The organism is Nostoc sp. EspVER01, from assembly GCF_034530635.1.
GTDB lineage: Bacteria > Cyanobacteriota > Cyanobacteriia > Cyanobacteriales > Nostocaceae > Nostoc.
On sequence record NZ_JAVRCS010000024.1, the window covers coordinates 1 to 57,671 of the forward strand.

General features: G+C 41.8%; 49 protein-coding genes and 1 tRNA gene. 22 read left to right on the forward strand and 28 right to left on the reverse strand.

The features are described 5' to 3' along the window. Positions 1–168 precede the first annotated feature (168 nt). The 9 genes from RMX69_RS19460 to RMX69_RS19500 all read right to left on the reverse strand — a co-directional run bounded on the left by RMX69_RS19460 (position 169) and on the right by RMX69_RS19500 (position 9,433). Complete coding sequence (locus RMX69_RS19460) at positions 169–2,349, reverse strand: CHASE2 domain-containing serine/threonine-protein kinase (protein WP_322638439.1); 2,181 nt, start codon at positions 2,347–2,349, stop codon at positions 169–171. 193 nt (positions 2,350–2,542) lie between these two features. Further along, positions 2,543–4,489, reverse strand: a complete 1,947-nt coding sequence (locus RMX69_RS19465) for an FHA domain-containing protein (protein ID WP_322638440.1) — start codon at positions 4,487–4,489, stop codon at positions 2,543–2,545. After that, entirely contained in the window at positions 4,486–4,689 is a 204-nt protein-coding gene (locus RMX69_RS19470) for a DUF6760 family protein (protein ID WP_313931140.1), read from the reverse strand. Before RMX69_RS19470 ends, RMX69_RS19465 begins: the two co-directional genes overlap by 4 nt. Continuing rightward, complete coding sequence (locus RMX69_RS19475) at positions 4,632–5,015, reverse strand: hypothetical protein (RefSeq protein ID WP_094347971.1); 384 nt, start codon at positions 5,013–5,015, stop codon at positions 4,632–4,634. The genes RMX69_RS19470 and RMX69_RS19475 overlap by 58 nt, the downstream gene beginning before the upstream one ends. A gap of 210 nt (positions 5,016–5,225) precedes the next feature. After that, positions 5,226–5,573 (reverse strand): hypothetical protein, encoded by a 348-nt coding sequence (locus RMX69_RS19480; RefSeq protein WP_251959044.1) that lies wholly within the window; start codon positions 5,571–5,573, stop codon positions 5,226–5,228. Positions 5,574–5,584: 11 nt separating this feature from the next. Continuing rightward, positions 5,585–6,175 (reverse strand): phage tail protein, encoded by a 591-nt coding sequence (locus tag RMX69_RS19485; protein ID WP_322638441.1) that lies wholly within the window; start codon positions 6,173–6,175, stop codon positions 5,585–5,587. A 174-nt stretch (positions 6,176–6,349) separates the two neighbouring features. Continuing rightward, the gene (locus RMX69_RS19490) at positions 6,350–6,805 is read right to left on the reverse strand and encodes a phage tail protein (RefSeq protein WP_094347975.1); all 456 of its coding nucleotides are present in this window, start codon (positions 6,803–6,805) and stop codon (positions 6,350–6,352) included. A gap of 96 nt (positions 6,806–6,901) precedes the next feature. Further along, a complete protein-coding gene (locus RMX69_RS19495; protein ID WP_322638442.1) occupies positions 6,902–8,563 on the reverse strand; it encodes a phage tail sheath family protein in 1,662 nt (553 codons plus the stop codon). Between the two features lie 30 nt (positions 8,564–8,593). Then, positions 8,594–9,433 (reverse strand): Pvc16 family protein, encoded by an 840-nt coding sequence (locus tag RMX69_RS19500; RefSeq protein WP_322638443.1) that lies wholly within the window; start codon positions 9,431–9,433, stop codon positions 8,594–8,596. Positions 9,434–10,248: 815 nt separating this feature from the next. Here RMX69_RS19500 and RMX69_RS19505 point away from each other — a divergent pair. The 4 genes from RMX69_RS19505 to RMX69_RS19520 are packed head-to-tail and all read left to right on the forward strand — an operon-like array spanning position 10,249 to position 14,873. Then, complete coding sequence (locus tag RMX69_RS19505) at positions 10,249–11,370, forward strand: sensor histidine kinase (protein WP_289799450.1); 1,122 nt, start codon at positions 10,249–10,251, stop codon at positions 11,368–11,370. A gap of 21 nt (positions 11,371–11,391) precedes the next feature. Beyond that, the gene (locus RMX69_RS19510; RefSeq protein ID WP_289799451.1) at positions 11,392–12,072 is read left to right on the forward strand and encodes a response regulator transcription factor; all 681 of its coding nucleotides are present in this window, start codon (positions 11,392–11,394) and stop codon (positions 12,070–12,072) included. Next, complete coding sequence (locus RMX69_RS19515) at positions 12,065–14,254, forward strand: substrate-binding domain-containing protein (protein WP_322638444.1); 2,190 nt, start codon at positions 12,065–12,067, stop codon at positions 14,252–14,254. The genes RMX69_RS19510 and RMX69_RS19515 overlap by 8 nt, the downstream gene beginning before the upstream one ends. Then, positions 14,232–14,873 (forward strand): FHA domain-containing protein, encoded by a 642-nt coding sequence (locus RMX69_RS19520; protein ID WP_322638445.1) that lies wholly within the window; start codon positions 14,232–14,234, stop codon positions 14,871–14,873. The genes RMX69_RS19515 and RMX69_RS19520 overlap by 23 nt, the downstream gene beginning before the upstream one ends. Before the next feature lie 363 nt (positions 14,874–15,236). On the opposite strand, the gene RMX69_RS19525 is transcribed toward RMX69_RS19520, so the two are convergent. Continuing rightward, positions 15,237–17,582 (reverse strand): GNAT family N-acetyltransferase, encoded by a 2,346-nt coding sequence (locus RMX69_RS19525; RefSeq protein WP_322638446.1) that lies wholly within the window; start codon positions 17,580–17,582, stop codon positions 15,237–15,239. Positions 17,583–17,821: 239 nt separating this feature from the next. Continuing rightward, entirely contained in the window at positions 17,822–18,043 is a 222-nt protein-coding gene (locus RMX69_RS19530; protein ID WP_322638447.1) for a hypothetical protein, read from the reverse strand. A gap of 834 nt (positions 18,044–18,877) precedes the next feature. On the opposite strand from RMX69_RS19530, the gene RMX69_RS19535 reads away from it, so the two are divergent. Then, positions 18,878–19,972: an anthranilate phosphoribosyltransferase family protein gene (locus RMX69_RS19535; protein ID WP_322638448.1), complete on the forward strand. Its 1,095-nt coding sequence runs from the start codon at positions 18,878–18,880 to the stop codon at positions 19,970–19,972. Here RMX69_RS19535 and RMX69_RS19540 read toward each other — a convergent pair. Continuing rightward, positions 19,944–21,368 carry an LCP family protein gene (locus tag RMX69_RS19540; RefSeq protein WP_289799457.1) on the reverse strand — a complete coding sequence of 475 codons (1,425 nt, stop codon included), beginning with the start codon at positions 21,366–21,368 and terminating at the stop codon, positions 19,944–19,946. The genes RMX69_RS19535 and RMX69_RS19540 overlap by 29 nt on opposite strands. 286 nt (positions 21,369–21,654) lie before the next feature. Next, positions 21,655–21,996, reverse strand: a complete 342-nt coding sequence (locus RMX69_RS19545) for a hypothetical protein (protein WP_099103054.1) — start codon at positions 21,994–21,996, stop codon at positions 21,655–21,657. Positions 21,997–22,285: 289 nt separating this feature from the next. On the opposite strand from RMX69_RS19545, the gene RMX69_RS19550 reads away from it, so the two are divergent. The 4 genes from RMX69_RS19550 (at position 22,286) to RMX69_RS19565 (ending at position 25,569) form a co-directional block, all read left to right on the forward strand. Then, a complete protein-coding gene (locus tag RMX69_RS19550; RefSeq protein WP_322638449.1) occupies positions 22,286–23,452 on the forward strand; it encodes an AI-2E family transporter in 1,167 nt (388 codons plus the stop codon). 382 nt (positions 23,453–23,834) lie between these two features. Beyond that, positions 23,835–24,323 (forward strand): GNAT family N-acetyltransferase, encoded by a 489-nt coding sequence (locus RMX69_RS19555; RefSeq protein WP_289800126.1) that lies wholly within the window; start codon positions 23,835–23,837, stop codon positions 24,321–24,323. Between the two features lie 26 nt (positions 24,324–24,349). Then, complete coding sequence (locus tag RMX69_RS19560) at positions 24,350–25,027, forward strand: ComF family protein (protein WP_322638450.1); 678 nt, start codon at positions 24,350–24,352, stop codon at positions 25,025–25,027. A gap of 86 nt (positions 25,028–25,113) precedes the next feature. Then, complete coding sequence (locus RMX69_RS19565; protein ID WP_289799460.1) at positions 25,114–25,569, forward strand: PPC domain-containing protein; 456 nt, start codon at positions 25,114–25,116, stop codon at positions 25,567–25,569. Between the two features lie 67 nt (positions 25,570–25,636). Here RMX69_RS19565 and cobS read toward each other — a convergent pair whose 3' ends face one another. Continuing rightward, complete coding sequence (cobS, locus tag RMX69_RS19570) at positions 25,637–26,416, reverse strand: adenosylcobinamide-GDP ribazoletransferase (protein ID WP_322638451.1); 780 nt, start codon at positions 26,414–26,416, stop codon at positions 25,637–25,639. 377 nt (positions 26,417–26,793) lie between these two features. Here cobS and RMX69_RS19575 point away from each other — a divergent pair, with 377 nt between their 5' ends. The 5 genes from RMX69_RS19575 to psbM all read left to right on the forward strand — a co-directional run bounded on the left by RMX69_RS19575 (position 26,794) and on the right by psbM (position 29,998). Continuing rightward, positions 26,794–27,246 carry a hypothetical protein gene (locus RMX69_RS19575; RefSeq protein ID WP_099102673.1) on the forward strand — a complete coding sequence of 151 codons (453 nt, stop codon included), beginning with the start codon at positions 26,794–26,796 and terminating at the stop codon, positions 27,244–27,246. A 539-nt stretch (positions 27,247–27,785) separates the two neighbouring features. Next, a complete protein-coding gene (gene tgt / locus RMX69_RS19580; protein WP_322638452.1) occupies positions 27,786–28,934 on the forward strand; it encodes a tRNA guanosine(34) transglycosylase Tgt in 1,149 nt (382 codons plus the stop codon). A gap of 78 nt (positions 28,935–29,012) precedes the next feature. Further along, positions 29,013–29,150: a photosystem II reaction center protein K gene (locus tag RMX69_RS19585; RefSeq protein ID WP_006195022.1), complete on the forward strand. Its 138-nt coding sequence runs from the start codon at positions 29,013–29,015 to the stop codon at positions 29,148–29,150. Between the two features lie 185 nt (positions 29,151–29,335). Beyond that, on the forward strand, positions 29,336–29,632 hold the full coding sequence (locus RMX69_RS19590; RefSeq protein ID WP_289799463.1) for a 2Fe-2S iron-sulfur cluster-binding protein: 297 nt from the start codon (positions 29,336–29,338) through the stop codon (positions 29,630–29,632). Positions 29,633–29,881: 249 nt separating this feature from the next. Further along, a complete protein-coding gene (gene psbM / locus RMX69_RS19595; RefSeq protein ID WP_084227279.1) occupies positions 29,882–29,998 on the forward strand; it encodes a photosystem II reaction center protein PsbM in 117 nt (38 codons plus the stop codon). A 176-nt stretch (positions 29,999–30,174) separates the two neighbouring features. On the opposite strand, the gene RMX69_RS19600 is transcribed toward psbM, so the two are convergent. The 7 genes from RMX69_RS19600 to psbZ form a co-directional block, all read right to left on the reverse strand. Continuing rightward, on the reverse strand, positions 30,175–31,026 hold the full coding sequence (locus RMX69_RS19600) for a universal stress protein (protein WP_322638453.1): 852 nt from the start codon (positions 31,024–31,026) through the stop codon (positions 30,175–30,177). Between the two features lie 689 nt (positions 31,027–31,715). Then, on the reverse strand, positions 31,716–33,287 hold the full coding sequence (locus tag RMX69_RS19605; protein ID WP_322638454.1) for an alkaline phosphatase: 1,572 nt from the start codon (positions 33,285–33,287) through the stop codon (positions 31,716–31,718). A 422-nt stretch (positions 33,288–33,709) separates the two neighbouring features. Next, the gene (locus RMX69_RS19610; protein ID WP_289799466.1) at positions 33,710–34,975 is read right to left on the reverse strand and encodes a glutamate-5-semialdehyde dehydrogenase; all 1,266 of its coding nucleotides are present in this window, start codon (positions 34,973–34,975) and stop codon (positions 33,710–33,712) included. 4 nt (positions 34,976–34,979) lie between these two features. Beyond that, entirely contained in the window at positions 34,980–35,387 is a 408-nt protein-coding gene (locus RMX69_RS19615; protein ID WP_094348002.1) for a hypothetical protein, read from the reverse strand. A gap of 683 nt (positions 35,388–36,070) precedes the next feature. After that, positions 36,071–36,142: transfer RNA gene (locus tag RMX69_RS19620), tRNA-Gly, on the reverse strand. Positions 36,143–36,283: 141 nt separating this feature from the next. After that, on the reverse strand, positions 36,284–36,862 hold the full coding sequence (gene ribH / locus RMX69_RS19625) for a 6,7-dimethyl-8-ribityllumazine synthase (protein WP_289799467.1): 579 nt from the start codon (positions 36,860–36,862) through the stop codon (positions 36,284–36,286). A 192-nt stretch (positions 36,863–37,054) separates the two neighbouring features. Then, on the reverse strand, positions 37,055–37,243 hold the full coding sequence (gene psbZ / locus RMX69_RS19630; RefSeq protein WP_289799468.1) for a photosystem II reaction center protein PsbZ: 189 nt from the start codon (positions 37,241–37,243) through the stop codon (positions 37,055–37,057). A 150-nt stretch (positions 37,244–37,393) separates the two neighbouring features. On the opposite strand from psbZ, the gene RMX69_RS19635 reads away from it, so the two are divergent. Continuing rightward, a complete protein-coding gene (locus RMX69_RS19635; RefSeq protein ID WP_322638455.1) occupies positions 37,394–40,135 on the forward strand; it encodes a CBS domain-containing protein in 2,742 nt (913 codons plus the stop codon). Positions 40,136–40,147: 12 nt separating this feature from the next. On the opposite strand, the gene RMX69_RS19640 is transcribed toward RMX69_RS19635, so the two are convergent. Then, positions 40,148–40,849 carry a Uma2 family endonuclease gene (locus RMX69_RS19640; protein ID WP_289799470.1) on the reverse strand — a complete coding sequence of 234 codons (702 nt, stop codon included), beginning with the start codon at positions 40,847–40,849 and terminating at the stop codon, positions 40,148–40,150. Positions 40,850–40,933: 84 nt separating this feature from the next. Next, a complete protein-coding gene (locus RMX69_RS19645) occupies positions 40,934–41,191 on the reverse strand; it encodes a DUF433 domain-containing protein (protein WP_322638456.1) in 258 nt (85 codons plus the stop codon). A 1,120-nt stretch (positions 41,192–42,311) separates the two neighbouring features. On the opposite strand from RMX69_RS19645, the gene abc-f reads away from it, so the two are divergent. The 5 genes from abc-f (at position 42,312) to RMX69_RS19670 (ending at position 47,819) form a co-directional block, all read left to right on the forward strand. Further along, entirely contained in the window at positions 42,312–43,925 is a 1,614-nt protein-coding gene (gene abc-f / locus RMX69_RS19650) for a ribosomal protection-like ABC-F family protein (RefSeq protein WP_322638457.1), read from the forward strand. Positions 43,926–44,021: 96 nt separating this feature from the next. Further along, positions 44,022–44,348 carry a DUF6825 family protein gene (locus tag RMX69_RS19655; RefSeq protein WP_181931036.1) on the forward strand — a complete coding sequence of 109 codons (327 nt, stop codon included), beginning with the start codon at positions 44,022–44,024 and terminating at the stop codon, positions 44,346–44,348. A gap of 152 nt (positions 44,349–44,500) precedes the next feature. Then, positions 44,501–46,186: an ABC1 kinase family protein gene (locus RMX69_RS19660; RefSeq protein ID WP_289800127.1), complete on the forward strand. Its 1,686-nt coding sequence runs from the start codon at positions 44,501–44,503 to the stop codon at positions 46,184–46,186. Positions 46,187–46,201: 15 nt separating this feature from the next. Next, a complete protein-coding gene (locus tag RMX69_RS19665; RefSeq protein ID WP_322638458.1) occupies positions 46,202–46,939 on the forward strand; it encodes a PP2C family serine/threonine-protein phosphatase in 738 nt (245 codons plus the stop codon). Between the two features lie 682 nt (positions 46,940–47,621). Next, positions 47,622–47,819: an NblA/ycf18 family protein gene (locus tag RMX69_RS19670; RefSeq protein WP_289799476.1), complete on the forward strand. Its 198-nt coding sequence runs from the start codon at positions 47,622–47,624 to the stop codon at positions 47,817–47,819. Positions 47,820–48,278: 459 nt separating this feature from the next. On the opposite strand, the gene RMX69_RS19675 is transcribed toward RMX69_RS19670, so the two are convergent. From RMX69_RS19675 to RMX69_RS19690, 4 genes are all read right to left on the reverse strand, one after another. Continuing rightward, positions 48,279–49,832 (reverse strand): serine/threonine-protein kinase, encoded by a 1,554-nt coding sequence (locus RMX69_RS19675; protein WP_322638459.1) that lies wholly within the window; start codon positions 49,830–49,832, stop codon positions 48,279–48,281. Between the two features lie 378 nt (positions 49,833–50,210). After that, complete coding sequence (locus RMX69_RS19680) at positions 50,211–51,224, reverse strand: glycosyltransferase family 2 protein (RefSeq protein WP_289799477.1); 1,014 nt, start codon at positions 51,222–51,224, stop codon at positions 50,211–50,213. A 224-nt stretch (positions 51,225–51,448) separates the two neighbouring features. Further along, positions 51,449–51,895 (reverse strand): hypothetical protein, encoded by a 447-nt coding sequence (locus RMX69_RS19685; protein ID WP_094348018.1) that lies wholly within the window; start codon positions 51,893–51,895, stop codon positions 51,449–51,451. A gap of 120 nt (positions 51,896–52,015) precedes the next feature. Continuing rightward, entirely contained in the window at positions 52,016–53,278 is a 1,263-nt protein-coding gene (locus RMX69_RS19690) for an anhydro-N-acetylmuramic acid kinase (protein ID WP_322638460.1), read from the reverse strand. Positions 53,279–53,771: 493 nt separating this feature from the next. Here RMX69_RS19690 and RMX69_RS19695 point away from each other — a divergent pair, with 493 nt between their 5' ends. Both RMX69_RS19695 and RMX69_RS19700 read left to right on the forward strand, forming a co-directional pair. After that, on the forward strand, positions 53,772–54,533 hold the full coding sequence (locus RMX69_RS19695) for a PEP-CTERM sorting domain-containing protein (protein ID WP_289799479.1): 762 nt from the start codon (positions 53,772–53,774) through the stop codon (positions 54,531–54,533). 748 nt (positions 54,534–55,281) lie between these two features. After that, positions 55,282–56,484, forward strand: coding sequence for an argininosuccinate synthase (locus RMX69_RS19700; protein WP_322638461.1), 1,203 nt, complete (start codon positions 55,282–55,284; stop codon positions 56,482–56,484). A gap of 121 nt (positions 56,485–56,605) precedes the next feature. On the opposite strand, the gene RMX69_RS19705 is transcribed toward RMX69_RS19700, so the two are convergent. Further along, a complete protein-coding gene (locus tag RMX69_RS19705; RefSeq protein ID WP_289799481.1) occupies positions 56,606–57,235 on the reverse strand; it encodes a DedA family protein in 630 nt (209 codons plus the stop codon). Positions 57,236–57,671 lie beyond the last annotated feature (436 nt).

Below are 57,671 nucleotides of genomic sequence, written 5' to 3' on the forward strand. Positions count from 1 at the left end.
CCTGCTATCAACGGTTAATTCTGAAGTTTCGCTAAATCATCAAAAAGCGCTCTCCGTAAAAGGAGAGCGCTTTTTAGTGTCCATTTTAACACTAGCACTTAGGGAGAATAATCAATATGAAACGAGCCTTATTAGTAATCGATGTTCAGAATGAATACAACCTTTTTACTAAACATTTTCGAGATTTTTAAGCACCTCTGCGGCTGACTGATATCGTTGAGTGAAGTCGAAATGTACCATTTTATTTAAAATCATCACTAACTCGTCTGTAGCCTCAGTGAATTCGCGCCAATGTTGCCAAATTTGTTGATTAGCATCAGCTACACTTTGGATAATTATTTCACCAGTATTTGTGTCTCTACGAAACTCTCTGGGTTCTACCCCTGTTAAACCTTGTATTCCCATAATTCCCAACGCATAAATATCGCTGTTGAGTTTTGGCAACCCACTCATTTGTTCCGAAGGTGCATAACTAGGAGTGCCAATTGAAATAGTTTGAGCTTCTTGCTGCTGGGGTTGAATCTGCTTAACAGCGCCAAAGTCAATTAAAACAATGTGCCCATCTGATTCTCGCCTAATTAAGTTACTAGGTTTGATATCTCGATGGATTACACCATAGCTGTGAACAAAAACAAGGACGTTTAAAACTTCTTTGAGCATCTCCAAAACTTCAGCTTGTTTTAGTCGCTTCCCAGCAGTTAGCTCTTTATCCATAGCGTGTCCTCGAACAAATTCTTGCACTAGGGAAAATTGCCGATTTTCTTCAAAGAAAGCTAGCAGTTGGGGAATTTGTGGGTGCTTACCCAAAGTTTCTAAAATTTCTGCTTCCGCGTCGAATAGGCGTCTGACAACATTTAAATATTCTGCATCTTGGCGAGGAGGTCGCAACTGTTTAACCACACACTGCGGATTACCAGGACGCTGGATATCGTCAGCCAAATAAGTATTGCTAAATCCTCCAGAACCCAAGGGTTGAGTAATTTTGTAGCGGTTATTTAGTAGCGTTCCTACTGCAATTTCTTGCCCAATGGAATCAACAATTACCGTTGGCGCTTCATTTGAGGCGTTGCCACGCTGCCGTAAAAGACCTTGCAATTCTAGAATTAATTGTTGGTGTTCTTGAACCCGTTGGGTAATTTCTTTTTGCTCTTGCTTGGTTTGATAAGCACTATAGGCAAGGACACTGCCGGCGGTAAATACTAACCCCAACGCCGGAGGTATGACTGGAAACCATCCAGCTTGGGTAAAAATGACAAAATTGGCTCCAAATAACACTGCAAGGGCTGTTGCTGCTGCCAATCCTAAGCCTAGCGGATGTTGAATCCGCCATACCAGCAACCCACCAACTATAGTCCATCCCCATATCCAAAGGAATTCACCCCACTCAGGCAAAAACCAAAGTAGAGGTTGTTTGTTCAGAACAGCGCTGAGAATTTGACTAACGCTGTGGGCATGAATTTCAATTCCGGCCATTTTGCCAGAATTATCTGACTTCCCGCTAGCAAAGGGCGTATTAAAAATATCATTTAAACTATTAGCTGTTGAACCAATCAAAACGATGCGGTCTTTAACTAAATCTGGTTTAATTTGATTTGCAAGTACTTCTGTAATAGTTACCTGCTGGGCAATCTGATGACCAGAACGGTAATTAAACAGGATTTGGTAGCCATTGGTATCTGCTTTTTCATAGCCGCCAGCGTTACTTTGTAGGGGTTTAAATACAGTATTACGTAGTTGTAGTTCTTTTTTGGGGGTAAATTCTAGTTGGATGCCTCCAACTTCTAAATATTTGAGTGCTAGTTGTAAGCTAAAAGAATAAGTACTTTGACAAGAATCGGATTCTTCTGCACTTACTAATAAGAGGTTGCGGCGAATTGTAGCGTCAGTATCTTCTACGACATCATTAAATCCCACTCGCTCTGCTTCAACACCTTTTGGGGGTGCTATTCCCGGATTGTTAGAACCCGAATGTTTGCAAATAGGAATGATGATATCACTCTGTTGGAGGCGTTGCAGTAGCTTGTCATGACCAGGCGGCACTGGTAAGTCACGAAAAATATCTAAACCAATGACTCGCGGTTGATATTCTTCAAGTTTTCCTAATAGCCGGTCTAGAAGTTCACTAGACAGGGGCCAATTCCATTTTTGGATATCTTTTTCACTTAACGCAACAATCAACAAACGAGTGTCTGGGCCTGGGTCGGCACGTAATTGCATCATTTGGTCGTAGACCTTCATTTCTAGAGGCTCGAAAACCCCTAGTTTTTGAATTCCTACTAGTAAAATTGTAGCGATCGCACTTGAAAGAATAACTGGCTGTCTAAATAAACTTTTAAAAGTTACAACCATTTTTTTAAATAGGTTTTACTTTAAAATATACGTATATTTTGAGATTAATTTTTAATATTGAAATTATTCTACGCAATTTGCAACTTTTCAAAAAATATAGTCATCATATTTTACTTTTAAACACCAAAATGCTCAAATCCCCGACTTCTTGAAGAAATCGGGGATATTTTTGTTCATAACTCATTTAGAATTGTTATATGTGTTTCAGATAATGCACAATCGCCTCTGCTGTTGACAAGTTAGTAGCCAATAAAACTTGATTAATAGTGCATAATCTTAACAGTGCTTCTTCATTTGCTTGACCTGGCTGAGGTTGCAGCAAATCTCGCAAGAAAATAACTGCTACAATTTCTCCGGCTCCAACCAATGAAGCAATTGTTTGATATCCTCCAGAAGTTGGTGCGGGGGTTTGTTGACTAATCGTTATCCCTGCCTGTTGATGTAAAATTTCACTAACAGATGGCCAAGTAATAGTAAAACTCTGCGAGAAAAATTCTTGATGCTCAGAAACCAATTCAACAAGTTCTGATTTCTTGCTTTCATGAGCAATCAGTACTATATTTCTTTCAATGATTGCTTGAGGAGACTCACTAACATTTGTTTCTTCTGGAGTTTCATCAAAACGAGCTTCTTCTACTTCAGGTAATTCTTCAATAGTTTGACTGATGCTCTCAGTAGCTCCACTTTCTGTTGTTTCCAAAGATGGAATATCAGCTGAGTCAGAAATTTCACTTATTTGTGCAGCAACGCCATCAACGTATAGACTAACTTCTTCAGTACTTGCATTACTCAAATCAATGTATTGATTGCTTAAAACTTCCGCAACGGCATCATCAGGTGCAGTTGATGCTTCAGAAACTTCGCTTATTGTTTCATCCACCGCAGAAGTAGGTTCTACTTCGTCAACATCTACACTATCTGCTGCTGTAACTGACGCATCCCAATCTATCGCCTCATCTATATCCCGTGTTGCTTGGCTCAATGCTTCTGGCGGCTGAATTGCTGCGTTTTCAACAACTTCACTGACTTCTTCTGCAACTGGCATATCCAAATTCACTACTTCATCGTGAGTAGTTTCGGGAATGTCACTTTCTGACTCAGATATTTGGTGGAAAATATCGCGTGGCTGTACGGAGGTAACTTCTGCTGCTAGTGCTGCCTCCAACTCTGCATTCTCATCGTAGGTAGTTTCTGGAATAGCACTTTGTACAGGAACTTCGTTGAAAATATCACGTGGTTGTACGAAGGTAACTTCTGCTTCTAGTGCTGCCTCTAACTCTGCATTCTCGTCGTAATTAGTTTCTGGACTAGCACTTATATCACGCTGTTGTACGAAAGTCGATTCTGTCACCCGTGCTGCTTTAAAGTCTACAGCCTCATCGTGGTTAGCTTCTGGAAGGACACTTTCATTTTCGGGAGTTTCAATGATGTTTTCAGGTGCAGCGATGGCGTCATCAGGCTCAGGCAAAGAAACTTCTGAGGCTTCGCTGACTTCTGGAATTTCTACTTCTTCACTATCTGCTGCAACTAATGTCCGCAAATCCACAATTTCATTACGCACATCATGGGGAACTTCGCTAACTGCTTCTGCTGGCTGAATGATGTTTTCAGGGGCGATTATCTCCACAACTGGGATGACATCATCACTTGGAGTAGAAACAACTTCGGAGATTTCGCTAATTTCTGGGGAAGGTGTTTCTATTTCTTGGCTAATAGGCCCTGGATTAACGACATTGGGAGTGCTGATATTTTCAGGCGATCGCGGCCGAGAAAACAGTGAAGGATCTATAATTCTAAAGACTGTCTCTGGTTGTTCATAAACGGGAGCAACTGCTTCCAAAATCAAAACATAATCTGCAATCCGAATAATATCTCCATCACTCAAAGAATATGGTCGATCTTTTTCAGCCTGTTTCCCATTAACTATTGAGCCATTTCTACTGCCAAGGTCAGAAAAGTAGTAATTTCCATTTTTAACAAAAAACTTAGCATGTACCCGACTGATATCAGGGCTGTCTAAGAGTAAATCAGAATCAGGAGAACGACCTATTATCCATTCTCCTCTTGTTGGAGTTTCTGTGGTAAGGTCAACTTCATTGACTTCACTTAAATTTGGTGAGTAGCTAACTTTAACTTTCATATTAATTTTTGGTTAATTTTATTGATTTCTGCCACCCAGCGCTGACGGGTAGTGTGTTCTAAATTTAAAATATCATCTTGTGACCAGTGGAAATGATAAGCAATAAAAGCTACCTCCTCATATAAAGTATCAGAGGGGTAGCTTACGACTCCCCCGCTAGTTCTAGCTCCACTGAAAATTGAGTATTGCAGTGGGGACATTGTGTCGGAATGTGTACATTGCCTTGCTGATTGATTCGATTGTAAAATTCTCGGAGATAGGCAATGTCATGTAGGAGAAGTCCTTCAAGTAAATCAGGACTAACAGAATTGAAACTGCCCAAGCGAGTGATAACCCTTGCAAGCATTACCAAGACACCGTAAGCCGGATTTTCTTGAACTTTGCGTTCTTGTTGCACCAAAATTTCATCTTTGGCGGTGGCTAAACGCATCACCCCATGACGATGTACTCGTTGTTCGCCATCACTCAATCCTCTAGGAAGAGTGAAAGCAAATTCTGTGCAGAGAGTATCCTTTTTACGGCGCATAGGTTATTGGGGAGTGCTGAGTGCTGAGTGCTGAGTTAGGAGTTAGGAGTTAAGAGTTAGGAGTTAGGAGTTAGGAGTTAGGAAGAAATATTATTGTTTCAAGCTTAAAACTCGGAAGTTGAGCCTTTTTGATTGAACGTTGAGCCTTTGAACTCGGAAGTTGAGCCTTTGAACTCGGAACTTTAACCTCAGCACTCAGCACTCCCCAATTCAATTATGAAGAAGTGCTTCGGGAGAATTTACTGTATCTTCCGGTATGGAAGTTTCGCCTTCCAAGCCATTGATTCGACGGTAAAAATCTTGGAGGTAATTTAAATCTTGGGAAAAAAAGTTTTCCACGATTGCCGGAGTAACTTCTGATAAAGCACCCAAGTGGGTAATCACTCGTGACAAGATAATAATTGTGGCATAAACGGGATTCGCTTTAACGCGTGGGTCACGCAAGGGTGCAATCTCGTCTATCGCTGTTGATAACCGCATTACACCTTTGCGGTGGAGGTTGCCTTCAGAGTCTAGATACCCCTTTGGCAATGTAAATTCAAACTCTGTGGGAAACATAATTCTCCTAATTATTTCACGCGTTTAAATTCCTCAAAAGCAACCTCCACCTCCTCAATTTCGATGTCATGGCTGCGGGCGTTGACATCAGCAATCTTGTAACTTGCAGGCCATGCACCGGCTAATTCAAATCTAGCCACTTCTTGATTTGCCTGATTATAAATAGACAAAGCAACAAGTCTACGTTGCTGTGACCAATTACCCTGCTGGACTTTTTCAAACCACTTCCAAAAATCCATAGAATTGGTGGTACCTCTACGCAGAATGAGATTACCACTCTTGGGATTGCTAGGAAGCTTAGTTCTCACCACCTGACCTTTTGATTGCCCTTTTGTACCCCAGGTTTGAGAAGTAACTTCAGTAATTTCAATAACCTCTTGGGTTCTTTTGAAGCCTTGACACTCCAAAAAGAAACAATTGGCATCGTTTTGACCTTCTAACGTCAGTTCTAAATAGAACCGATGGGCTGTCAGAACTTCTGGAATTCGGCTTGCGGATTGTACCACTGTTAAATAATTCGTAATATTTCGGCTCCCTTCTCTACGAGAGGCTGCACTTCGACTACGCCCTTCGGCTACGCTCAGGACAGGCTCAGTGACCACGCCAACGGCTTCTCCTAACGGAGACGCTGCGCGTTAGCGGAGCTTTCGCTTTAGCGATACGCTCAGGGCAAGACGCTCAATACAAGTTCGTAATTCGTAATTCGTAATGAAGCTTGCGACTCGCTACTGCTACGTTCTAAGCAAAGCTATGCCGCAGGCTTTACGTAATTACCATTATTTGATTCGTTTAATTCCTTCGTGAACCAATTCAACTGTTTCATTCGCCATATCACCACCAGAGGCAGTTAAGGTCGGCCCGGTGTATTTACAGGGATAACAATTAACAATGTTCCACCGTGCTTTTTCTGAGCCTTGTTGGTCGTAAGCAACCACTGAACCAGTCTTACGATTCTGTGACCACTTCCGAGGGTCGCCCATGTCTTCGTTACAGTCTTGATACCATTTATAAAGGTCGATATCATCAGTGGCGATGACTTTTACTGTGATGTTGGTAAATTTAACAACAGTTGGTGTAGCTTGACGCATTAGTTTAGCGCCTTTAGATGAACCGTGGACTTCTTGCGCTGGGGTATTTTCAACGCCTAGTCCGCTAATTTCTTTGATAAATTTATCAGTAATTCCGTCAGCCTCGAAGTAAAATTTACAAGAGGTTAAAAATTCGCCTGCCATACTTTTAGACTCCTTTGTGTGTAGTTAATTTTGAAATGGGGAGTTAGGAGTTAGGAATTATAAGAATTCTCTCCTCAATGCCCTATTCCCAATGCCCTATTCGCTATCTTCAATGCCATTCCATTGGCTGATGCGGAAAACAACAAACTCAGCCGGTCTGACGGGGCAAACACCGACTTCAATATATAAACGTCCTAAAATTCTGGTTTCTGGTGGGTTCAATTCTTCGTCGCACTTGACATAGAATGCTTGGGCTGGAGATGCACCAAATAAAGCACCTTCACGCCAGATACGTTCTAAGAAGTTACTGACGGTGCGGGTGACACGCGCCCATAAATCTTGGTCGTTCGGTTCAAAAACTACCCACTGAGTCCCCAGTTCTAAAGATTTTTCGATATAGCTAATTAATCTACGCACGCTGATGTAACGCCACTCTGTTTTATCTGGCTCAACTAGAGTACGTGCGCCCCAAATGCGGATACCTCGATTGGGGAAGCTGCGAATACAATTTATTCCCAAGGGATTTAATAGTTCTTGTTCGCGGAAGTTGGTGTCATAGCCCAAACCAATTACGCCTCTGGGAACTTCATTGGCTGGGGCTTTGTAAACTCCTCTGGTTTCGTCGGTGCGGGCCCAAACACCCATCACATGACCACAAGGAGGTACTAAAATTGGATTACCGCGATCGCGTGGATTAGGTACTTTAATCCAAGGATAATAAAGGGCCGCAAACATCGAACGACGGTTAAATCTGTTCAACCATTCCACTACTTGTTGCGGTTTGACGGCTTCCGGTGGCGAATCCAATACAACCATGCGGTTGGGCGGATTGGGAATATCGCCACTGGCAGAACCCTCGCACATACTAATCATCAGTTCGATGATGCCGTGAACTTGATCTAAATTCAGTACTTGTTCTTGATAAGCCCGCATCACATCTGGACAAGCCAGCATTGTGATTTCATCAACTTCAAAGATACCGCGTACCCCGGTGCGATCGTCTCGAACCCCTTCTAAATTTTGCGAAAATCTATCCGGTGTGGCGGCAACAATGGGTGGCGCTAGTTCATATTGACCATTCACGGGACGACGAGCTAAAGGCTGTCCACTTTGAGTGATGTCTTCTACGGTGACATACATCGAATTTCTCAATGCCGCCAGCGCATAAGTTGCTACCTGGCCAGCAGGTTCGCGGTTCATTGTCAAGTTCTCGTATTGCTCTAGAAGTTCATCTCCCCGACGAATTTGGATGGTGAAATATTCGCCTGTATTTGGAGGCGCTTCTCCTTCAGTACCTTCGGGTAAGGCGCGGGGCGAACCATCAATAATTACAATATTTACTAATCCACCTGATGCTTGCTCAGGACGCAAAGTAAAACGGAGGGCTGGACGATTACCTCTAGAGTTGATTCTGAGGGTAGCCGGTTCTGGAGTCGCAGGTCTAGGTGCGCCTGGTAACTGAGTTCCAATGCTTGTTACCCAACAGCGACCGCCACCATTCATAAAGTAGCCGTAGACTGAAAAAGGTAAATAGGCGTTGAAGTCGGTGAAGCCGTCAGAGTTGGGACGGGCAAAGTAGTTTAAAAATTGCGTCCAAGTGGTTACTAGCATGGGCTTGTATAATTCAGCCCCACCGCGAACGTCTTCTGTAAAACCTACAAATCCGGCAACTGCTGTGCTAACACCTTCAATTGGTCGGCTACCCCGGTCAATTTCTTCGATGTAAACACCAGGAGCAAAGTAATCAAGTCTAGCCATGAAAGTTTCTCCAAGTCAGTAAAAATCTAATTATTCAGGAGTTAGAAATATTTCTTTGAAAGTATTACTTTGGTTATCTACCAATGCATTGACGTTTTGAGGTAAATAGCCCGGATGATTCAGAGTCAAAACATAATTACCTAAATGAAGGTCTTCAAAAAAGAACAGCCCTTCTTTAGTGGTTAATATGGACTTGTCAGTTCCCCTCACAGCCACTTCTGTCGCTACCAACGGCAGATTTGTTACCGCACTTTTGACAATACCCGCGATCGCAACTCGTCTGGTTAATACTAAACTGTCACTATCGCGAGACAATTGATTTCGCAAATTGAAAATTCGCTCCCAAACCAAAGGCACAGGAGTCGGTTGTGGCTCGAAGGGTATTGTAACTGTCAAATATAAGGCTGAACGCAATGGCACACTGAGAGCGCTCCATAAAGAGCCAATCTCAATTGGCGGCTCTAGGGCAACTGTCATGTTCAAATTACCATAGCCGCGTAATTCAGGAACCAAAAACTCCTCTTCCAAGGTGCGATGGCGCAACAGCACAGTCAACGCCTCACTAATAAAGTGATGCTCACCTAAAGCTGTTCTATCCCAGGCTGTTAATAGCAGCGAAACATCAAACCAAGCTGGTGCCCAATTTACAGTGGCAGGTTGTAAAGCGCGTGTTAGCTTGCGTTCTACTTGCCTACCAGAATGTTGTACCTGCTTACTCTCACGTATATCAAAAATATATAAATTGAGAGTCGGGCCTGCTCCCTCTTCCCTCCGATTACCAGGATGGCTAAAGTCAATTTGCTCTGTACTGGTAAGTGAGGTTCCTCCAGCGAGAATTTCGGCTAAAGTTTGAAGAACGAAGATAAGCATGAAGGTGTGCTGCTGGTAGCTAATCCAGATGCCTCTACAGTATATGTATCGGGCTTCTAAAGTTAATTAGACTTTTGTCGATATTTTTTAAATGGGGTATCGGGTCAAGAATCCGTAAAGCAGCAACTTCAGTTTGTAGATTAATCTAGAGCAGTTCTTAATTAGACACACTACATTTTTTCATGTGGAGTGGGCTGAAAAGCATTGGTGTCAAGTTAATTAAGGCAGAAGCCCAAATGTTAAAGGTAAGTTCATCGAATTCGGGGTGTCGTTTATTAAATTTGGGCAGTCGTTTATCGAATTCGAGGTGTTGTTTATTGAATTCGGGCAGCCGTTTATTGAATTCGGGCAGTCGTTTATTGAATTCGGGCAGTTGTTTATCGAATTCGAGGTGTTGTTTATTGAATTTGGGCAGCCGTTTATTATTTTTGTTCAATTTTAATTTGAGGAGGATAAAACCTAAAGATAAAAAGACTTTTCATCCAGTCTCCAGCTATACTAGTTGACCCCAGTGATTTCATCTTAACTCGACACTAATGGCTGAAAAGCCCGCCCAAGTAGTCCATTAAGCTAACGAAAGCTTGGGTACGTAGTAAGCATTTCAGTGCTTAACATCAGGACTAAAGTCTTTACTACAAACTTCTTTACACAGCAAAGTTAGCTTGATATACGTGTGAATACAAACCTTAATAATTATTTGGATGAATTATCCCAAAAGATAACTTAACAAAAAAATAAACATTACTGAGACTGCATAATTTTATACTGGTCAGCAGAAAAGTAAAAACATTTGGTTGCAAAAAGCGAGTGAAACTATGACACTAGGCTTTTCTGTCCAAAAACTAGACAATGGCTCTAATTATTTGAGTCCCTCAGACATCCAAGGCTTTTGTCAGCTTGAGTCTGAGCAATTAACTAGTCAATATCCAATTTTATTTGCTCGGATTGTCTATCACAATCCATTATTGAGAACTAATCAAGAAGTTATAAATTATAGTCAAGATCAAGCTCCTTTTTCTCAAAAAACTTTAGCTTATTTGCATTCGGAAGCATGGCTTACAGATTTTCCGCCTGTTTTGACTTTACAGGAATTTAAGCTTAAGGACTTTTCATCTATTTCTTACATTTGCCCCATATCCTATAGAAATCAGAAAACTGAATATATTCAAATCATTACTCATGAACCTCTCTCGGCGAGTTTACAACTATATGTAAAACGCTCTGCGATGCTGCTGAGTAAGTATGTAGATATTTCCTTGGACTATGGCAGACAAAAAACTGAAATTCAACTCCTAGAAGATATCTTACATCGAGTCGGTCATCAATTACGTAACTCTCTAGGACTCATCGGATTGTATGCACATAATCTCAGCTTAGGTTTAGAAAATAGCCCTTGGCAAGAGCAAGCAACAATCATCGGCGAAAGTATACAAGATTTAGATACTAATTTAAATGAACTAATTGATTGCGGTCAAAGTACAAAATTAAGGGTAACACATCAAGATTTAAGAAGTTTAGTGGGTGAAAGTATCACAAATTTACAACCTCTAATTAGTCAGAAAAAACTGAAAATATTGATTCCCGACACATCGACAATACTGAAAATAGACAAATTACAAATGAAACAAGTTTTTGATAATATCCTCAGTAATGCTGTTCATTTCAGCCCTAATTCAGGAACTATTAGCTGTAGTTGGCAAATTTTTCAAGATGAAGTATTAATTAAAATCTCCGATCAAGGGCCAGGATTGTCTCAAGAAGACTTACAAAAAATATTTACCCCATTTTATTCTCGACGCAAAGGAGGCACAGGACTGGGTTTAACTATTGCTAAAAAAATTATTTTGGATCATCAAGGAAGTATCTGGGCACAAGTTTTATCAGAAAGTGGGGCACAATTCTCGATTATTTTACCTCGTTCAAGGAGCGTGAATTAATTCATAATTCCTCATAAAAATATGATTAATAATAGTAATAAACTGTCAGTTTTACTCGTAGATGACGAAGAACGCTTTCGTCAAGGATTACGTACTCTCCTAAATTTTTATAGTATTAATTCTGCGTTACCTGTAGAAGTTATTGGTGATGCAGATTCTGTTGAGCAGGTTTTAAAGTTTACAACCCAGAAGTGTCCAGATTTAATTTTGCTGGATATGCAATTGAAAGGATGTGATGGAATTACAGTTTTGGCACGTCTTAAAGAAGCTGCTTACACTGGCAAAGTTTTAGTATTGTCGGCTCATCAAGAAGACGACTGGATTTTTAGAGCGATGCAGGGGGGAGCCGCAGGTTATGTGTTTAAAAATCGTGTAGCAACCCAATTGTGTGAAGCTATTGATACTGTAACTAGGTCAGAAATTTATCTACCTTCAGAAGTTGCTAGTCGATTTTTCCGGTTTTTTCAAGCTTATTCAGATTCTTGTGTAAAAGCTTGTCATGAGGTGCATTTAACTGAAAGAGAGCAAGAGGTTTTATATTGGTTAACTCAAGGTGCTTCTAATGAAGAAATCGCTAAACATTTGTATGTAACAGTTGCTACTGTTAAGGCGCATCTCACCAGTATTTTTGAAAAATTGAAGGTTACTAGCCGGACTCAAGCGATTGTGACTGCCCTCAAGTTAGGATTAGTTCATGCTTGAGCGCGACGGAAGTAGTCGGCGCAATTTACGAAACTTTTTGGATATGGCTTCATTTGAATCTTTTTATCAAGAATACCCCTGCTCGTACAATTCTCCCTTAAGTTGCGATCGCCCCTTCCAAACGGCGCAGCAAATTAAGGGTGCTAAGTTTTGCTTGGAATGTGGTTTTCCAGCAACTTTACCACAGGAGGCTGAGATTAAAGGAAGTCAGGGAACTTATCAAATAACTAGTTTTGTTGGTGTGCGGGGTTTAGGCCGTTTATACTCAGGTGTTCAACTTAAAGACAAACAACCTGTAATCATCAAAGAATATCTGCTCCCCAATCGTTCTTTTAATGAAAGTGAGACTCAAAAGCGGAAAGAGACTTTTAAACGGGTGGGTGGCGTAAGTTTAGCCGATAGTCGAATTCAAAACTTCCGTCTGGTAGAAACGAAAGAAGCGATCGCAGATGAAAAAGGAGAACGCTGTTATCTTATTACTCAAGGAATCGAATCATCTCAAACTTTAGGTAAGTATCTCATAGAAAAGGGAGCAATGACATCTCTTGAGGTGCGTGAGGTACTAAACCAAGGTTTACAAACTCTCCAGTTTCTCCACACCCAAAAACTGCGTTTCCCCTCCAATCAAACACAACTGGGTATCACTCACGGCAATATCAATTTAGATAGTACTTTAATTAAAGTAGAAAATAATCAAAAGTTTTCTATATACTTTTGTGATTTAGCTATTTGGGAAAACTTATTTATTCCCCCAAGAATTCCTCAACCTGCTCCTGCTAGACCTGAGCAAGATTTAGAATCATTAGGATTATTAGCCTTTTATTTATGGGTAGGACGGACAACTAATTTTTCATCTAACCAGCCTCTCGACCCTAGAGATCGTCAACAATGGCCGGATACTGATAGCTATTTAAAGCAATTTATTTATCGTTTAATTGGGCTGGAAACTCCTTTTGAGAGTGCAGAAGCAGCTCGGAAAGCACTACTAGAACTTCCTCAAGAAGATCGTGCTAAAAGTTCAAGTTCAGTGCGTTCTCCAGGTTCTCAAGAACTAAAAAAGCCTTTGCCAATGCCCTTAATTTTGCTAGTAATCCTATTTTTATTACTACTTGGTGGGGGAATTTGGTATTGGCTGTGGGGCAGGAAAACAGATAATCCTAAGCAATATATCCAATGGTCTAAACTTGTGCGGAATTTTTCTGAAGTCCCTAACGTTCCTTCTGGACAATTTACTTATACAGGAGAAAAAGATAGTACATGGAGTTTTGTTTTAACGCAATTAGTGGACAACAGTCGTTTAGGAGATTTATTGACCAGACCAAAGCCAGATGCGACAGCAACATTTGACTATAAATCTGTTTTGTCATCAAATATAAATAATCCAATTAAAAGTCTTGAAGAAGTTCAAACAAACAAAAAAGATTTTGCCATTACTAGTTTGGTAGACAACATTACAGATAAACTTGCAAAAAAAGCAATAGCCTATGATGGGTTACTTGTTTTTGTCGCATTTAATAAAAGAGACTCAAATCTTGCCAATGCTCTTGGGGGGAAAATTAATCTTGAGCAATTGCGTCAAATTTACACAGGTAAAATTACTAATTGGCAGCAGATTAATCCCAAACTTCCAAATCTGCCAGTGAAACCTTTTGCCCCAACCGAACCGGAAGCAATTAGTAAATTTCAACAAATAGTTCTGCAAAATGCCCCTCAAGACGAAGCTTTATTTGCAGCGAAAGTTACTAAACTTGATACAACAAAAACCCAAAATCTGATACGCAGTGAAACTTTAGATGGGCGAACTACTGGTATTATCAGTTTTGGGATTATCAGTAAAACTTCGAGTCAGTGTACTGGCTATCCTCTAGCGATCGCAGATGGTAAAAAGTCCCCTATTCAACCTCTGTTTCAAAAGCGCGATCGGCGCTCAATTACTCCCTCAGATGATTTGTGTCAACATGATGATTATTATGTTGATGTCACAACTTTCCAAAGCTACCCCTTGGGATACCCTATTTTTGTAGTGTACCCTAAAGACAGCAGCCGCTTGCCTGGTGGCTCTACATTTGCCCAGATGCTAACTACTCGTCAGGGTCAGTGTTTACTTAGTAAAGTAGGTCTTGTAGCTTTACAACCTATGCCTGATGATATAAATTCTTATGCCTGCAAATCGGTGCCCTAATCCTAGTTGCGAATATTTTAACCGCGCCCTGCCTAACAATGCTAAGGTTTGTCCCTGGTGTTCCACCCCTGTGGGTAATGTAGTTTCTCCTACACCACAACCACCTAGTCAACCTCCACCTATTCAACAACAACCTAGTCAACCACCTGTTCAGTATCAGCGGCCGCCTACAGACCAACCTAACTACCAAGCTCCTCAACAAGCCCCCATTGATTATTCAACAGTCTATCAGCCACGAGTTCCCTATCAACCAACACCACCTGTTTATACCCCCCCGCCTCAAAGAGCGCCAGCCTTAAAGCTGATTCATAGCACTGGCAGAGAATTTCATCTCATTGGGGAAGGAGGTTATATTGGTCGCCGCAGTCAGAGTCCAGGAATAGCGCCGCCAGAAATTGACTTGACCGGCATTCCCAGTGAGGGAATAGTCTCTCGTCGTCATGCGCGAGTCGATTGGGACTGGTCGCAAAATTCTTACATGATTGTTGACATGAGTACAAATGGTATTTATTTGAACAACAATCCTCTGACTCCCGGTATGCAGTATCGCCTACTCAACGGTGATTTGCTGCGATTTGGTCAAGATAATCTAGTTAATTTCACTATATATGTAGTGTAGTTTTGCAAAGAGACGCGATGAAGCGCCATCTCTACAATAATCAGTCGTTTTGGGACTTCCAAATAAAAAAATATCCAACTATTTATTGTGGGGTGGGCGACACGATAGCCCTTGATTAGGGGCGCTCATGTTGCCTACCCCACAAAATTGAATAATTTATTTCTTGGAAATCCCTTTGTAGAGAAGGCATTTATCGCGTCTTTGTGATGATTTAACGTGAGTTCGACTGTTGATAAAGCCTGAAAAATCTGACATGTATAGGTTTGAAGAATTAACGGACTTGAAAGAGTCCTGAGTTTATTAAGAATCAATTCAATAAAGTGCCATACATATTACAGCGATTTTCAATCGGGCACTTGACTTCTATTGTTTCGCAACACTGACCTTAATTTTAATACCGTCCTCTTCTTGCAGTGCTTGGCGTAGACGATCGCGAACCTCTGTCAAATCTGGCTTTAGTATGATCGCTCGCTGATAGTATTTGATTGCAGTCTTCATATCTCCTGATTGGTGGTGAACCTTGCCCAAATCGTAATTGAGTGCAGCATAGTGATCTCGATCGGCTGCCAATAGCTTGTCTTGTGCATAGAGGACGGTTGCGATTCCTACCTCGGCTTCAAGGTAGTTGGGTCGCAAGGCTTGGGCGCTTTGGTAATGTGCGATGGCCTCGTCCAAGTTTCCTTGTTCTTCTAGGGCAAATCCTAGATGATAGTGAACTTCTGGTTGGTTTGGATTGAGGACGAGAGATTGCCGATAGTATTCCGTTGCAGTTTCTAAATCATCTGCCTGTTTGCAGTGGTTGCCTAATTTATAATTGAGGGCAGCAGAATGCGCTTGTTTTTCTAAGGGCAGCTTTCCCTGAGCATAAATAGCATTCGCTAAACTCACTTCGGCTTGAAGATAGTCGGGTTGCAGGGCTTGGGCGCTTTGGTAATATGCGATCGCCTCGTCCAAGTTTCCTAGTTTTTGGAATGTCATGCCCAGGTGATAGTGAGCTTCTGCTAGAGTGGGCTGCATTGTGATGGATTGGCGATAGTATTCGATCGCAACCTTGAAATCACCTACCTGTTTTCGTCTGCGACCCAATTCATAGTTGAGGGTGGCGTAATGCAGCTGCTTTTCTGGGGATAATGTTCCTTGAGCATAGCGGGCATTTGCCAAAATTACTTCTGCTTCGATGGAGTTGGGCTGGAGTTCTTGGGATTTTTGGTAATGTGCGATCGCAGCTTCCCATTGATTCTGTTGTTGCAACGTATAGCCAAGATTATGATGGATTGCCGATGAAAGCATTGAGGATTCGGAGGGGAGTGCTAAAGCTTGCTGATATGCTGCTTCTGCTTCTGGTAATTTATTTTGAGCTTGATGCAAGTTGCCTAAACTAAACCAGGCTTTCACATATTGAGGTTGCACCTGAAGGACATCTCTGAACAACTCTTCAGCGATTGAGTAATTTCCTTTCTGGTGCATCAAGATTCCTAACCGATAGAGTGCGTCTGGATGTTGAGGTTGCACGTTGAGAATTTGACGATAGCCTTGCTCTGCTCGATCGAGTCGGTTAGTTTGTTGGTAATGGATAAAATGGTGGAGCGCTTCTGGAATTGTTCTTAAATTTAGCACTTGATTTTGGTGCGATCCCTTGGGTTGGATCGCCATAGTTTTGATCTGGCGGGCTTTAGCGCCAAACGAAAACTTGTATGCCTCGTTGCCCATCAGGAAATCATAGACTTTAAATTTATTGTCAATCGCATATTTAATCCCGTAAGCATGAAGAACCAGACCAGAAGAAAACTCTTTCACGGTGTCGTCGCGACCTGCAATGAAGAAGAGAGCCGTTTTGCGATCGAAATCCATTAGGTTGGCGATCGCGCCCAGCGGTTGCTTTCCATGCCAGAGAACTGGTAAGTATAAGCTTTGGTGTTCAAAGCAATGACGCAAAAAAAACCCGATTTTCTCTACGATTTTTTGGCAGTAGTCTGCGCCTTTTCTACCTTCCCAATTGGTTTGCCAAAATCCTAAGAGGATCTCTAGATGAACATCTAAATTCTCTGCGTTGACCTGAGTCACGTGGAAGTCGTTGGAGCTTTCAACTTTTCTCAATAGGCGTCTGATTTTCTGCCGAGTGTTGGAGCTAACGACGGTTTGTAGGTACTGTTCCCAGTCGTCTGGCAAAGCGATGTACGGAACAATGCTATTGTCGATTTGATCTACTAAATCGCTCAACCGTTCCTGTTGTGCCAATTCAAAGGCTTCTGTGGAGAATTGATCCAGGAACCGACTCATTCGCCCAATGTTAGTTTGAATCTTTTCGACTTCAAAAATAGCCCAAGTTTCCTGCTGTTGCTGAAGGAACTGGGCAAAGGCAGAAGTGACTGCTGCTTCATATTCTGGCAAGCAAATAAACCCAAGATGCTCTGAATCTGCAACTCCCATCATTGAGAGACGACTCTGGAGACAGCCTTCGGGATGTTCTGCGATCGCAATTTCTAGCGGAAAAAATGCCACATACTCTGAAGTTGGGGCAGTTGATTTTGCCGCTAATATAAACCACGTTGCACGGAACTGGCTGCACCATTTCAGCACACCAGATAGCCAAGTCCAAGACAAGAAGAATTGAGCTTCAGGATCAGTTTTGTATACGGAGTCCCAATGGTTTCTAATCGTTTGGAACGTTTCAAAATTATCAACGATCTCAATTTCAATGTCTTTCATGCTGACTCTCTGGCAGATGCAAAGTGACGCAGTTGCAAAAAATCTTCTGGTTCTTGAAAGCGGCCAAGTATCGACTTTCAACAACCAGGAGATTTGTGAATTATCAAAAGCTAAAGTGGAATAACCCAGGTTTGCAAGTATGAGGTTGCGGTGATTCCGAAATGGTGAGAAAAGTTAAGCTCCAGCGCGCTGGAAAGTTACACAACCATTTGGGTTACGCAACACTCACTCAATTTCTATTATTTGACATAGACCTTGACCCACTTGCTCCACTTACCCCACTTACCCCACTTACCCCACTTGTCCCAGTCTTTGTCTTTGTCTTTGTCTTTGTCTTTATCTTTATCTTTGTCTTTGTCTTTGCCCCAGTCTTTGCCTTTGCCGTAGTCGCCACCGCCTACTACAGTGTTTGCATCTGCGGATTCAGCTTGCTCTAAGTATGTCAAGTCGTTAATAATCATTTAGATTCCTCTCCTGGATCAAAAGTGATTTGATTTGTGTTAACTGTTTTAGTCTTGACGCGTCAACTATACTTGGACTGGGGACAAGAAATTTATTTTTTTCAAGTGTAGAAAAAACCTGGGTTTTTGCGGCGGCGACAGCGCTGACACGAATGACGTACTAAGATTTCTTGCCCTCAGGCGCTTGTTGTTTAATAACTACCAGTAATTAAGCATGTAACACAATCTATCTAAAGTAGTATAAAAATTTTGTTCTTCAGCAGATAGGATGCCAAATACGTCTGTAAATCAGCTTGAAACCTTGGCTGGGCAATAATAAAAGTCATTATTCTTAGCGTTTTCGGCTTGATAATGAAATTTATGCCAACTAAAACTGCCTGTAAGTCCTGATTATCAATGTATTTTACGGACTTTAGACATCGTAATGTTTTCAATTTAATTATCAAGTTAATTGCGGGTTTGACCGAGGCGATTTTAGATTTTGGATTAAATGAAAATCTGAAATCTAAAATATTTGGTCTCAAGCCTCTGGTTTCACGGAGAAGAAAAACAAAAATTTTTCAATATTTAAGCCTCTTGTTTATAAGGAGAGGTTAATCCAAACATCGTAAATTGATTGACTGCGTATACTTATTTGCTTTAACAACCATTTCTTGATATCTATCTACATCTACCCCCAAGACTTACCTGCTCAATATCCTGCTATTTTTAGTTAGTCGAACTCGCATTTCTTTATTAAATCCAAAATCCAATATTCGGTCATTAGCCATTTTCGCTGATCACGAAAGACAAAGGACAATGGACACATGACGGTGGACAGAGGACAAAGGAAAAATGAGCAATGTATTTCGGGAATTTCTGCAAAAAGTAGGCAGCGGAAACCACACAGGCGAGAATTTAACTCGCACCCAAGCAGCCACCGCTACTAAAATGATGCTGCTGGGTGAAGCGACACCAGCCCAAATTGGGGCGTTTTTGATTGCTCATCGAATCAAGCGTCCCACGGGGGAAGAGTTAGCCGGAATGTTGGATGCTTATGAGGAACTGGGGCCAAAATTGCAACCCATAGCCTCTGGGCGACCAGCGATCGCTCTTGGCATCCCTTATGATGGTAGAACACGCACAGCACCAATTAGTCCCGTAACAGCTTTACTACTCGCCGCAGTGGGACAACCAGTGGTAATGCATGGTGGCGATCGCTTACCAACAAAGTACGGCTTACCGCTGATAGATATTTGGCAGGGTTTAGGAGTCGATTGGACTACTTTACCTCTCGCAAAAACTCAGCAAGTGTTTGAGCAAACGGGAATTGGCTTTATTTATTTACCTCAGCATTTTCCCTTAACTACAAGTATTTGGGAGTACCGTGACCAACTTGGCAAACGTCCACCGTTGGCGACAATGGAGCTAATCTGGTGTCCTTATGCTGGCGATGCTCACGTAATTGCTGGGTTTGTCCATCCGCCAACAGAAGGGATGTTTCAGATCGCTCTCGGACTGCGGGGAGTGACAAAATTTACATTAGTCAAAGGATTGGAAGGTAGTTGCGACTTACCGCGCGATCGCACTGCAATCATCAGCTTATCTTCATCCGTAGCACCCCAAGAGGTAGAACGATTGCACCTCGTACCGCGTGATTACGGCTTTACTACCAAGAACGTACCCCTTGGAACTACTGAAGAACTGGTGGCAGATATTCAAGAGGTTTTGGCAGGTAAACCAGGTGAATTGATGCAAACAGCCCTGTGGAATGGCGGATTTTATTTATGGCGGAGTGGTATTTGTTCAGATATGGTAGAGGGTTTAGCGAAAGCAGAAGAATTATTAACCAATGGTGTAGTAGTAGCTAAACTCCAAGAACTGAGCCAGATAGTAAATTCAGTGTCAGCAGATATATCCTTTAGGGTGTCAACGACTTCTCCAAAATAGATTTTTGTTCCAACCAATCTTTACCTACTTGGATACTGATATCTGAGCCAAGGTTGCCAGTGCTTTCCACGCGCACTTCACCAAATCCCAAAGTGCTGCGAATTGATTCGGCACTGTCACCATCTCCCTGTTGGGCGACAATATGAGTTACATCTAGGGGTTCACCCCATGCCTTGGCCACATAGATGTTGCGATATCCAGATTTTTCTAAGGCTCTAATTAACGGTTGCAGTTCAGAGCGATCGCCACCTGTACTATCTTGAATTGCTACACGCAAAGAGCGGGGGTTAGTTGTAGTTGCCAGCTGTTCCTGTTCTGACTCCAAGCCAAAGTGTTGAGCCATCAGTTTCGCAATCCCATTTTTGTTTGGCAACCAATAGCTAGCATCATACTCATTCTTCTCGCTAAAGCGACCTGGCAGCATTAACATTTGCATATTAGAGCGATTTGTCCGCACCCCAAAACCCATTAGCGCCACTAACTCTTCAACAGTCAAGTTAGTATCAATATGGTCTTTCACAACATCAAGAACTTTAGGTAATTGAGCAACAGTTGCTGGGTTGAGTGTTTGATCCATCAAAGCACGCATGACCATTTGCTGGCGCTGAATCCGACCAATATCACCGAGTTCGTCATGGCGAAAACGCAGTAATTGCAATGTTTGGTCGCCATTGAGATGCTGCTTACCAGCCTTCAAATTGATGTACAAATGCTGAGAATCATCTTGATATTTCATATCTTTAGGAACGTAGACAGTTACGCCACCCAAAGCATCAATCAGCTTGCCAACTCCCAAAACGTTAATTCGGACATAGCGATCAATTCCCGCTCCTCCTAAGAGATTACTAACAGTTCTGGCAGTCAAAGCTGGGCCACCTTCAACGTTGGCGGAGTTAATTTTTTTCACTCCATACCCCTCTATTTCCGTGCGGGTATCTCTGGGAATGGAGAGCATATTTATTTTTTTCGTCTCTGGATCAAATTTGACCAAGAGCATCACATCAGAAAGACCATCAAAGGAGTTGACTTGGGGTAGGTATTTGAGGTTTTTGGTATCTTCAGGAGGGTTTTGGACATCTGGGGGAAGTACGCTCATTCCCATTACCAAAAGATTCACTGGACGAGTTAATTCTGAAAATCGCAGCACACCTCCAGAAATGCGATCGCTATCAAAGGCCGCCTCATCCTTTGGAGTTAGCTGCGCTTGTTGCAAAGGCGTACTCGTCAAAGACACTGCTAAAAGCGCCCCCGCAGTTGCAGATACCATCGCAATACCACCCATACCTACCCAAAACCACAGCCACCGTCCTGATGTGGAGTTTTGGGGAATTTTTTTATTGGACTTTGAGGCTTTTCCCGACTGGTTTTCTTCCGCCGAACTTCTTTGAATGGTCACAGACTTCCTCACACTTACTCACTAATCAAATTCAGTAATTTTGCAGATTAAAAACACCCAAACAAATCAACCCATAATAGCTAACTCTTAATTATCGGTGCTAACTTTTTTAATGTAGTGTCAACCACAACACTTATAGCAGCATTTATTCTTTTTTTGGGACAACCTGGAGATGTTTTACTGAAGTATGGCAATAATAAACTGGATTTGACTAGATATATAGAGAAATCAGCCAGAAATTTTCCAAAAATCAGTAAAAACACCGACAATTTGTCACCATAAAAAATTAAGATAAATACTTGCCAAGCACTCGTTCAGCTAAATTACTAAAACCTGGTAAACGACTAGATTTGCCCTGCATTAGGCGCAAAATCAACCAAATACTTACTAAAAAGTAACCTGATGTGAGAAAGCTATTGAGGATAAATAGACGTAGCGGAAAAAAATCTGAAGTTGCTGCTCCGGTAGCTAATAATAGATAACTCAACAACCAAGTAATTGCCAAAGTAATAGACAGACGACTAATAGCAAGTTGTTCCCGACTACCCTGGCCCCGATAGAGCGTCCACAAGGATGGAAAAAAGCCGACGATCGGAACTAAATGTAAAAGCAACTGTGTTTTGGGCATTGGTGGGGATGGGGCATTATTATTCTCCCCCTGCTCCCCCGCTCCCCGGTCACTGAGCGTAGTCGTTGGCGAAGCCTCTCGTAGAGAAGTGCTGCTCCCCTGCTCCCCTGCTGTTCTGCTTCCCCACTCCCCATTGCCCATTCCCCACTCCCAATTCTCTTTTGGTTCAAAATTCTTCATTGGGGTTAGTCTAACTCCTAAACTAGAAGGATGAATAAGACTCGTATAGTTAGAGATAATAAGCTGTAAAGAAAAATTTCATTTAGTTATATTCCGCAATCAGCTCAAAATGCAGACACGTAAGCTACTCGACTGGTGGCAAACATTTACTCCAATAGCGCGAATCGGGGCGATCGCGCTATTCGCTCCGCTGCTAGTTATCAATGGTTGGGCAATTTCGGTATTTTTCAATTATTTCCATTCTCTCATAGTCATTTTAGTCGGAGCCTCAGTGCTAGCATTTCTGCTCAACTACCCCGTGAGCTGGATGGAGCATCATGGTGCTAGAAGAGAGCAAGTCGCTATTTTAGTATTTCTCTTGGCTTTATCGATTTTATTGGCGTTGGGTGTGACACTTTTTCCCCTGGCTCTTACCCAAGCTCAACAACTGGTGGCGCGTTTACCAGATTTAATCGACTCTGGACGCTCTCAGTTAATGATCTTAAACGGAAAAGCTGAGACTTTTGGCTTACCGATTAACCTCGATGCTCTGGTGGTGCAAATCAACGATCGCGTCAAAGGACAATTACAAGCGATCGCTGGACAAGTTTTAAATCTAGCTGTACTGACAGTTACTAGTCTGCTAGATATTCTCTTGACGATGGTTTTGACTTTTTATCTTTTACAGCACGGGGGTGAACTCTGGCAAAGTTTAGTCGAATGGCTACCTAATAAATTTCGCGAGCCTTTCTCTAAAACAGTCCGCCTAAGCTTCCAAAATTTCTTCATCACCCAGTTGATTTTATCTACCTGTATGGCTTCAGCCCTTATTCCTACCTTTTTGTGGTTGAAAGTGCCGTTTGGATTGCTATTCGGACTAACTATTGGCCTGATGGCTCTCGTCCCCTTTGGCGGTTCTGTAGGCATTGCAATGACTACACTGTTGGTGGCGTTGCAAGATTTTTCAATGGGTGTGAGAGTGTTGATCGCAGCGGTAATTGTACAGCAAATTCTCGAAAACTTAATTGCCCCCCGAATTTTAGGCAGTTTTACTGGTTTAAATCCAGTTTGGATTTTAATTTCGGTCTTAACAGGGGCAAGAATTGGCGGACTGTTGGGTGTAATTGTGGCAGTACCTACAGCTGTTGTGATTAAGACTGCTTTAAGTGCCTTGCGTCCTGGTAGGGGGACAAACGACAGCGCCACTGGGGAGACAACTGCATCCGTTCCAGCAAATGAGTCCTCGAAAGCTGACGCCAACAAAACTTTGAGCATTTCTGAACCAACATTGCCTTAATACAAGAAGGCAGGAGCAGGAAGTGTATCATCAGTTATTTACCCTGAACGTTAAGGGGCAAGGTAAAGGGTAAAAAGCTATTGCTCCTATGGTGGGAGACTATTATCAACCTTTTACCCTTTACCCCTCTTATTTCTTAAATTCTGTTGCCAGCGATTGTTTAATATAAAAATTTTCCAAATACCGTGAAAAGTCAGTCCTTGCCACAAGAAATGAATGCCAATTGGTGTTTCGCTTCAATATTCTAAATAGCTTTTAAGCTTTTAAATTCACGCCTTGAGATTACAGCTTGAAATGAACTCTGCAAGAATTGCGATTTGCTGAGTAAATTGGGATATAGATGCGGAAAATTTTTCTGGGTAAACTTGACCAGCAAATGGTAATGAAAAACTATTATCAAGATTTTTTAATTCGTGATTGGGTGAAAAGCGATCGCACAAGAGCCGCTGAAGTCATCAGTTATGTATTATCAGAATACGGTCTGGCTTGGGAACCCAAGGGTGCTGACCAAGATGTGCTGCGAGTAGAGGAATGTTATTTAGCTACTGGGGGAGAGTTTTGGGTAATTGAACACCAAAGTCAGTTAGTAGGTACTGGAGCATACTACCCCATACACCGAGGCGAAAAAGCTGTAGAAATCCGCAAAATGTATCTTTTGCCCAGCATCAGGGGTTTAGGATTAGGGAAATATTTGTTACAACAGCTAGAAGCAGCGATCGCAAAGCGTGGTTTTCAACAAATTTGGATTGAAACCGCCAGTGTTTTGGTGGAAGCAGTCAAGCTGTATGAAAGCAATGGCTACACTCCAGCAACAGGAGTGGAAACAACAAGGTGCGATCGCGTGTATTTTAAGTCATTGGTCAAAGACTAATGACTAATGACAAAGGACAATTCTAAATGCACGCTTGGATTAAAAATCTCACAGGCTTACTCAATCTTTTTCTCCAATCCCATTGCCCTCTATGTCAACGCGCAACTTCCCAAGAATTCTGTCAGAACTGCACCAGACAACTGCAAAAATGTCAACGTAAAGACCCGATTTCTCTATGGCAAGAGCCTATACCTGTGTTTGGCTGGGGAGAATATGGTGGCCCAGTGAAACGAGCGATCGCAGCGATGAAATACGAAAATCAACCCCAAATAGCTCGTCCTTTAGGTCAATGGTTAGGGGAAGCATGGTTGTTAAATTCACCGAAGCGAGATAGCCAGCCTGTAGTAGTTCCTATCCCACTTCACGCTAGCAAACAAAAACAACGTAAATACAATCAAGCCGCACTGATAGCACAAAGTTTTTGCGAAATAACTGGATTAAAATTGCAACTAAACGGTTTAGCAAGAGTGCGAGAAACTGAAGCGCAGTTTGGTTTGTCGGTATCTAAACGAGAAAAAAACTTGAACCAAGCTTTTGCTATTGGGCAAGAATTTCGCCATCGTCCTCCAAATGTCCCTGTGCTGTTAGTGGACGACATTTATACTACTGGTGCTACTGCCAGGTCTGCTGTGCAAACACTTCGTCAGTATGGAATTGTGGTCTTAGGATTAGTAGCTGTAGCCACTGCCGTCAAAGACGGATAAATTAAGAAGCAATGGGCAAGCTTTGACAGATAAGTACATAAATTGACCGAATTACCCTATTTTTGTAGAAAAATTGCTTGAAATGTATGAATAAAGTTTTGGCGGCAGGTTTAAAACAACTCATCATCATTCCTGCCACGTTGCTGGCAATAGGCATTAGTACCAGTGCAGCTTTTGCTCAAAATAAATTGTATAGTCCAATTCCTTTATCTAACAGTACTGAAATTGACGATCGCCTGTCTGACAAAGATATTCCCACCGGTCAAGGTGGGTTTGCCCGTGATTACACAGTGAAGTTGCAGAAGGGCGATAATTTAGCAGTTGACCTGTCATCGGAAAACTTTGACAGCATCATCACACTGCTGGCTCCTGATGGTTCAACTCTGGCAGAAAATGATGATGGCCCTGATGGTAGTAGCAATTCCTTACTCTTTACTCGCATCGTAGAGACAGGGAATTATGTTATTCGTGTCCGGTCTTTTGGAGAAACTGGGGTTGGGGCTTTTAAACTCAAAGTGACAAAGTTGCAACCGATTAAATAGAGTTAGGAGTTAGGAGTTAGGAGTTAGGAGTTAGGATTTTTAACTCCTCACTTTTCACTCCTCACTCCTAACTTCCTACAGCGGTCAATACGCAGAGAAATAAGGCTTCAGTCCACTCAACGACTGCGCCGTAGGTGTCTCCAGTGTGTCCACCTAGTTTGTGGTTGAACCATACACCAGTTAAAGTGGCGATCGCACTACCAGCAATTATCATTATCAGTGCGAGAAATAGCTGTTGTTTATCTATTAGCCAAAGTAAACCACTCAAACTAAACAACAACAACAATCCCGGCAACAAATCTTTGTAAGAACGAATGGCTTGTTTGTGAAATGCGCCTTTACCAGTTGCTTTCAGATAAGGATATCGGGCGATCGCTAATTGTTGTCCCCAACGTCCCCAGCCACAAGCAGCCATCAGCAATAAGCAACGGTTTTCTGGCATATCTGTCAAAGCTGTTATTTTCAGTATCACCAAGGCGATCGCAGCCATTGCTCCAAAGGCTCCTGTAGCACTATCTGCCATCACCTCCAGTCGCCGATCTGGGTCGCCTACTGCCAAACCATCGGCAGTATCCATTGCCCCATCTAAGTGCAATCCTCCAGTTATGGCAATCCAAACACTTACTACTAAAGCACTACGAGTTAACACGGGCATACCAATATAATCCATCCCCGTATCTAGCAATCCTAAAATTCCCCCAATCATAACCCCGACAAGCGAAGCAAGAAGTGCCACTCCCTGAAAATCCAATCCGTTCAAATACGGTAGTGGAATACTTGTATAAAATATGATACTAGCTGCCAGCTTTAACAGCAGTTTTTTCCACCACTGTTGCTGTTTCGTCATCTGAATTACACTAATTTTTGGTAAATTGCTGGATAATAGTCATAATTTCGGTACAACCGACATCAGTAGACTTTAAAACTTTAAATAAGATTTACTTCCATTAAACATTCTCGTTGAAAATTTTGTTATGCTGGTCTAAGTGGTAAACAAATAATTTTGGGTACTTTTTTATACAAAAACGAGTAACTTAGGAAGTTAAAATTCCATCAGGGATGCAAAATTTGTGTTTTGTATTCGTTAACTAAAAACTTACTCCAAATTATTAGACGATTGCCCCACAAAATTGATATTTTTTTAAATGTAGGGAGTAAACAAGCTATTCAATTATGACAGTTTAGCTATGTTGTTGCTCTCCTTAGCTCAATCGCAATTTTCCTATGAGTCACCATCTACCCGACACCAGGATACCAGCTCCGTGCATTATTAACACGGGCATCATTGTGAATAAGCTCGACATCCGGCGATTGCTGGCAGATTTAGGTCGAGTCCACTACATCTACACCCAAGAAGATAAGGTACTGAGCGAGGGTGAAGGGGATGTGATGGAAGTTTTTGCCAATCCGCAAAGGTCTACCTTAGTGGCTAACCGCGCGCTATATCTGAATGTTTGTAGTTTTGATTACTTGGAACTAAAACAGTCGTCGCAACAAGAAACCTACTTCGATTTGATGCAAGATGGAGTGTGTCTGCGGTTAATTCCCCGATCGACACCTTTACAAGAGCGCCGAGAGCGAAGCTTCAATGTCAGCGCCATAGAAGCGATGATGGAACAAGTACTCTCAGCCAGGTGGGATGCAGAAATTGACGATGACTGTTCTGATTCTTTCTAAATAACAATTATTTAGAGTATATACTCGTAAAGTTGGTAACTATCTTAGTAATGAATGCTTAAGTGTTCGCTAAAACTAAATTACCAATTTTGGTGTTTGGCTAAATTATGGCCAAATAATATTAATCGAAACAGAATTCAGGAGTCAGGAGGTCACTGAGCGTAGTCGAAGTGAGTCAGAATTAAGAATGAATTCTTTACAAATGGCGGATGAATAAACCGCGTTTTTGCACCCCCGCCAAATTGAAAATTTAGTAGTCAAGCAGAAAGTGGTGGGTCTGAATCCCCCACTGATTGATTCTGACTTCTGAATTTTTCTTCAACTTGCCCTAATACCATTTGGTTTTATGGCTGCTAGTACCGCAAGGCAAAAGTCAAAAAGCTTTTATTTTGAGCTTTCTGACTGTTTTGAATGATAGGTTTATTTTTGCCGCGTTGTACTAGTTATGGATTTCTGAAACTCTTTACTATTAGTGTTTCACAATCCAAAATCGTTCGACTGAGCGCAGCCGAAGTCTAAAATCTAAAATTCCAAATGGCATGAGTGCGAATTTTTCTTTTCAATGTCTTGCTTGCTGTAGTCAGACAAAAGCTAGAGCAGGAGTGTTTTTCACCCCTCACGGTCTTGTAGAAACCCCCAGATTTATGCCAGTGGGAACGCTGGCGAATGTCAAAACTATTACTCCATCTCAGCTACAAGATACTGGGGCGCAAATGATCTTATCCAATACTTATCATCTTCACCTACAACCAGGAGAAGCGATCGTGGCTGGGGGTGGTGGGTTGCATAAATTTATGGGTTGGAATGGGCCGATGCTCACAGATTCGGGTGGGTTTCAGGTCTTTAGCTTAAGCGAGATGCGAAAAATTACTGAAGAAGGCGTAACTTTTCGCTCGCCTCATGATGGAAAAATTATTAACTTAACCCCAGAGCGCTCCATTGAGATTCAAAATACTTTGGGGGCCGATGTGATTATGGCCTTTGATGAGTGTCCGCCCTACCCAGCGACTCGCCAAGAGGTAGAAACTGCAACTGAGCGCACTTACCGCTGGTTAGAACGCTGTATAACAGCTCATCAACGCAGCGATCAGGCATTGTTTGGGATTGTGCAAGGGGGCGTGTATTTAGATTTGCGTTGCCGTGCGGCGGAAGCTTTGGCTCAGTTAGATTTGCCCGGATATGCCATTGGTGGGGTGAGTGTGGGAGAACCGCCAGAATTGATGGCTGAGATTGTCAAAGTGACAGCACCACTTTTACCACCCGAAAAGCCGCGTTACTTGATGGGTGTGGGTACTTACCGGGAAATGGCGATCGCGATCGCATCTGGTATAGACTTATTTGATTGCGTCATTCCCACCCGTTGGGCAAGACATGGTACAGCGATAGTCCAAGGCGGACGCTGGAATTTAAAAAATGCTAAGTTTCGTGAAGATTTTACGCCATTAGATGAAACTTGCCCATGCTACACTTGTCAAAATTTTAGCCGTGCTTACATATCTCATTTGGTGCGATCGCAGGAAATTTTGGCTTATACCTTGTTGAGCATTCACAACATTACCGAACTAATTCGCTTTACGCAAAAAATTAGAGAAGCAATATTGAGCGATCGCTTTGTTACAGAATTTGGTCACTGGCTCAACTCATCTGAATTAGCATTAGATGAGGGTGAAATTACAAATGACTATTGACCAATGATCGAGACTCAAACCATGTTAAGATACTTCTCAATTATGAAAGCTGTGTTGGATAGGTGGATTTAAACAAACATGGAAGCAGCACTTTTATTAGCAAAACTGCCAGAAGCTTACCAAATCTTCGATCCTTTGGTAGACGTTCTCCCAGTTATCCCGGTATTCTTCTTGTTGCTTGCTTTCGTTTGGCAAGCAGCTGTGGGATTTAGATAAGTTAATCTATTTTTCAATTTATAGGACAGGTAGTTTACCTGTCCTATTTTTTTGCAGCCTCGTGTTTGAGAAAATTAATATTTATTAATATTTTGCAATGAATTATTATAATAAATAAGATGTTAATCAAGCTATGTCAATATGAAGCCTTGAAAGGCAAGGTTACAGTCAAAGAGGAATTAATTATGGGTAATATCAAATTCGTTAAAGAAAATAAAGAAGTAGTGGCAGCAGATGGTGCTAATCTCCGGCTCAAGGCAATACAAAATGACATTGATATATATACATTTATTGGTAAAATGACCAATTGCGGTGGTAATGGTCAATGTGGTACTTGCGTTGTCGAGATAGTCGAAGGACTAGAAAATCTTTCCCCCCGCACAGAAGTAGAAAACCGGAAATTCAAGAAAAAGCCAGAAAATTATCGCCTTGCCTGTCAAACTTTAGTGAATGGCTCAGTCAGCGTAGTCACGAAGCCTTAAGTTCTCAAATCTGTCATGTATCCAGTCAGTAGTCAAAATACTTACCAAAATTGAGTTTCCTCTCTACGAGACGCTACGCCGACATTTTGAATACTTCTCCTGGCAAAAAGGCTACGCCCGAAGCGTAGCTATGCCGCAGGCTTTACGACAAGCTCAGTACAAGTTTTGAATTTTGAATTGGTATAACTCTGTCATCGATAATGCTATCCTAATGTTGTTGACTGGAAATTAAAGAGAGGTTTTCTTGCCATGCAAGTTAATGACCTGGGGTTCATAGCGAGCATTTTGTTCGTACTAGTCCCCGCCGTGTTTTTACTAATTCTTTACATCCAAACTGCTAGCCGCGAAGGTGGAAAAGATAGTTAAGAGTTTGTGTATAAAATAAATAACCCCTGCACCAAAAGTGTAGGGGTTTTTATTTATCAACCATCAATTTAGTGCTGTTAGCGTAGCCTGTGCTGGCTGCTAAATAGTAAAGACAAGACAAATCTTATTTCTTTACTATTCCATTACAGCAATTATTATACTCAGCACTGTTTACTTTAAGCGATTGTCCGCGCCAACAATACCGGACAAGTGGCATTGACTCGAACATAGTCAGACAAGGAAGATCCGATGAGTCTATCTATATCAACAAAACTCTTAGCGATCGATGGACGACGATCTGGAGAACCGAGCAATAATAAGTCTATATTCAACTCTTCTGCCAATCGACAAATTTCTTCACCAGGTTTGCCACTGCTGATATAAGAACGAGATTGAATGCCTTGTTTCTGAGCTTCTGCAACAGCAGCTGCTAAAACTGGATATTTGTCGGAATTAACCTGGGTGATTTCTGATTTTTTACCGCCAAAATCTGTACTAATATTTGCCAAAATTAATTCGCCACCTGGAATATCTCGCAGTAAAAACAATGCCAATTTCAAGCAATTTTTTGCTGAATCAGAGTTATCTATCGCCACCATAATGCGCTTAATTCTTTTAACGTAAATGTCATCTTTTACCAGCAGCATGGGGCGAGAAGATAGCTGAAAAACATACTGACTGACTGAGTTCGATAAAATCGATTGCAGTCGCTTCAGTCCGCGTGAACCCATAATAATCAAGTCAGCGTCGATTTCATCAGCTACTTGGCAAACTACATCTTTGGGATCGCCTTCACGCAAAATTGAAGAAACTTGGCTAGGATCTAAGTTCAAGGTTTGAATGGCATTCGCCAGAATTTTGCCACCATTTTCCCATTTAGTTGTCATGGTAGCAGCAGCATTTTGTGCTTGAACAACATGCAAAATCGTAACTTTTGCAGATTGAATTGAAGGGATTTCTTTCAGGGTTTTGAGCATTTCCTCTGCGTGTCCCAATCCCGATACAGCCAGCAAAATTCTTCTGATCATCTTACGTAATTTTTGTGAAGTTTACTTTTGTTTTCGCTGTTGGTACTTGGCTCTGGTCGGATTTTCACCACCTTGTTTGACAGCCTAGTTAGTAAGTTGGCATAAATAAACTTTATTTTTTAGTATTTAACACTCAAATAAATGACAAAGGATAAAAAACTAAACAAATATTTAAGTTTATTTGCACTTAGTTACTTAAACTTTTAACCAGACTTCAACTATTCAGCATACTCTCAAATTAGTCCGATGAACTTAATAAATTAGGATGTTAGTTATTATTTTTAATCTATGTTTACTTTTATTAATTAGAAGTTAGTTAAGTATTGCAAACAAATGCCAAAATAATTCTATAGTAAAATTGATTCAGTATAAGCCTGAAGAGGCGATGTCTACGACGGTCACTGAGCGTTGGTCATTGAGCGTAGCCGAAATGAGCCGAAGTGCGGGCTATGCCTACGCTTCTCGACTTGGATAGTATACATTATTCCTGAGTTTCCCATATTCTCTGCTTTTTTAAGTGTTGTACAGTTTTGGTAAATCAGATAGGATTGCTATATCCGAACATCTGCAAAATGCGGGATAACAACATCCAAATTCGGATATTCTAATAGTCGAAATCATATTTAATACTATATTGAAACCCTCCAAATATAATCTGGAGGGTTTGTTTGATGACTTGTGAGATTTGCTTAACTTAGATGTGCCCCTGGTTGTCCGTTTTGAACCACAAACGAAGCTAGGGTTTTGACAGAGGCATTCATCTCAACGATGCTTGATACAACGCGATAGTCAGTTTGCCAGCGTTTTGGAGTCAGGTTGCAGCGGACGTATCCTCGGTAAGCACCGTCAAAGAACTTAGTATGGGGATTGTTGCTTAGGGAAGCTTGAACTGGAGCGATAAATGCGGTGGGAAAATCAGATGTAATTGAAGTTCCTACAAACTCAGTGCCTACCGTCGGCGAGTTTGGGTTATTGAAGTCAAGCTTGAGGTTGTGTACCCAACTAGAATGGATGTCTCCAGTAATTACCACTGGATTAGAGGGTTGGCGCTGGTTGAGAAAACTCAAAAGCCGATTACGTGCAGCCACGTAACCGTCCCATTGATCCACATTGAAGACATCGGCACTTGCACTACTATTGAAATTGTACTCGGCTAACATAGTCTGTTGAGCAATCACATTCCAGCGCGATCGCGATTGGTCTAACCCTTTCCGTAGCCATTGCTCTTGCTCTGAGCCTGTCATGGTAGCATTTGGATCAAAAGCTTGGGGACAGCGAGGCTTAATTCCATCATCACAAGGTTGATTAGTGCGGTATTGCCTTGTGTCTAGTACATTAAACTCAGCCAAATTACCGTAGGTGAACCGCCGATAAAGCAGCATATCTGGGCCCTTGGGCAATGAAGACTGACGTAAGGGCATGTGTTCGTAGTAAGCCTGGTACGCATTGGCTCGGCGTTTTCTAAAAGCCTCTTGGGTTTGGTTGTCTTCGGGAATTAAGTTGGCGTAGTTGTTGTCAACTTCATGATCGTCCCAAGTGACAATCCAGGGAAAAGCCGCATGAGTAGCTTGAAGATTTGGGTCAGTTTTGTAGAGGGCGTGGCGATCGCGGTAGTCTTTAAGAGTGATAATTTCTGGACTATTATGCTGGCGCGGCCCACCAGATTGTGGCCCATATTCGTAGATGTAATCACCCAGATGAATCACAAGGTCAAGATTTTCCTCAGCCAAATGCCGATAAGCCGTATAGTAGCCATTTTGCCAGTCTTGACAGGAGACAAAAGCAAAGTTCAGTTGTTGGGTATAGCTATAAAATGCTGGTGCTGTGCGAGTCCGTCCAATGGGGCTAACTTCCTTACCTGCTTGAAATTGATACCAGTACCAACGCTCAGGGTCCAGCCCACGAACATCAACGTGGACTGAGTGCGCTAACTCTGGTGTCGCCAGCACTGTTCCTCGCCGCACAACCTGTTTCATGTTTTCATCAAGGGCGACTTGCCACCGCACTGGAATATTTACCAGTGGCATTCCACCTCCAGAGAGTGGATTGGGAGCCAGTCGTGTCCAGATAACAACACCATCCGGCAAAGGATCGCCAGAGGCAACACCAAGACTGAAGGGATAGCTAGAAAACCTTGATTTAGCCAATACCGGATGCCATTGGCTAGCGATTGTTAACCCTGTTAACAATCCTGCACCCAACAAAAAATTCCGCCGTTTGCACCGATTTGCTAGCAGCCGATCACCATCCATAAGTTCCATATTCACCCTACCCAGATGTAAATACAGTTGGCAAACTTTAGGAGGGTCAGTTGTGAAAAGCACAAATAGTAGTTTAAATAATTCGTAATTCCTAATTCGTAATTGCGTTTTGTATGGGGATTTAAACCTAAACAAATATGGCTGCTTCTTATAGAAACAGCAGATTCTAAATCGTCTAATAATTATGAATTATGAATTAGTAATTACTAATTATGTTGATTTAACTTGTCTCCTAATAGCTGCTCAACCAACCACAAAAAAGTTACCAACCCAGGATCAAGCAGAAATTAAGATTGTGTTAAGTTTAAAATTGGATTGGGCTATTGGGAGAATTTTGTAGGACATTTAGACCCTAACCTAAACAGAACTGCCGCTACAGGCACTTTTGGCAAACCCTCTTATAATTACGAATTACGAATTATTTAAAATCTGCCATTTCCCTGAACAATGTGCTTAACGGTAGTCAAGGTTTCCAGGCTGATAAATCCCCGGCGATGACCTTTTTGATTAGACATACCGAGAAATACTGAATCTCCCCGCGAAGGGTTGCGGGAAAAACGCGGGGAAGTGTTGATGTAGGTAGAGGCACTGTTAACTCCCAAGGCAAACTGCCGACTTTCCTGATAAGATTCAGTCACGATGGAGTCAGCATGACCACTGCTGTATTCATTAATCCAGGCGATCGCAGCCTCTAAGCTATCCACTAGTTTAAAAGCTACTGTCCTCGTTAAATAAGGGTTTCCCCATTCGCCTTCCTTCACCAGCTGCAACTGGGGAAAGGCTTGGACTAATTCTGCATCCCCTTTTATTTCAAAGCCTTTTTCCATCAAGCTGTTCCACAAGACAGCTAAAGATGATGGCAAAGCTTGACGATGAATTAGTACTTTTTCAATAGCGTTGACTTGATCGGGTTCACTTTGATGGCTATTAAGAATCATCAAGCGTACCATTTCTAAGCTACTATTCAGCGACCAGTAGAGGTAACAGTTACCCATCGCTGACTTTAAAACTGGGCAAGTTGACTGTCTGACTACCTGCTGCACTAAGCTAGAACGTCCATAGGGAATCACTAAATTCACGTACTGGTCTTGGGTGACTAGATCCCGAACTGAAGCCCCATGTTCTGCTGTGATCAGTTCTAGACAACCAGGAGCTAGACCAACTTCTGCGATCGCATTTTGCAATGCCTCAGCGATAGCGGCGTTGGAATGGCTAGCTTCGGTGCTGCCTTTGAGAATTATACAATTACCAGTTTTGATACAAAAACCCGCTGCGATCGCCCCTAAATCGGGAAACGCCTCATAAATAAATCCAATCACTCCCAAGGGCATTAACTGGGTGTAACTTTGGGAATCTTCCAGTTGATAATCAGCGGTTCTAACGCGTCGCAGCGGATCTGATAATTCCCCCAACCGTTGTAAAATATCTACTGTCATCTCTAGCCTGGTGGGAGTCAGCTTCAGCCAATCCAATATCAACTCAGGCACCGCCATTTCCCGACTGGCTTCTAAATCCAAGGTATTGGCTTCTAGAATGTCGTCAAATGAGCGCTCAATCGCCTTTGCCATTGCCAATACTGCACGACTTCGGTCTGCTCCCTTTGTAAGCGCCAACTTTAGGGAAGCTTGATAGGCTCGTTGGGCACTAGTAATCGGTTCGGGGTGGTCATCCAAAACTTCAACAGTCATTGAGTTAACGTCTGTAGGTAAGCCAGACCATTAGTGCTGGTAAGATAGCCAATAGCACCGCCACCATTGCCCAAGCAATAATGCTGGAACCATTTGCCAATCGCAGTGCTAAAGGCAGCCATATAATCACTAGCACGAAAATAATGCCCAGCGCTATAGGCAGATAGCTTTCTCCCAAGCGGGGATGGACAACATGCCAACTATTTCCCATCCAACGCCAAGCCCGTTTGTAGGGATAGGTGGTGGAAAGCTGTTCTAGGACATGACCATTATCTTCTACAACAAAGATTTGCTGACAGCGATCGCAACCAAATGCTTCTGTCAGCGTAATCGGAATTAACTGACCCCGGCGACGACAGGGACAGGGGTATTCGGTATTGAAATCGATTTTTTCGGGTTTTTGAGATTGCACAAGCGTTCTAATAACTTGAGCGTGTTTTACACGAACTATGAGAATATAATGCCTTGGTAAACACTTTAAAGGTTTCTGTCTTTATACACATAAAAAGGTGATGCAAACATTGCCCTGATTACAAACAGTAGATGCAGCTAACTTTAAGTATCCTACTAATTGCCAAATCAGTACGGAGTTATCTATTTGTAATTTTTCCCCGTAGCTGGCGATCTTGTTTAAAAATTTCCTTCTCTTCATCTGTCGCTTTCAAGGTAATGTGGTTGCGTTTTTGGGGATTTATTATGCTGACACACCTGGTACAATTTTAAGCATAGGTGGCAACCACTCCTAAAGCAAATCCTTTGGGAAGGCTACGCTCGTAAACAACACACATCAACAAACCCGCTAATTTTTCTTTGGGTCACTGTAACTATATATTACTATCAGTTCTCAAGGTTAGATCGGCATTATGTCCAATATCTATTCCTTCGAGTTTACAAGTGTTTACAGAGCAGGAATTACTAAAATATCTATTGTAGTGTGAAACTCTTTGTCTAAATATATAGATTGTGGCTAGTTTTCTTGACCTGTAAACACTTGAAGGGCTTTACAAGGGTGCATAGCTAATCTACAAATGCTTTAGCGCACCCTAAAAATACTAAACCTCTTGGAATTCTTAAATTCAAGAGGTTTTAGTTGGAAGCGGGTGACGCGATTCGAACGCGCGACATTCACCTTGGCAAGGTGACGCTCTACCACTGAGCTACACCCGCAATCAATTGCCATATATCAATATCTCAGATTTATTCTTAATTGTCAACCCTTTTATTTAGTCATTGGTCATTGGTCATTTGTCATTAGTCATTCGTCATTGGTCATTAGTGAATAACAAAGGACAAATGACTAATGACGGACTAGCCGAGTTCTTCTGATTCCAAAGTTAAATTGCCAACGCTGGCACTTGGAAAAGCGGCTGGCAAAGACTGGCTATTACGAGAATATGGCTCTGCTAGGTTAGAACGCAATTGCCGCATCAGACTTGCCATTTCTAGGGCGTTTAGAGCATAATCCCAGCCATGATTACCTTTTATGCCTGCCCGTTCTAGGGCTTGCTGCATAGTATCTACTGTCAAAATGCCAAAAATTACTGGCACTCCAGTTTGAAAGCTAGCGGCGGCAATGCCTTTAGAAACCTCTGAGGATACGTAATCAAAATGGGGTGTTTGTCCTCGAATGACTGCGCCAAGACAAATTACAGCATCATAACGATGGGAAAGTGCTAATTGGCGAGCTACTAAAGGTACCTCAAAACTTCCCGGAACCCAAACATAGTCCACCTGATTACCTTGGGGATTAGGGTCTACACCGTGGCGTTTTAAACAATCTTGACATCCCTCTAGCAGCTTTCCGGTAACGAGGTCATTGAATCGACCAATCACCACTGCAAACCGCAAAGGCTCCGTTTGGGTAAAAGTTCCCTCGAAAACTGCCATGACTGCCTCTTTATCAACTATACTTCTGGCCAATATACATTTCTTATTTAAATGTAGAGGAGCAGGAAAGCGCGATCAAAATAAAGTTAGTAGGAAAAAGAAAAAATCCCTTGTTTCCCTTAACCTTTGACCTTGGCTTTTCTGCCCCTCTAGTTCTTATATTATGTGCCTGCGCCAGAGCGAAGCCGTCGCCTACACGACAAAAAAGTTTAACAAACCAACTAAAAATACCAAAGCAATCCAGACCCCAGAACCAACCCAGAGCAGTTTTTTAGATTCACCCCAATTTTGGGGAGTGGCGTAAGCAACTGGAACGCCCACAACCAAGACAAAGGACAATAGGACTAGACCTATTAAGGCAAATTGGAATATTATGGTCATTTTTGCTTCTCCCAATACAGCGAAATACTAAGGATAGAATATCCTAAAGGGCGACACTGACACTTTCTTATTATTTTTAAGCTAGCAGAAATTGCAACATTTTTGTCATTTGTCCTTTGTCTAAGTACAAGTGACTAATGACTCTTAACTATGGATTTAATTCTTTGCCACACAACAGCTGATTTTGACGCATTAGGAGCCGCAGTAGGCTTAACGCGCCTACTATCGGGAAGCAAGATTGTGCTAACTGGCGGCTCTCATCCTCCTGTACGGGATTTTTTAGCATTGCATCGGGATGAATATCCTCTGATTGAACGCCGTTCGGTGAATCCAGAAAAAATTCGCTCTCTGACTGTGGTGGATACACAACAGCGCGATCGCTTGGGTAAAGCTGCTGAGTGGTTAGATTTACCCAATCTGAGAGAGATTATAGTTTATGACCATCACTTAGGACAAGAATCAGATATTCTCGCTACGCGATCGCATATTGACTCAGTAGGAGCTACCACAACTCTCATCGTGGAGCAATTGCAACAACAGCAAATTTCTCTCACTCCTGCTGAAGCAACTGTGATGGCTTTGGGTATCCACGTTGACACTGGCTCCTTAACGTTTGACCAGTCCACCCCACGAGATGCTTTAGCTTTGGCTTGGTTGATGCAACAAGGTGCCAGTTTATCAGTAATTTCTACTTACCGTGACCCTGGCTTGTCTTTGCAATTGCAGCAGTTATTAACTGAGGCGTTGGAAAATTTAGAATATCTTTGTCTACGCGGATATACGGTTGCTTGGGTAACTCTAAAAACCGAGTCTTTTGTGCCGGGGTTGTCGAGTTTGGCATCGGAACTTGTAGAAATAACCGAAATTGATGCCCTACTGTTGGCTAATGAGTATCCTTTAGGTGAAGAGGATTCACGCTTAACTGTAATTGGGCGATCGCAAATTCCCAAAACAAATCTTAACCTATTATTTCAACTCTTGGGCGGTGGCGGTCATTCGCAAGCCGCATCGCTAAATCTAAGGGGAGTTGATTCGCAAGCAATCTTAAAACAACTCGTTGACGGGGTAAAAGCACAAATTCCCCATCCCCCCACTGCTAGGGATTTGATGTCTTCTCCTGTCCGCACGATTCTGCCTGAAACCACAATTGCTGAAGCACAGCGCATTTTATTACGTTATGGACACTCTGGTTTATCTGTAGTTGATACTCAAGAGCAACTAGTAGGTATTATTTCACGCCGGGATCTTGATATTGCCTTGCACCACGGATTTAGTCATGCGCCAGTCAAGGGCTATATGACCAAGAATCTCAAAACAATTACACCCGATACAACACTGCCACAAATTGAGTCGGTGATGGTGACTTATGATATCGGACGCTTACCAGTATTGGAAAATGAGCAGTTAGTGGGCATTGTCACCCGTACTGATGTCTTGCGGGAATTACATCAAGAAAGGGATGAAGACCAAGAAGAAGAGCAAAAATTCAAAATTCAAAATGACGCTCTCGGACTTGCTAACGCTGCGCTAACAAAATTTAAAATTCCTCTCAGCACTGAATTGCAAAATAAACTTGCTCCTCGATTGTGGCAATTACTCACCACAGCATCGCAAGAGGCAGAGAAACGGGGTTGGCATCTTTATCTAGTGGGTGGTGCTGTGCGGGATTTGCTATTAGCTGAAGCAGCATCAGGTACTTTGATGATTAATGATATTGACCTCGTAGTTGATGGCTTTGACAAATCAGCAGATGTCGGCGCTGGTGTCGAGTTAGCAAAAGCACTCCAACAACTTTACCCTACGGCTCGTTTAGAAATCCACGGGGCTTTTCAAACTGCCGCTTTGTTATGGCACAAAGACCCAGAATTAGATTCTCTTTGGGTGGATATTGCCACCGCTAGAACAGAGTTTTATCCTTATCCAGCGGCGAATCCAGAAGTTGAGGCGAGTTCTATTCGCCAAGATTTGTATCGCCGCGATTTTACTATCAACGCCCTCGCTTTGCGGCTTACTACTCCCCGTGCTGGTGAATTACTCGATTTTTTTGGCGGATTACTCGATTTACAAGCTAAACAAATTCGAGTTTTACACGCCAACAGCTTTATCGAAGACCCCACCCGCATTTTTCGTGGCGTGCGCTTTGCCGTGCGCTTCGGATTTCAGATAGAAGCGCAAACTGAAGAGTTTATCCGCTATGCCATTAACAGTGGTGTTTACGATCGCACTGCTCAAGAGAATAGCAGAACCCCAGCCCTGCAAACTCGACTGAAAACAGAACTAAAACACATCCTAGAAGCCCCCTACTGGAAATCAGCTTTGCAGTTGCTCGATAACTTAGGGGCATTGCAATGCATCCATCCTACCCTAAAGCTAGATGTGGAAGTCCTACGACAATTACGTTTGCTAGAAAGCTGTTTGCGGCGATTTGACTTGCAACCAACCCTCATTCATTGGGAAATGCGCTTAGAAACATTAATCGCCCATCTCACACCACAATATCGGGCGAAAGTAGCAAAAAATCTGCAACTACAAGAAGATGGCATTAAACGCTTGCAAAACTTGGCTTCTGCGCAATTTGAGATGATGGAATCTTTGCCTAAATGTCAAAGTCCCAGTCAAGTAGTACATATGTTGCGAAAGTACGATTTACCAATCCTGATTTTAATCGCTGTGCAAAGTCCGCGATCGCTTAGACATCAGATTTGGGAATATTTAACTGTTTGGGTTAATGTGCAGCCACTATTGAATGGTAATGATTTAAAGAAACTTGGCTACAAACCAGGCCCGCAGTATCGGCAAATATTAGATGATGTAGTTGCTGCTACCTTAGATGGAGTGATTAAAGATAGGACTGAAGCTGAGGAGTTTTTAGCGCAACACTATCCTAAATGAAATAGCTCCGATCTAAATTGTATCTGGATCGATATTTAACTCCCGCAGTTTTGCTGCTAAACGTTCAGCTTTTTGTTCGGCTTGTTCTGCCTTTTGTTCAGCTTGTTCTGCCGTTTCTTCCGGTGTTGGTACTAGTTGCCCATCTCGCGTAAAAAACCGTAATAAACCTTCATAAACTCCCAAATATAATCCAAGCTGATGACTCCACAAATATCCTTGTTCACTTGCTTGTAGAGTTTGATATTCTCCATCTACTAAATGAAATCCCGCAAATTCTTGTGTGTAAGGGTCAAACCAAAAATAATCGGGCGTGCGGAAGGTGTCTTGATAAATTGTTTTCTTTAAACCTTTATCAGTATTAGCTGTTGAGTTAGACAAAATTTCTAAAATTACATTCGGATATTTGCCATCTTCTTCCCAGACTACCCAACTTTTGCGGGTTTTACGTTCAGTTCCCAGCACAACAAAAAAGTCTGGCCCTCGGAAGTATTCTGATTTGCGTTGGCGTGGACTGTAGTAGATAGTTAGATTTCCCGTCGCATAGAAATCATTTCGATCTCGCCACAACCATTCCAGACAAGTTAAAAGTAGGATTATTTGCCGTAAATGCAGTTCGCTTTCCAAGGGAGGCTCATCACTATATAAATCACCAGGGGGAAATATAACATCTTGGCAGATGCCTTCTTGAGAATCTAATTCTTGAGCAATGGTCATAGAATGGATACGGCATCAAGTAGTTATGGATTTATTTTAACAGTCTTTGAGTTAGCGATCGCCTAGCGTACCGCAGGTAATCGCCTATTTGTAGGGTAAGGGTAAATAAACTATTCTGTCTTGATATTCATCGTCTTTTGATGCCAAAGCAATTATTAAAAGAATTGTTGCATATACTTGTTCTAAAGATATTGTTTGATAAGTTTGGGCAATTTCTTCTGGAGAACGTCCACAATCAATGTATTCATAAAGAATTGTTTCAATACCAATTCTTGAGTCTTTCAGTCTAATGTCTTCAGAAGAGAGAAAGTTGAAATACTCTGCGATATGTTTGGTAGACATAGATTGATCTATATTCATAGTTAGTTATTATATATAGTAATCTTTTTGTTCAAGCGATAAGCTTGACGGCATAGCGATCGCTTACCGCACTAGATTAAAGCTTTGTAAAAAAAAGGCTTCGCATTCTTAAGTTAGGCATAAAAAAAGAGAGTGCGATCTTATCTTTGTCACAAACAAGACAAGATCCCCGACTTCTTAAAGAAGTCGGGGATCTGTTTCATTACGGTTTAATTAAAGATTCTTCAGACTGGCGATATTTAGTAATTAACCTACGTCTTTTTAGGGGTGAATAAAGCAGCATGGAAAGTGTAGGTAAACTGGTTCCGGTTAGTGCTAACAAAACTAATGGATTTAGAAAGCTTGCTATTATCCCAGTTCCTACAGTAGCTCCAAATCCTAATGTTATAGCAACGGACAGGGAGCTTAGGACAGCAATAAAATCACAAAGTACGCTGTTGAAGACGCGTTTCCCGCAAACTGTCCTAACGGCTTTGGCGACTGCTATAGTAGTATTAGTACAGTTGTAAATGAGTCTTCAGCCAAATCTATAACCCAATCCACAGCCGAACCCACAGCAAAATTCACAATAAAATATGCTAAATTTGCTCTGTATTACGCAAATACACTTAAAACAGCAGCAGTTATTCAATTAATCAACCTTTTTAACAATAGTTATTTCTTCTTGTGGGATGGGCGTCTCGCCCGTCCTGGGGCAGGCAAGATGCCCACCCCACAAGAGTATTTAAGACAGAATCAAACTGCTGTAAGTCTTTGTAGTAGGGCTGGGGAGTGTGGAAATAGAAAAAGTGATCGCTAGCCTTCCGAAATACCTTCGTGCTACACTGTAGTCAATATCAAACCTCATCACAACTCCAACGAGATAGCAGAAATGAAGTAGTACCAAATACCTGTTGCGCCAAAGCAACAAATGTCAACGAAGAATAAACGCAACTAGTTTGACAGGGTTACTTCACATAGTCATGCACTAAAAATATTGTCATCACTCCTATCTCCATATAACCGCTTGACGAGTGTCTGCGGCTGAGTTTCTTTATGTCTAATCTACCCACAGCTTTTGTAAATACGCGGGTAAAATTTTGTGAATTGAGGTTTGAAAATAATGCCGAAAAAATCAATATTGGTAGCTGAGAATTTAGCCTATAATCTCAGCTTAGACAGAACTTTATTTCAAGGGGTTTATGTGAATATCGACGCGGGCGATCGCATTGCTTTGGTTGGTCGCAACGGGGTAGGAAAATCAACCCTTTTCAAGATACTTGCAGGTCAAATTAACCCATGTACAGGTTCAGTTTGCTGTAATGGGATTGTCTATTATTTGCCACAAATCAGCACTATCAGACAAGAAATTACAGCAGATACAGTACTTAATTTTTTGATTTCTATCTCTGATGAATGGTGGAAGATTGAGGATATTTTGCAAACACAATTCCACACCAAAGTTGACTTATCTTTACCAATTGCTAACTTGAGTGGTGGAGAACTTACTAAACTGTTTTTGGCAATCGGTTTAGCTCAAGAACCAAACTTGCTATTACTTGATGAGCCAACCAACCACATGGATTTGCAAGCGTTAGAAAGCTTAAGACACTTTCTTTTGAATTTCACAGGTGCGTATGTAATTGTCTCTCATAAGCCTTTTTTCTTAGACCAAGTAACAGAAGTTACCTGGGAACTTACACCTATTGGCTTGAAAATATATGGCGGTAATTTCTCGTACTATCGAGAACAGAAAGAAATAGAGTTAGAGGCAGCATTGCGATCGTACGAAGCCGCCAGAAAGGAACTCAAACGTACCCAAGCCACAGCTATGCAAGAACAGCAACGCGCAGCCCAATCTAGTCGCAACGGTCGCGCCAAGTTTCTGAATGGTAGTATTGATAGAATGGCAGCCGGACTGATTAAAACCAAAGCTGAGGTGTCTACCGGAACTGTGAAGAAGAAACATGAAGCAGCAGTAGCAAAGGCCAATCAAAAAGTTGCAGAGACGAAGGTCAAAACTACGAAAGTAACGAGTATTCAGCTAGAAGAAAAAAATCACAAGCACCGAAATCTAATCAATATCCAGGGTGCAAATCTTAAAGTATCAGAACGTCTGTTGATTCAAAATATTCAACTGCATATATCATCTGGCGATCGCATAGCTATTATCGGCGCAAACGGTTCTGGTAAATCGAGTCTGGTAAAGGCAATTTTGGGAATGGAAAACCAAACAGCAGTTTTAGAATCAGGTGAGGTTTTGCTCACACCAACGATGAAAGCTGTATATCTCGATCAAACTTACGAATTGGTAAATCGCCAATACACAATTCTGAAAAATATGCAAGCTGCCAATCCGAATCTCAGCTATCAGCTTTTGCGTCAACAGTTGGGACACTTCCTCTTTAAATATGATGACGTTCACAAAAGCGCTTCCATACTGAGTGGGGGTGAATTAGCAAGATTAGCGATCGCTATGATCAGTATCTTAGAAATCGATCTACTGATTCTCGATGAGCCAACAAATAACCTAGATATTGAAACTGTTGAACAAATGGTCTTAGGTATCAATGATTACCAAGGAGCGCTTTGGGTAATATCCCACGATATCGATTTCCTCAGCCGAATTAACATTACCCAAGGTTTCAAGTTCAGGGAACAAACTTTGCAAATGACAACTTATTTACCGAGTACACCAGAGCAATATTATCGAGAGTTGCTGGAATGTGATAAATAAAGCGATCGCCTCATGTAAATTTCTAGCTCAACAATAGAAGCCGCAAAGCATACAGGCAAGTTATAATTCTCTTGCGGTGCAACGTAACAAAAATTTATGAGTAATCCCCTTGTGCAAGCCTTTTTCGTAGGCAGAGCGGTAGCAGAAGTAGTTAATGAGCGTTTAGAGGTCGCCTTGACCGATGCTTTGAGCGATCTGGGCAAATTTGATGCAGAAGCTAGAGAGCAGCTGCGCCAGTTTACAGAAGAAGTCCTAGAGCGGGCAAATCGGGCAGCAGAATCAGCTAATGCTGGTCAAGCTACCGCAGGTAGTGGGCAAGCTAGCTCTGATTCCGGTGACTTGCAAGCAGATATTGACGAATTACGAGCAGAAATTGCCCTGTTACGAACAGAATTGCAACATTATCGCCGAACTTCTGCATAAATTTTAGTCATTGGTCATTAGTCATTGGTGAAAAATTATGTACGAATGACAAAAGACAAATGACAAAGGACACTTAAGAAAAAAACAGTTTAGGAATCAGAGTGTCTTTTCTTCCAAGTGATTCGGTTGCAAACCAACGGTACACAAAGTATATGGAACAAGGTTATTCAGAGAAGGCATACCGTTGGAATCGGGAAAAATACTCTAGCAGAAGGCGTTTTGTGGACATTTGGTCTTTTGTCTTGACCTTATTGTTCAAACTTTGGCTATACAACAAATCTTGGAGTTATCCGGGTGGTGTGACTGACGCAAAGCAAACTACAAGACGAAAAACCCAAGCGGTCTGGATTCGCAATACCCTACTAGATTTAGGGCCAACCTTTATCAAAGTTGGGCAACTGTTTTCAACCCGTGCTGATATATTCCCTGGTGAATATGTAGAAGAATTAGCCAAGTTACAAGACAAAGTACCGGCATTTAGCTATGAGCAAGTAGAAGCGATCGTTGAGAAAGAACTAGGCAAGAAAATTCCTGAACTCTTCCATAATTTTGAACCTATTCCCTTAGCTGCTGCTAGCTTGGGGCAAGTACACAAAGCTGTACTACATACTGGAGAATCAGTTGTTGTCAAGGTGCAACGTCCTGGACTAAAGAAGTTATTTGAAATAGATTTACAGATTCTCAAAGGAATTACCCGCTACTTTCAAAACCATCCCAAATGGGGACGGGGACGAGATTGGTTGGGTATTTACGAAGAATGTTGTCGCATTCTTTGGGAAGAAATTGATTATCTTAACGAAGGTCGTAACGCCGATACTTTTCGCCGGAACTTTCGTGGCTACGATTGGGTGAATGTCCCCAGAATATACTGGCGTTACGCTACTTCCAGAGTGCTGACTTTAGAATATCTTCCTGGAATTAAAATTAGTCAATACGAAGCTTTAGAAGCAGCGGGTTTAGATCGAAAAGCGATCGCTCGTCAAGGCGCTCAAGCCTACTTACTACAATTACTCAATAGTGGCTTCTTCCACGCCGATCCTCACCCAGGTAATATTGCCGTTAGTGCAAATGGCGCTCTAATATTCTACGATTTTGGGATGATGGGGCGGATTAAGTCCAACGTCCGAGAAGGACTGATGGAAACACTGTTTGGCATTGCTCAAAAAGATGGCGATCGCGTTGTGCAATCTCTGATAGATTTAGGTGCGATCGCCCCAACTGATGATATGGGGCCAGTGCGGCGTTCCGTCCAGTATATGCTGGACAATTTTATGGATAAGCCTTTTGAGAACCAGTCAGTTGCAGCAATCAGTGACGACCTTTACGAAATAGCTTATAATCAGCCATTTAGATTTCCTGCAACTTTCACTTTTGTGATGCGTGCCTTTTCTACCTTAGAAGGGGTAGGCAAAGGCTTAGATCCAGAGTTTAACTTTATGGAAGTTGCCAAACCGTATGCAATGCAACTTATGACCGATATGAATGGTTCTGAGGGGAATAGCTTTCTTAACGAATTAAGTCGCCAAGCAGCTCAGGTAAGTAGTACCGCCTTTGGTCTACCACGTAGATTAGAGGATACACTAGAGAAGCTAGAGCAGGGAGACATGCGCTTGCGCGTTCGGTCTATAGAAACCGAACGCCTGCTGCGGCGACAGAGTAGTATTCAGCTCTCAATAAGCTATGCTCTGTTAATCAGCGGTTTCACGCTTTCAGCTACTATTTTAGTGGTTAAGGATTATGTATGGTTGGCACTGCTACCTGGTTTAATCGCAGCGGCGCTTTCAGCGATCATGATCCGATTACTTTTACGCCTCGACCGTTACGATCGTATGTATTAATTGTTGCAAAAAATTATGAAACTTAATTTCACGGGTTTTAGCGATCCGGGACTTATTCGTTCTAATAATCAGGATGCTTACTATATAGACCCAGAAGGGCGGTTTTTTGTTGTCGCCGATGGCATGGGTGGTCATGCTGGAGGTGAAGAGGCAAGTCGGATTGCTACTGGAGAAATTCAGGCATATTTGGTAGCAAATTGGGAAACTTCTAAGTCTTCTCAAGAATTACTAGAGCAAGCTTTGTGGGGTGCCAATGAAGCGATTTTGCAAGATCAGCAAAATCATCCCGAACGCGCCGACATGGGGACAACTGTTGTAGCAGTGATTTTTCGCTCTCCAGAGTCGCCTTGGTGCGCTCATGTTGGCGATTCGCGGCTGTATCGCTTCCGAGAGTCGCACTTGGAACAGGTAACGGAAGACCACACTTGGGTAGCACGAGCAATTAAAATTGGTGACATAAGTTTAGATGAAGCACGATTACATCCTTTTCGTCATGTATTATCGCGCTGTTTGGGGCGCGAAGACTTGCATCAAATCGATGTGCAACCACTAGATGTAAAAGTTGGCGATCGCTTGCTCTTATGTAGTGATGGTCTTACAGAAGAACTTGTCGAGCAGAAGATTGCTAACTGCCTCCAAGATAGTCCTTGGCTTGATAAAGCTGCCATCTCTCTTGTTGAGGCTGCCAAAGAGCATGGAGGGCACGATAACATCACAGTTGTCATCGTCTCGCTTGAAGAAAATAGTCATTAGTCATTAGTCGATGCTTAGTAACTTTAAACAAATGACTAAGGACATAGACGCGCCAGCGGCTTTCCGCAGGGTAGGACAAAGGACAAATCTGGTAAATATACTCAGTAATTTGTTCAGCGTGAGCATTTTTCCTTTTTACAATTTGATACAAATATTTTTAGCCTCTAAAATCACCCAAAGAGCCTAAATTTGTATAAATTGGTAAATTGACATCTTGCACGTAATAAGGTAAAGCGACTATAATTCACGCTTATTACCATTAATTCCCCAACCTCCTTACAATTTTCCTCCTCCGAAGCTTCTTCCACCCTTGCGGAGACAGTATCTTAGGCTTTTTAAACACAAAGACTAAGACGGGTTTTACATAGCACCAAATATTCTCTTTAAAAGATATTTGTGCAAAGCAGGAAGGAATGAGGGAGGTAGTTATACCTATCTAAGACCAAATAGAGCTTATTTTCCGGAATATGGTTCAGCTGACTTGGGTGGTATATCAGTAGGATTAGGTGCAAGATATCAAAGCAGAAAAAAGTCCACACTTTGGATGTGGGCAATCTGTCAAACAATTGTTATCTTTCGTAATACGGAGGAACAAATGTTGGACAGATATAAGTCCAAATATTATCCCATTTGGACTTCTGTGAGCGATATCACCTTTACGCGTTGTTTTTTCGGAGTAATTATGAATCAACCAATGAAACTATCCTTGGAACAGCAATTCAGCATCTGCTCATTTTCAACTCAGGTGCAAAGTATGAGCCACGAGCAAGCTAAAGACTTTTTAGTAAAGCTCTATGAGCAAATGGTCGTGCGCGAGGCAACTTATCAAGAGCTTCTGAAGCATCAGTGGGGCTTAGATTCAGGTTCCACTATGGCATAGAGTCGTTCTAATGTCGCAGTGGGCGACCTCCTTCTCTTGCTTGGTTCCAAGGAGGAAAAGAGCTGGGGATGTCGGGGCGTCAACTTCGATAAGTAATTCCACGATATGACGCAAAAGTTCAATATTACGAGATTAACTAAGAATGAGTAAACATTGTCTACGGCATATCTGCTGCAGTCTAGACTAACTTTAGCATTGCAGACTAAATCCTTTGTTTGCTTTAGCCAAACTTTTTGTTGTTTCCTCTAGCAGGGGAATCACACCTGCATAAATTGATAATCCACTGGAATATTTGCACAGGAAGATTTAGAGACAATTCGGATACCACTGCTTTAGCAGCTAGTGATTTCACTCTTTATACATATAACTAGAAGTTACATCTTTATATATCTTTTGTTTATAAAACGTTACATTCTTGGAGCGGCCACCTATAAAACACGTAACATAAAGAAATTATGCCTAGCTGGAAAGATCGTATGGAGAATCTGTATCAATACTTTCCAGTTTTGTTATAATTTGAGGCTTAATCTTTTCGTACTCGTTTTTGAGCAAACTCTTACTAATTTGCGGGTCGGCAGAGGACATCAACGTATTGCTCATTGCGACCCACTCTTGCAGTCGTTGCCGCTGGGCAGAAGCGACGCTGGAAAGTAAGATGTGGTTACAGCTATTTGGTGCTTCTCGGGCAAAGAATAAAAGGCGGTAGTAACCTGTCTGCTGTAGTAACCGAGCAATTTCTTGACCAAGGCTGGTTTTGAGATCGAGGTAATAAGGCAACCATTTAGCGCCATGCTTGCGATTGTAGATGACAGTAATCCATAGCAGCATGGGATGGGGGATAGAGATGAACAGAAATTGGTTATAGCGCGTACAGAGTAAGCGTTTTTGAATTTCCTCTTGCGGTAGCATCACCCACAAAGCTGGTAAAACCTCCCCATTGGTCTGAATGGGCTGGGGAAACACAATATCGGCAATTGGTTTATTTTTGGGCCAGGAAATGGCACGAGCGATTTCATCGTTTGACCAGGATACCCGTAAATCGGCTTTGGTCTTTTGTTCAAGCTCGGTGCTAGCTATAGTAGTGGGAACTAGGGCATGGGTGGCTTGCTGAATTTTGCGTGTATGCTCAGGCTTTTCTAAAGATGCTAAAACTTTGAGGATTTCAGTAATACTTTGGGGGCGATCGCCTGCTTTTTTAGCTAGACAACTCATCACCAAATTTTCAATTTCTTTTGGTAGTTCTAATCCAGGCGCAGCCTCAGCAAAAGAACGTGGTTTTTGATAGTGATGTGTTTTATACCACGCACCAAAAGAGTGAGTTGGTGCCACCAGTGGCATTTTGCCTGTGAGCATCTCAAACATCATGACGCCCAAACTATAAATATCAGCACGGTTGTCTAATTCCTTACCCTCCATCTGTTCGGGAGAAGAATAAGCCAATGTCCCCAAATAAAATTTTGTATGGTCGCCATCTGACTGTAATAACTTAGCAATACCAAAATCTAGAACTTTGACCAATTCTCCAAAACTGGGATCTTGAATCACCAGCATATTGCTTGGCTTGACATCACGATGGATAATTGGGCAAATAGTGCCATCAACCGGGATGCCATCATGGGCGCACTGTAAACCCAGGCTGAGTTGACGCGCCATACTGAGGAATCTTGGTAAAGGTAATCGTTGCTTGCGAATAATATTGTTCAGGCTTTGTCCTTGTAAGTATTCCATGACGTAGAACGGCGTGTTATTGTCATCTACGCCATAGTCCATAACTCGGACAATATGGATACTTTTTTGCCCTAGTAAAGCACAGGTTTTTGCTTCTCGCTCAAAACGGTCTTGCAATCGCATCTTTTCATTTTGGATTGATAGAGCCAGAAACTTAACCGCAACAGGTACACCTCCCAACAATGTATCTTTAGCACGATAAACCCGACCCATTGCTCCAGTACCGATTAACTCTTGGAGTTGGTAGCGTTTGCTGAGTAAGCGACCAATGTTGGGGTCTGACATAGAAAATTCGACTCCAAAAGCAGGTTGTAAATGTTTGGGAGGACAAGTGCATTCAAAAATTGTGGTGTAGTTTTAGTTTGCCCAATTTTGACTAATGCGCTATCACTCTTAGCATCTCCTCTTCTTTACAACACGTTGCTTTGTATTGGGACGAAGATGACGGCACTAGTTTGGCTACACGAAACCTTACCTGCCTTTGTAAGTTAACAAACCTTTAAATTCGCATTAGTCTACGGAAGTAGGCTTTGTTTGTGTAATAGAGAATTATATTCGCCCAATAGTTTTAAAACATTTTCTGATTACCTAACAATCTTTTTAACCTTCAAGCTAATTCTTACTATGTAAGGACGTATTTTTTATTTATAAAAGTGTAATATCCTAAGTGATAGTTTTTCGTTTTTTCTGCTGGTTAGGATATATATCAAAACTTGATTTATTATTCATCAAATAGTATTGAATTCGACGTTCGACAATACTATTAAGTCGAGACATAAAATCATAAAAGAAACCCGGATATTTCCTAATTTGTGTGAATGCTGTTAACCATTTTCCTTGTTTTATAGGTTCTACAACTTGAAGATAAGCTAGATTTTTCTTATAGACTGAGAGATTATAAGATAGAGCACGCATTAGAGCAGGATTTTTTTTCACAATGTCTTGTTGCATGAAATAGGTAGCAGCTTTGCAAGATTGATTGAGACGTGGTAGTTGGCTTTGATATACAAGAGAGCCAGGGCGTGAACGGTAGAAATAATAGGGTTTTGGTTCAATAAAAAACCTAGCTCCTTTAATTAAGCATTTCATATCAAGCCAAAAATCTTGACCCATTCTAATTTCATCATCGTACTCAATGCCGTGTTTAACCAAGAATTCTCGTTTGAATAGAGGCTTGCTTAGACCAAGATGCAATCCTGGTTCACCGAAGACATCAGTTTCTACAAAATAAACGATATCAATTTGGAAGATTTTATCTATACGTTCTCCACTTTCTTGAATCAATGTACTCCAAGGAGATGTTGTACCGTCTTTGATAAAAAAAACATCATCAGCAATCATGTCTGCATTTGTTTTATTTGCCAGAGATACAAGCTTTTCCAATCTTTCGGGAGCATACCAATCATCTGAATCAAGTACAGCAATCCATTCTCCTTGGGCTACTCTGAAGGCGCGATTACGTGCCGCCGCCGCTCCAAGATTTTGCTGATTAACTATCACTTTGAGACGTTGATCGGTGAAACTTTTAGCGACTTCTACAGTTTTATCACTTGAGCCATCATCGACTATGATAACTTCAATGTCAGTGAGTGTTTGCTCTAAGGCTGACTCTATTGCCTTCCCAATATAAGTTTCAGTATTGTAAGCAGGGATAATAACGGAGACTTTGGGATTCACGAAACTGAACTCCTGACTACATGGTTAGGTAAAATACTAAAATCCTGACCATAATTTGATCATTTCTTTTTTACTATACAACTCAGTCGGTCGGTGAGAATAAACGATGAGTGGTTAAAGTTGGGCAGGAGATATTAGGCGTTGGTAAACCAGTGCGTTGCCAGAGTTTTTGAACGGCGGTTTTTGGCTTAGAAGAGCAGCAAAGCGTTGAGGCAGAAATGCTTTTAAGCTGACTGACGCTCTAGGCTAGCTTCCATTGTGTTAGTTAAAAAATGACCAGCCAAGATACCACTACTAAGGTAATATGTATCTTGCGAAATCCGGTGTAGGGTTTCAAAGCCACTACGACGCTGACGATCGCCTAGTACCCAGTAACGCTGTACGATAGTATCCAGACCAATCCAGCCTTCGCCTTCAACCTGCCCCAAAATATTATGTTGTAGTAGAAAAGTATACTGACGCTCTCCATCATGCAACCGCCCTTTATATTGCAGAGAGATTTCAGAGCGATCGCTACCTGGGAAAATCAGTTTTGTGGCCATAGTAAACCAGTTATCTCGATTCCAAGCGACCAAGGTCATACCCTTGACGCTGATTGGCATACCATTACGTTCCAGCCAATTTCCTTCCATTGCCCAGCGTCCTGGTTCCAATAAAAAAGTATGAGCCACCTTTTATTCCCTGTCTTGCTCAAGTGCCGCCAAGACTATAGTTATAGCAGTGCTAAGTTACGAGTGCTGAGTTGCGAGTGAAGAATGAAGAAATTTTTTATCTTGTTTATTGTTCCTGACTCAGGACTGACCTTGGTGAATTTCTCCCAAAAGTACTTCTTGAGCTGCACCTGTGGCAGTAGGTAGGTTGCCAGGAATACCCAAATGTCGCCAATAGGCTAAAACCGCGAAGGCGATCGCTTCTTTAAAATCTGCACTCAAGCCGACTTCATCTGTTGTCGAAACTGGTATTGATGCCAACAACAACTGTAATCTTTGTTTCAAATAGAGATTGCGACTACCACCACCACATAATAGTACTCGTTGTGGCATTTCTGGCAAAAAAGTGCGGTAACTATGAAAAATTGAAGCAGCTGTAAGTTCTGTGAGAGTTGCCAGTACGTCAGCAGGATTGAGTTGGTATGCTTGAGCATCTTTTAAACACTGATGCAAGTAAGTCACACCAAATAATTCGCGTCCAGTAGATTTGGGTGGCGGTAGATGAAAGTAGTCTTGATTGAGCCATTGTTCTACTAATTGATGGCAAGGAGTACCACTTGCTGCCCAATTGCCATCTTCATCATAAGTTTTAGCACCACCGCTTAAATGCTCCACCGCTAGATCCAACAGACTATTTCCTGGGCCAGTATCCCAACCAAGAATTTTTGAGAGCCAGTCACCATGCCGAGGCGGAATATAAGCAACATTGCCAATACCACCAATGTTTTGAATACAACGCCCCTCCTGGGGATGACTGAGTAAATAAGCATCGACTCTGGGCACGAGAGGCGCACCATGACCACCAATAGCAATATCAGCAACGCGGAAGTTGCTCACAGTTGCAATGTTCGTAAGATGGGCAATTAATGCACCCCGCCCTAGTTGAAGACTGTAACCCAAGGGACTGCCCAGTGCTGTTAACGGATAGCTAGGGTTTAGCCCGTGGGTAGCGATCATTTCTCTTCCCCTACTCCCCTGCTCCCCTGCTCCCCCTGCTCCCTCTTTGGGTGGTCGATGATAAACCGTTTGACCGTGGGAACCAATGAGAGTGGCGCGCTGATGACCAATTTGAATATTTTGGGCGGCTTGGGCAAAGACTTGAGCGATCGCATCATCTATTTCCGCTAATTCTGCCATTGAGATGGCAACACCTGCACCAACTGCTAATATTCTTTCTCTAAGTTGGGCTGGATAAGGATATGTTGCCCCGGCTAGCAACTCAACTTTGAGATCCAATTCTGTGCCGGAAATCTCTACCAACGCAGCGTCTATGCCATCTACGGATGTGCCACTAATTAAACCAATAACGCGAGTAGGGACAACAGCTTTTTCAGTTGGATGCATCGATCGAGATTCTTTTGTTGGTTGCAAGAGTTTAGTTTAATTCATGTTACTAACTATGTCAAAACACTCAAGTTGCATAGTTGACTACAAAAGAAAAAGTAAATAGAGCGAGGGAAGAAGCTCAAAACCAAAAGCAATGACCACGAATCTATTTCTATTTATCAGCAAACAAAGAATTTCAAATAGTTTTGTTTGTTATCTTGATTTATCCTTAATCAAGACAACATCCAAAGATACAAATTCTTGATATATACTAGCTAACTTTACATTTTTTATATTCAGATAAAGAACAGATATTATATCCACTTTTCCGGCAAGTGAAACTACTTATTTATGTTCAAAAACAGGGCAAATTATTGGCTAAATTTAGGAATTTTTCAATAAATACAAATCCAGTAGTTTCATCCTATTGTTTCTTCTAGAAGACACTACATAATAAATCCAAGTCGAACAACGAACTTTTCAACAATTAAAAATACAGAATTTCAAAATTATGTCTCTTACAAAAATTGCTTGTATCGCTGCTCTATCTTTATCTGCAATCTCCTCATTTATCTATGCAGGTTCTGCCCAGGCTATTTCCTTCCAAATAACCACTGGCATTGCAGGCCCTAATGGAGAAACTGACCAAGGTGCTTTTTCTGAGTTTACTCAACTTCCTGGTACGACAACTGTTAACTTCAATAATGGTCAAGCACCAACCACTGGTTTTGCTAAATACTCATTTGAGAATAACAGTGGAAGCAGCAGTGTAAGGTCAGATGTATGGGCACCTGCTGGGGCAAATGGTGAGGTCAATAATGGGAAGTATTTGGCAGTTTTCAACGGCGATAATGTCACAATTAACCTTGCAAGTTCCCTCAATTATTTCGGTATTGACTGGGGAGCTATTAGTTCTGGTAACGTTTTTTCGTTCTACAATGGCGATAATCTAATCAAATCATTTACAACTGAGGACGTGAATCCAGTTGCTCCAATTCGTGCATCACAGCATGGCGGTGAAGGAAATGGCTACCTTCACTTCTACTCAGATAGTAGCAACGATATTTTCAACAAGATTGTCATTACTCAAACAGGTGGTGGTGGATTTGAAAGCGACAACCATTCTTTCCATCTAGGAACTGACAAATTTACTGGTTTTGACCCCAAGTCTGTTCCTGAGCCTAGTATTACATTAGGTATGCTGGCTGTAGGTGGTATGTTTCTACGCAAGCGCAAGAACGAAAAGTTGCAAAGTGTAAGGCAATCTCATTAACATTAAATATATCAATTTTAGCTCAGTAAGATTTTCTCTACACTCTACTCTTAGCTTGTACAAGCATTTCAAAACTTAGTTAATATTAAATAAAAATCAGGGTGAGTTTACTTAGGTAAACTCGCCCTAATCCTTTTGCGATTTATAATCCAATACGGTTGAGCTAAGGGCTATAGGACTCGTATTTTATTTTTGAAAAAAACTCAGTATACTTTTATTCCTTCTTTCCTGTTCTCCGTTCTCTCCCTACGCAAATAATTTCAGGAATCAAAGCGGATTCCTATATTGGTATTTCAAGACGCGATAAATCGCGTCTCTACATGAGGGTTTTGGTATTATCTGAACTGTATTAATTTATAATCGTGCCTTCTTCTACAGTCAATGCTGCGTGTAGCAAGCTGTAGAAAAATTTTCTTTAACTAGATTTTTTGCATGAATCAATGAGCTTTCATCCTAAATTCCTCTCCCAAGCTTGGGAGAGGGACTTTGAAATTAGCTCCCCCGCTCTCAATTTTGGAAAAAGCGGTTGGGGGATGTAGCAAGATCCCACAGGGTTGGCAAATTTTACATTTTTGCAAGAGGTATACTCAATACTGCTTAGAGCTTAACCGAACTGGATTAAGAGTAAACTGTAATTCTGACTCTTAACTCCTAAATCTTCCTATAGGTTGTTGCATGAATAAAATATACATGGATTAGTTTAGATATAATAATGACTCATTCTTTGTTGTCCTAACTGGAGAAATTAATGGGTCGCGCCAAAAAGGTTGTCCTGGCATATTCTGGCGGAGTGGATACCTCAGTTTGCATCCCCTACCTCAAGCAGGAGTGGGGTGTGGAAGAGGTGATTACCTTAGCAGCAGATTTAGGTCAGGGAGATGAATTAGAGCCAATCAGAGAAAAAGCTCTGAAATCGGGTGCAAGCGAATCCCTAGTGGCGGATGTCAAAGACAGCTTCGTTAAAGATTACGCCTTTGGAGCAATTCAAGCCAACGCTCTCTATGAAAATCGCTATCCTCTAGGAACCGCCCTGGCTCGTCCACTAATTGCCAAGGTATTAGTAGAAACAGCCGAAAAATATGGTGCTGATGCGATCGCTCACGGTTGCACTGGCAAGGGCAACGATCAGGTTCGCTTTGATGTCTCTGTCACTGCCTTAAACCCCAACCTGAAGATCCTCGCACCAGCCAGAGAATGGGGAATGAGTCGTGAGGAAACGATCGCTTATGGGGAAAAATTTGGTATTCCTTCACCAGTCAAAAAATCTTCTCCCTATAGTATTGACAAGAATTTGCTCGGTCGTAGCATTGAAGCTGGTTTACTCGAAGATCCCTCATTTGAGCCACCAGAAGAAATTTATGAGATGACCAAAGCGATCGCTCACACTCCCAACGAGCCAGAGTACATCGAAATTGGTTTCCACGGTGGTATTCCCACAACCCTCAACGGCATATCCAAAAAGCCAGTTGAGCTAATTGAAGAACTCAATCAGGCGGTGGGAAATCACGGCATCGGACGGATCGATATGATTGAAAACCGTTTGGTGGGGATCAAATCGCGGGAAATCTACGAATCACCCGCAATGTTGGTGCTAATTCAGGCACATAGGGATTTAGAAAGCTTGACTTTAACGGCAGACGTTACCCATTACAAGCGTGGGATTGAAGAAACTTACAGCCAAATTGTTTACAACGGTTTGTGGTACAGTCCGCTCAAAGTTGCACTCGATGCCTTTATTCAAAAGACACAAGAGCAAGTTTCTGGAACTGTACGAGTGAAGTTTTTCAAGGGCAACTCTACGATAGTTGGGCGTTCGAGTGATAATTCCCTCTACACTCCCGATTTGGCAACCTACGGAGCTGAAGACAAATTTGACCACAAAGCTGCTGAAGGCTTTATATACGTTTGGGGACTACCGACTCGCATTTGGTCAAAGCAGATTAGGGGTTAAGAGTTAGGAGTTAGGAGTTAAGAGTTAAAAAAGCAAAATACAAAAGTAAAAGTTAAAAAAATTCACTTTTTACTTTACTCTTCACTCCTCACTCCTCACTTTTCACTTAGTTTATGCTTGACTACTCTTCTGCTGCACCTTTAACCTGGCGAGATTCCAGCCACAGGGGGACAATAATTAAGGCAGCGAGGATTAGTAACGCTGCGATCGCAAATTGACCCACCCAAGCAACCAATTGTTCTAAAGAGACAATTTTGCCTGCAAAAAAAGCTAATGTCACCATCAAACTAGCCCAAGCAACTGCTCCTAACAAGTTGTATAAAAAGAATTTTCCAAAGGGCATTTCAGCTATACCAGCTAGTGGTGCAGCAAAAACTCGTAACAATGCCAAAAAACGCCCAAAAAACACCCCTTTAGCAGCATTTTGACTAAATTGATCTTTAATACTCAGCAGCCGCACTTCAGAAATCCGAAATATGCTGCCAACTTTTACCAGAAAAGCCCAACCACTAACTCTACCAATCCAATAGCCACAAATGCCACCAATGACAGCACCCATGATTGCGTCACCGAGAACCAGCCAGAAATTTAGTTCATCGCTGCCAGCTAAAAACCCGCCTACTAAGGTCACGGTTTCACCAGGAAGGGGAATGCCTAAATTTTCTAGCAAAATTCCGAAAAAAATTGCCCAATACCCGTAATTATGAGCAACTTCCTGGATATTTTCTAGTGAAATCAGCTCTAAAGACATTCCGCACCGCCGTCTTTACAAATTTTTACTTTTACTATATCTTTGCTTGTTTTTGGGTGGGGTGTCAATCAAACTAATACATAGAGTCATTAAGTCATTAGTTTAATACTGAATAATCCATAGCTTTTATTCTATGGTAGCTATTAACTTTTGAATATTTTTGGAATTTTTACCACATGTTCATAATTTATTGAAAAAAGATTAAAAAATTTATAGAAAATTTATAAATATCCGTTTAAATTGTGAAAATCTTGTAAAAGATACGGTTGATACCGAAATTGTTAGGCGCTTATGCCTATATTGATGAAAGTTATCACAAATTATACGACATGAATACTGAAATAATCTCTCTCAACTGTAGGACTGCAATTGCCCAAATATCTGGGTAAAAGGTCATTTCACCGTTGAAAGAGAAGAAGTAAGTATTGATGTCTTT

Excerpts from the sequence above, each read along its gene's own strand:
- RMX69_RS19660 (WP_289800127.1), top strand. The coding sequence starts at position 44,501 with ATGGAACAAGGTTATTCAGAGAAGGCATACCGTTGGAATCGGGAAAAA.
- RMX69_RS19460 (WP_322638439.1), bottom strand. The coding sequence starts at position 2,349 with ATGGTTGTAACTTTTAAAAGTTTATTTAGACAGCCAGTTATTCTTTCA.
- RMX69_RS19670 (WP_289799476.1), top strand. The coding sequence starts at position 47,622 with ATGAATCAACCAATGAAACTATCCTTGGAACAGCAATTCAGCATCTGC.
- RMX69_RS19555 (WP_289800126.1), top strand. The coding sequence starts at position 23,835 with ATGAAAAACTATTATCAAGATTTTTTAATTCGTGATTGGGTGAAAAGC.
- RMX69_RS19635 (WP_322638455.1), top strand. The coding sequence starts at position 37,394 with ATGGATTTAATTCTTTGCCACACAACAGCTGATTTTGACGCATTAGGA.
- RMX69_RS19675 (WP_322638459.1), bottom strand. The coding sequence starts at position 49,832 with ATGTCAGACCCCAACATTGGTCGCTTACTCAGCAAACGCTACCAACTC.
- RMX69_RS19510 (WP_289799451.1), top strand. The coding sequence starts at position 11,392 with ATGATTAATAATAGTAATAAACTGTCAGTTTTACTCGTAGATGACGAA.
- RMX69_RS19470 (WP_313931140.1), bottom strand. The coding sequence starts at position 4,689 with ATGTCCCCACTGCAATACTCAATTTTCAGTGGAGCTAGAACTAGCGGG.
- RMX69_RS19655 (WP_181931036.1), top strand. The coding sequence starts at position 44,022 with ATGAGTAATCCCCTTGTGCAAGCCTTTTTCGTAGGCAGAGCGGTAGCA.
- RMX69_RS19610 (WP_289799466.1), bottom strand. The coding sequence starts at position 34,975 with ATGACTGTTGAAGTTTTGGATGACCACCCCGAACCGATTACTAGTGCC.
- RMX69_RS19530 (WP_322638447.1), bottom strand. The coding sequence starts at position 18,043 with ATGATTATTAACGACTTGACATACTTAGAGCAAGCTGAATCCGCAGAT.
- tgt (WP_322638452.1), top strand. The coding sequence starts at position 27,786 with ATGAGTGCGAATTTTTCTTTTCAATGTCTTGCTTGCTGTAGTCAGACA.
- RMX69_RS19690 (WP_322638460.1), bottom strand. The coding sequence starts at position 53,278 with ATGCATCCAACTGAAAAAGCTGTTGTCCCTACTCGCGTTATTGGTTTA.
- RMX69_RS19545 (WP_099103054.1), bottom strand. The coding sequence starts at position 21,996 with ATGCCCAAAACACAGTTGCTTTTACATTTAGTTCCGATCGTCGGCTTT.
- RMX69_RS19490 (WP_094347975.1), bottom strand. The coding sequence starts at position 6,805 with ATGGCAGGCGAATTTTTAACCTCTTGTAAATTTTACTTCGAGGCTGAC.
- RMX69_RS19465 (WP_322638440.1), bottom strand. The coding sequence starts at position 4,489 with ATGAAAGTTAAAGTTAGCTACTCACCAAATTTAAGTGAAGTCAATGAA.
- psbM (WP_084227279.1), top strand. The coding sequence starts at position 29,882 with ATGCAAGTTAATGACCTGGGGTTCATAGCGAGCATTTTGTTCGTACTA.
- RMX69_RS19495 (WP_322638442.1), bottom strand. The coding sequence starts at position 8,563 with ATGGCTAGACTTGATTACTTTGCTCCTGGTGTTTACATCGAAGAAATT.
- RMX69_RS19700 (WP_322638461.1), top strand. The coding sequence starts at position 55,282 with ATGGGTCGCGCCAAAAAGGTTGTCCTGGCATATTCTGGCGGAGTGGAT.
- RMX69_RS19505 (WP_289799450.1), top strand. The coding sequence starts at position 10,249 with ATGACACTAGGCTTTTCTGTCCAAAAACTAGACAATGGCTCTAATTAT.
- RMX69_RS19500 (WP_322638443.1), bottom strand. The coding sequence starts at position 9,433 with ATGCTTATCTTCGTTCTTCAAACTTTAGCCGAAATTCTCGCTGGAGGA.
- RMX69_RS19640 (WP_289799470.1), bottom strand. The coding sequence starts at position 40,849 with ATGACCATTGCTCAAGAATTAGATTCTCAAGAAGGCATCTGCCAAGAT.
- RMX69_RS19565 (WP_289799460.1), top strand. The coding sequence starts at position 25,114 with ATGAATAAAGTTTTGGCGGCAGGTTTAAAACAACTCATCATCATTCCT.
- ribH (WP_289799467.1), bottom strand. The coding sequence starts at position 36,862 with ATGGCAGTTTTCGAGGGAACTTTTACCCAAACGGAGCCTTTGCGGTTT.
- RMX69_RS19705 (WP_289799481.1), bottom strand. The coding sequence starts at position 57,235 with ATGTCTTTAGAGCTGATTTCACTAGAAAATATCCAGGAAGTTGCTCAT.
- RMX69_RS19665 (WP_322638458.1), top strand. The coding sequence starts at position 46,202 with ATGAAACTTAATTTCACGGGTTTTAGCGATCCGGGACTTATTCGTTCT.
- RMX69_RS19695 (WP_289799479.1), top strand. The coding sequence starts at position 53,772 with ATGTCTCTTACAAAAATTGCTTGTATCGCTGCTCTATCTTTATCTGCA.
- RMX69_RS19605 (WP_322638454.1), bottom strand. The coding sequence starts at position 33,287 with ATGGAACTTATGGATGGTGATCGGCTGCTAGCAAATCGGTGCAAACGG.
- cobS (WP_322638451.1), bottom strand. The coding sequence starts at position 26,416 with ATGACGAAACAGCAACAGTGGTGGAAAAAACTGCTGTTAAAGCTGGCA.
- RMX69_RS19575 (WP_099102673.1), top strand. The coding sequence starts at position 26,794 with ATGAGTCACCATCTACCCGACACCAGGATACCAGCTCCGTGCATTATT.
- RMX69_RS19560 (WP_322638450.1), top strand. The coding sequence starts at position 24,350 with ATGCACGCTTGGATTAAAAATCTCACAGGCTTACTCAATCTTTTTCTC.
- RMX69_RS19585 (WP_006195022.1), top strand. The coding sequence starts at position 29,013 with ATGGAAGCAGCACTTTTATTAGCAAAACTGCCAGAAGCTTACCAAATC.
- RMX69_RS19475 (WP_094347971.1), bottom strand. The coding sequence starts at position 5,015 with ATGCGCCGTAAAAAGGATACTCTCTGCACAGAATTTGCTTTCACTCTT.
- RMX69_RS19590 (WP_289799463.1), top strand. The coding sequence starts at position 29,336 with ATGGGTAATATCAAATTCGTTAAAGAAAATAAAGAAGTAGTGGCAGCA.
- RMX69_RS19600 (WP_322638453.1), bottom strand. The coding sequence starts at position 31,026 with ATGATCAGAAGAATTTTGCTGGCTGTATCGGGATTGGGACACGCAGAG.
- RMX69_RS19535 (WP_322638448.1), top strand. The coding sequence starts at position 18,878 with ATGAGCAATGTATTTCGGGAATTTCTGCAAAAAGTAGGCAGCGGAAAC.
- RMX69_RS19515 (WP_322638444.1), top strand. The coding sequence starts at position 12,065 with ATGCTTGAGCGCGACGGAAGTAGTCGGCGCAATTTACGAAACTTTTTG.
- abc-f (WP_322638457.1), top strand. The coding sequence starts at position 42,312 with ATGCCGAAAAAATCAATATTGGTAGCTGAGAATTTAGCCTATAATCTC.
- psbZ (WP_289799468.1), bottom strand. The coding sequence starts at position 37,243 with ATGACCATAATATTCCAATTTGCCTTAATAGGTCTAGTCCTATTGTCC.
- RMX69_RS19480 (WP_251959044.1), bottom strand. The coding sequence starts at position 5,573 with ATGTTTCCCACAGAGTTTGAATTTACATTGCCAAAGGGGTATCTAGAC.
- RMX69_RS19525 (WP_322638446.1), bottom strand. The coding sequence starts at position 17,582 with ATGAAAGACATTGAAATTGAGATCGTTGATAATTTTGAAACGTTCCAA.
- RMX69_RS19645 (WP_322638456.1), bottom strand. The coding sequence starts at position 41,191 with ATGTCTACCAAACATATCGCAGAGTATTTCAACTTTCTCTCTTCTGAA.
- RMX69_RS19550 (WP_322638449.1), top strand. The coding sequence starts at position 22,286 with ATGCAGACACGTAAGCTACTCGACTGGTGGCAAACATTTACTCCAATA.
- RMX69_RS19520 (WP_322638445.1), top strand. The coding sequence starts at position 14,232 with ATGCCTGCAAATCGGTGCCCTAATCCTAGTTGCGAATATTTTAACCGC.